The sequence below is a fragment of the Paenibacillus campi genome, from assembly GCF_034659835.1.
Taxonomy (GTDB): domain Bacteria; phylum Bacillota; class Bacilli; order Paenibacillales; family Paenibacillaceae; genus Saccharibacillus; species Saccharibacillus campi.
In genome coordinates, this window is sequence record NZ_JAXSQZ010000003.1 from 461,370 (window position 1) to 519,040 (window position 57,671).

Below are 57,671 nucleotides of genomic sequence, written 5' to 3' on the forward strand. Positions count from 1 at the left end.
CCAGATGATAGAGTCGATCCGGTGGTCAAGGAACCAAAACGTATATTCAAACTTTATTGCACATTATATACTGTTTATTGTCGCTAGTTAGCGTTGTGCATTGAATTGTTATTTATTTTACAAATAACGATGTGCAATAATAATTTGGACGATTTAAAGACACATCGTAGTCGGTACCCTTCTTTTAGTTTACATAATATTAATTATGTCGTTTAAATATGTATGAGACATCGATATCTGTTTCTGTCTGTAATACAGATTAGCCACAGTTTTATCCCAGACAGAAACAGCCGTGCTTTTAATGGTTACGCTTGCTTTTGTACAGTGCAGTGGCAGCCTGCTTCGCTTTTAGCGTAACCATTTATGTTACATAGCCAGCAGTACAGCATCATAAGGCAGCCGCATGCCCAAATAAAGCTGCCTTTCGCTCGACTTCACTATCCCATTTTATAGCCCTATACCCTTTCAACCATGCTTAAGCTTAGGACAAGTCGGACAATAATCATCCGGCTCATCTGCTGCCAAATAATAAAAGCAACAAGTTTTGCGCACACGAATCGGTGTATCGGATACAGCTGTAATGCGTTTGGGAGAATCAAACTTTTGCAGCGGATTGCTGCGCTGGGCAAACAGATGGGCAGGCGCATCTTGCACCAGGTAGCGATAATCCGCTTCCACCTGTAGCCGCTGTTGCTGGTCGGCACCGTCAGCAAACTGATTTTCATACAGCCAGTATACATAGATCGCCGTATTTTCCCATAATACCGCTTGGCTAATTCCGGTCATTTGTGACAATGCCGCCCATACACGCGCCAGATTACCGGCAAACATCCGCTTTAGCACCTCATCGCGCCATTCAGCCCGTTTGCCGTCGTCCGGACAGCTGACATTCGTATTAACGAGCAATGCTTTAGGTAGCCATGCCTCGCCTTGCAAATACGATTCAAGCGAACCGTTTTCGAGCGTCAAATCCAGCCCTTTGTTATAACGAGACATCGCATACAAGCCTGCCGCAATCGTCAAATATGCATACCGTTTTGCGAATAAAGACACCGTTGCAGTCATCGAATCAGTTTCCCAAAAAGCACCTACCCGCTGTAAAAATGGCAGTGCCCGTTCCGGCTGCAACAACTCGGCAAAAGCAAGCGACAGCTCCCGATGTTCCGAGACGTCAACTGCCAGCCGGTAGTGTTGCTGCAACTGCTCCAGCTCGTTTTTATCTAGCGATGCCATTGATGTTTTGCTGTTGCCCATGTATTTTTCGCCCCTTTCCATGCGGGATACATAATGGTGTGCCAAATAACGGATCGACCGAAATTTCGCAGTCCATCTGGAATACGCGCCGTACAAGCTCCTGCGTGATAATTTCCTCCGGCTTGCCTTGTGCAAAAATCGCCCGATCTTGTACCGCTACAATATGATGGGCATACCGACACGCCAAATTCAGATCATGCAGCACCATTACAATCGTGCGTCCTTCCTGCTCGTTCAAATCAAACAACAAGTCCAAAATGTCGATCTGATGCGTCATATCCAAATACGTTGTCGGCTCATCGAGCAGCAATGTCTCGGTGCCTTGAGCGAGCGTCATCGCAATCCAGGCACGCTGACGTTGCCCACCGGATAATGCATCGACCGGACGATCTGCTAGCTCGTTCAGATTGGTCGCTGCGAGCGCACGCTGCACCATCTGTTCGTCTTCATGCGACCATTGCTTTAACCAGCCTTGATGCGGATAACGCCCCTGACGCACGAGTTGATTGACGGTCAATCCTTCCGGTGCAGAGGGCCCTTGCGGTAAAATCGACATCCGGCGTGACACTTCCTTAGTCGGGAGCTGGGCAATATCTTGACCATCTAGCAATACCGAGCCAGCGCGCGATTTGAGTAGCCGTGCCATCGTCCGCAGCAGCGTCGATTTGCCGCAACCGTTGCTGCCGATTAGCACCGTAATTTGCCCTGTTGGGATCGTCAAATTCAAATTTTCGATGACAGGTGCCTGACCGTAGGTGACCGTAAGCTCTTTTGCTTCTAATATGCTCATTGTTCATCCTCCTTTATGTTGTCCAAACGGTATCATCATTTCTCATCCAAACTCAATACTGGTTCCGACTGCGGAACAGCAAGTACAGAAAAAATGGCGCTCCTACACCTGCCGTAAATACACCTGCCGGTACATCGAGTGGCACAAACAATGTACGTCCAATTAGATCGGCAGCAAATACGAGTAAACCGCCAATCAGCCCCGATACGATCAACAAACTGCCAAACATCCGCCCGACTAGCCTACGGGCGATATGCGGTGCCATCAGCCCGGCAAACCCGATCGTCCCTGCCACTGCTACCGCAATCCCGGCGAGCAACACACTGCATGCCAGCAGCACAAAGCGATGTTTTTGCACCGTCACACCAAGCCCTGTCGCCAGATCATCTCCAAATTCCTGTGCATTCAAACTGCGCGCCAGTATGATCGCTACCGGTACAATAATGAATAGCACTGGCCATATCGTATTCACATCCGCCCATGTCGCTCCATACACACTGCCTGTCAGCCAAATATACGCTTGCCCTGCTGTATAAAATGGGCTAATAATGAGCATAAAAGTCGTACCTGCCCCGGTAATTGCCGACACGCCAATCCCGATCAGCACGAGCCGAATCGGTGTTACGCCCGCTTTCCACGATAACATGTAAATGATGAGCGCCGTTATGAGCGCTCCTACTACGGCAAACAATGGCAGTAATTTGATGCTAAGCGCACCGCCGAGCAATGTTACAAACCCGACCGCTGCCACCGCAGCACCGCCGGTAATGCCGATCACATCCGGCGATGCGAGCGGATTGCGAATAATACCTTGCAAAATCGCCCCTGACATGCCTAGCGCAATCCCTACAAGCATCGCTAGCACAATGCGCGGCAACCGTAGCGTCAATACAACAAAGTCAAAATCGCCATTGTCCCAGCCTATAATCGTCCGCAGCACATCGAGCGGCGCAATATAATCACTGCCAAAGCCTGTGCCAATAATGATTGCCAACACACTAATCAGTGTGAGTATGCTAATGACAAGCAATGAACGCCGTTCAATCCGAAACGATATACGACCGTTGCGACTGCGAAATGTAATGATTGATTTCATAGACGAGTCACCCCCTTACGGGCGATATAAATGAAGAACGGGCCGCCAATGAGCGCCGTTACTACACCAAGCGGCAATTCAGACGGCATAATGACAAGCCGTGCCGTCACATCGGCAATGAGCAGCAAAATAGCGCCGCCAGCAAGACAATACGGCACAAGCCAGCGGTAATCATTGCCAACTAGCGCGCGCATGAGATGCGGTACGACTAGCCCAATCAGCCCGACCGAACCGGCAACAGACACCGCCCCACCAGCTAACAATACCGTCACTAGCCCCATCATCAACTTCACGAGCAATACATTTTGCCCCATCCCACGAGCGATATCATCGCCGGTCAGCAGTAAATTAATCGCTCTGCCCATACTGAGCGCAATAATGACCGCAATCCCCATATACGGAAGTACAGGATAGAGCATTTGCAGCGAGCGTCCGCTGATCGAACCCGTCATCCAGAACAATACATCTTGTAACCCTGTCGCATTCAACACGAGCACCGCCTGTGTAAATGAGGCAAATAACGCCGTCATCGCCGTACCTGCCAGCACAATTTTAATCGGTGTTAAGCCATCGCGACCGATGGAACCAAGCACATATACGATAATCGCTGCAACCGCCGCACCGGCAAAACCACACCACATTAACGTCGTCAACGATTCAACAGACACTAACACAACAGCGATGACGATAAAAAAGATAGCGCCGGCGTTGATGCCGAATACGCTCGGTGAAGCAAGCGGATTCCGCGTCAGCGCCTGCATCATAGCGCCCGCCACAGCCAGCGCAGCACCAACGACCGCCGCGATCACCGTACGTGGCAACCGCTCTGTGTGCAACACCGCCTGCGCGACCGATTGACTGTCATAATGCGTAAACGCTTCAATGGCAACTGCAAACGTAATCGGTGTCCGTCCATAGATCATACTGGCAACCGCAGCTAGTAATAACAACAACATGAGTAGTAGCAAACCGATCAGTCTGCTTTTTCCTTGTCTGAACAGGGGAAACATAGGCTCACTCTTTCATTCCATAGTATCCAGCAAATAACATATTAAGCTTGCAAAATGGTACGATGGCATCGATTATGATGCCATTCACTTTATTGCAGCATATGCTGCAAAATCAGCCGCTTTTTTAATTTTTCATTGTATCATCTATAACAATTGGATCATTCAGGTGCCGACTGGCATTTCTGCAATCCGCTTCAGTGCTACATTCACTGGCATGCCTATAATGGATTCTCCATCTGTTGAACGTTTATTGAATGTTGAAGTCATATAGCCGCTTTATGATGCCGTGCATCCACCTATACGTCAACAAATGGATAAACAAGGCCCATCCAATCGGCATATAGCAGCATTGATGCGCTTCCGACCAGACAGACCTTGCTACTTAACGGTGTACCCTTTTTCGCCCGCCGACTGAGACTGCTAACTCAGCTGCTAGCGATCAGCGAGATATTTCTGTCAAACGTTCAAACTTCACTTCATGAAGCCGAGTACGCTTTGATCAAGCACGGCTACGAACGGTCATCTACGAATGATCATCGAACAGTCTCATATGAGGCATATAGCGCACATAAGGAGGTATGAATGCTACCCGTAATTTTCCTCATAGCATTACACGTCCCACACGCCAGGCAAAATGCCTCAACTGCCATTAAACGAAAGCGTTATCGGTTACAAACTTCCAAGTTATTTCAACCCAAACTGTTTGTACAGACCATCAAGCATCAGGTTAGCAGAGATGTACCCTCCACCCATATTCCATGTCACTTCATCCACCTGATACACTTGGTGCTTCTTCACCGCATCCAGATTCGCCCACAGCGGACTGCTTGTCCAATCTTGATACAGTTTATTAATCGCTGCCTGATCATCACCAGAATCAAAGTTAAAGATCATATCCGCATTCATATCCGGAATGTTTTCCTTCGACGTCAGCTCGATTCCCCATGTGTCGCCATCTTGTCCAGGCGGACGAGTGAAGCCGAGGTCTTTGAGAATCAGACCCGCATAACCCATATAGTAAATACGAACTTGATCGGCACGGAAATTAGTAATGGTTGCTTCAATCGGTAGACGATTGCCCATTTTCGATTTAAAATCAGCGACACGAGCGTCCCAATCGGACAATAGCTTATTCGCTTTATCTTTTTCATTCAGCGCTTCACCAGCAATTTTCACCGTTTCTTTCCAATCATATAACTTGTCCGTCATAACGGTTGGTGCGATCTGGGACAATTGATTGTAGATATCTTCATGGCGCGTTTTGTTGGCGATGATCAGATCGGGTTTCAGTTTATATATTTCCTCCAGATTCGGTTGGGACTCTTGACCCACTTGTTGCACATCGCCAAGGTCTTTTTTCAAATAGTCATACACCGGCTGTTGTACCCATGATTCAACGATACCAACTGGCTTTACACCAAGCGCAACGACAACATCGTTAGCTCCCTGGAAAAGGGTTACGACCCGCTTGGGCGTGCCTGTAATTTTCGTTTCACCCATTGCATGCTTCACGATACGTGTGTTTGCGGAAGCGTCTGTATTCGTAGCCGACTGCTCGGAAGCATTGGCAGACTGATTGGAATTACCTGATGTGCACCCTGCCAGCATCATGATCATTAGCAGCAATGCCGATGCTCCAAGCAGTGTTTTTTTAAATCTCAACATATGTTTCTTCCCCCTGTACTATGTAATTGATATTGAATCTCATTATCGTTTGTAATTGTAGTAGAATTAGGGACTTTTTTCAAGCGCTTTATTCGACAGATTATGAAAACAAGCTATAATGATAAATCAGACACCACTTCAATTTACATGTATAATTTACGTAACTATAATTATGTAAACTAAAATAAAACTAATTAATGTTGTCACTGCAAGCTATCCCCCTTTTCGTAAGTAGGGTTTCGTCAAAAGTGTCAGATTATAAAGAGAGAAGTAATTGTAATACATGCAAAAATGACGATTTTACAACTTTCGTTAGCGAAATACAGTTTGATTGTGACAAATTGTTGACTAAGATGCCAAAAAGGAGCATATTACACCATGTTAACTCGAGCACAAATGGAGCGACACCAGATCGGACTTTATATACTCACATTAATTGCAGCCGCTATATGCGGCTTATTCGCCACACGAGCGGTACATGCGCTTGATCATCCGGCACTATTTTCGGTTATGATCGCGCTTTTAATGTATGGTATGTTTACCCAAATTCCATTTATTACGATCAAACAAGCACTCATTAATCGGCGTTTTGTTGCCGCGATTCTTATCGCCAATTATGTCGCCGTCCCGCTTATCGTCTGGCTATTATGCCATCTTTTGCCACAGGAAACCCCGTTATTGCTCGGTGTGTATTTAGTGTTACTCACGCCGTGTATTGATTATGTAATCGTATTTACCTATTTAGGACGCGGAAATGAGAAGCTGATGCTACTTAGCACACCCGTATTATTTATTACCCAAATGCTGTTATTACCGCTCTATTTGTGGCTGTTTCTCGGAATCGAAGTGATGCAAATTGTAGAGCCAGCTCCTTTTATTCAAGCCTTTCTGATAGTCATAGTGCTACCTTTAATGCTAGCGATTACTTTGCAATGGATAACGCGCCGAAATCAAACTTATCAAGTTTGGCTCGATCGGTCTGCCTGGTTACCTGTTCCGATGATGGCGCTCACACTATTTGTCATCGTATCATCTCAGATTGGCAAGTTAACTGCACATTGGGCTTTGATTGTCGCTGTGATCCCCGTCTATATCGCATTTATGCTCATTATGCCGTGGATTGCCAGAACGATCGCCTATTGCTTCAAGCTCGACATTGCCGCTAGTCGCACCGTGATCTTTAGCTCTAGCACGCGTAACTCGCTCGTTGTCCTCCCACTTGCCCTTTCATTACCTAATCAATGGAGCGTTATCGTTGCCGCTATCATCGTAACGCAAACGATCGTGGAGCTTGCAGGCGAGCTGGTATATGTACGGCTCGTACCGGGTTTTATTTTGCGAGATATGAAATAACTGCTAGATTACTCAAGCTAACGCTATTGTACAACATCAACATTCACATTCACGTGGTCAAGCTGCGAATGCGCTATGTGTAATTATTGTTTGTTTTGTAGGGCTGTTTCTACATGCTTCCGCTGACAATAATATGAACGCTAAGCAATAGATGATGCAGCTATTTTGCTTATAATTAACATAATAATTATTATGTTAACTAAAGATTTATTACCTGAAACTACCTCTACCACAAAAGCGAACAGCGCTTTATCCTTAGATCAGGAAAGAGTGCTGTTCATCTTTGTTTCAAAATAATCTTTCGCTTCCGATGTAGTTCATCCCTGGCATCGGCGACAAATATAAATATAAATATAAATATAAATATAAATATAAATATCAAACCAATCCGCCGACTCACCTTTTCAGTATTAAAATCGAAGTATCTTAAATACTATCTACCACCACATAAGTTTAACTAATTGATTCATAAGTAAAGATTTCGGTATGGTTGTGTATGTACGTAACACCAAATAGCGGTAGGTAAATCAGAGATACGTCAAGGGTCATTTTCCGTATTTAGAATTAGAGAAATAAAAATAGCATAAAATGTTAAAAATGAATAAATAAAGCTTGAAATTAGGATAGGAGAAGGGATATGACAGCTTAAATAAACGTGTGAGAACGAAAACAGCGTATAATTTATATTATACGCTGTTTTTTCGAATGGTTATTTAACTATTAAAACGAGCCTCCTCCCCAGTAGCTTGAGCAGCTCAACTATGCTGTCTGATTAACTCTATCGTTTGCCCACATACTTGCATCACACGATGAACTTCTCTACTCTAGGCTATCCGACATTAATCTACGCACTTAGCGCAGTCAGCCTACTAGGCGATGTCTTCAAACGATCCTACGCATCATTTTATTCGCTACATTGCGTTGGATTGCTTCATCTTTTCTCATCCCATCATCTCAACCCACATATGCTATATGTTTTAGGCATCACTTCTTCAAAGCAGCGATAAGCAGCGATACATAATATCGACTGCCTTCTGGTTTCAGATGCGTCCCATCCTTATAAAAGTATTGTTCTTTGCCCTGACTTGCACTGTACCAATCAACCATTCGCACATTAGTAAATTCGTGCCCCACCCGAATTAAAGTATGATTAACCGTGTCCTGCCACTGCTCTGGCATGCGAGCTGTTACGAGTAGTACGCGATTAACGTTGGATAATGATTTCAGTATACTTCGCAACTGCTTTGAACTAAAAGCCCCATTTGTACCGAGTTCGATAATAACATAATCCCCCAGCTTCCCTTGAGCAGATAAGCGATTAATTTCATCGTCAGCCTGTGACATTTGACGTCCAACTTTGCCATCGATAATCATATTAGGCAACCGCTCTTGTAAATAAGGCTTAATTCCAAGCGTGAGCGAATCACCAATCATCGTGACCCCCGCGCCATCTACAACCCGATCCATACGTTCGGAATCAAGATTGTCATGTTCAACTTCCGGTGATGATGCTGCAGAATGTTTATCTTTAAAAGAAGGTTGCTCGGATGACTTATTCGATTGTGGCAATTTCGTGTTTGTGAGGTTAGCATCCGTATGATGGATAGTTGAAGCATGGTTGGCTGCTTGTTGCTGTTTTTCCGATGTGGATAGGGTTAACAATCCGATCACGGTTCCAGCTACAGTACATATCGCCATACCCCATAAAATGATTGTTATCCATATATTGTTTCGGCTCATCTGCATTGCATTCCTTTCTATATACCTTCATTTCCGATATTTTCATTATCGAGATAGTTGCTCCTATACACTTCAGCATAGCATTACAGCGTGCAGATTCATGAAGTGTATGTGCCGCTCATTAAAACGATACATTGAAACTTTTATAAACAAAAACTACAAATGGGCAAGCCAGAAACGATAGCATCATTCGTAATGATCCATCTTGTAACTGTATCATTCCCAAATGCTCGTTTATCCATCTTGTTGCACTGTTCATTATGTTAATGATTCTTATACCAATATGCAAATAGATACAACAATTTTCATTTAGGGTACTCATCGGGTTCATGCATGTTCCAACTGTATTGTCCTTCATATCCCGGAAATACATATACGACGATGAGTTCTGTTTAGCTATTGTTGATGAATATTCGAAACTCCATCTAAAGATGGATATATCGAATGATTTCAACAATAAATTCGATCTCGACATGGAGGTGGAAACTGTGTCGACATTTTATAATAAAACCAACATCACCAATAACAACGACGATCGATATGCCCCCGGAAATCGAATCACAATCCTACTACAAAAGGAAGATGCCATTATGTTCAACCATCACATGAATTTGTTCATCATCGCCCTCATTATGATCTGGGTCATCAGCCGTCAGCTGCGCCCGCGTAAAGTTAAAATGATTACGTTATTCCTGCTGCCTCTACTCGCTCTGTATCAAACGGTACAAAATTTGCCGCATAGCAGTCTGCCTGTGTATCAGATTGTCGAGTTTGTATTCATCACCGTTGCCGCCATGCTTGGCGGTATCGTACAAGCGAAATATACACGCGTCTTTTGGTCGGGCGATCAGCTTTATATGCAAGGCAACAAAATAACGCTATTTGCCTGGATTGCGCTGATTGTAATTCGTTATGGGCTTAATTTCACCTTTCATGCGTTCTTTGCTCCAGCAGGCTCGCCACTTAGTGTGTTATGGATATTATGGGTTGGTATCGCGATTATGTTTAGTACACGCAATCTATTAATGTATCGCAAATGGCCAGAAATACGTAATATGGTGAAAAGACGTAGCGAGGCATGAATGGTCATTTGATGTAGATCGATATGTACGCGTACGCCACTTGCCTTGTCTACAGATGCATCGTACGTCGAAGTGGCAATGAGGAAATGGACAATACAACCAAAAGCGCGGCAAGCAGATGATTCCATTCTGCTTACCGCGCTTCGGTGATGTTGGTGTATACTCAAGGTTTTATACAAGCTGCTTGATTCCATCTTTCGGCATGCATGCTATTACCTTGACCGAGATGAATTTGAGTGCTGAATCTGACTCAATGTCTTATTAATAAGCATTTCAGTACAAGATCAAAATTGAAATTCAACTTGGTCTGCATACTATTGAGCTTTCGCTCGATTTATACCTATTCAATTACGCAGATCGTTTCCACCTGTACAGCTATAAAACATCCTTCCGCTTCATGCGCGTACTGGTGTTCTCCGACACTCATTCAAACGACTACCGCCGCTCCACCCATTCCCGCAATCGCGGAAACACCTTCAGCGCATTGCCATAAAACACATCCTCCCAGTGCGCTTCCGGAATCAAATGCTGAATAAACATGATCCATGCATCCAGCGGCACGAGCGGCCAATCGGTGCCGAATAACAAGCGATCATACTTTTCCGAAAAGACAAGCGCTCGTTTAAAATGATCGACATACGTCTGTTCGCCCATCAGTCGCTGCACTTTAGCATTGTCGCCGACGATCCAACCGGACAGGTCGGCATACAGATTCGGATTTTTTTCCAACATGGCGGACGCGTCCAGCACCCACGGATCGCCCAGATGGCAGAGCATAAAGGTGATATCGCGGTGCTTTACGAACGTTTTCTCCATCGCCAGCGGATGCGAATATTGCAGCAATCCTTGATCTGCATACGTTAAACCGCCATGAATGACAACAGGCAAACGATAACGACGCGCCAGCTCATATACCGGATCATAGATCGGGTCGCCCACATCGTAATGGTAATAGCCGGCATATAACTTGAAGCCGACGACATGCGGATTGGAAAGCGACTGTTCCACCGCTTCCAGTTGGCGCGGATTGTGCAGTGTCTCCGGATTAATACCAATGCAGGTGAACACATTGTCCGGCAGACGATCGTTCAGATCAAGCAGCATTGGGTTGGCTGCTTCTTTGTCAGGAAAAGCACCAGGAATCGTCTCGGTCACACCCATGCCGACAGCAGCGATCACATTGGAAGCAGCAAATTCAGCCAGCAGCCCATCCGTCGTATAGTCAATCGAAGCGAGTGTGCGCGCTGTATCGTGAAAAGCTTCAATTTCGGAAAAGTGAATATGTGCATCGATAATTTTCATAGACCGCTCCTTTGGACAGTATCGTTCGTTTGCATAGTGATAAGGATGGAATTTTGTATATATCACTCAGCTGGACATACAAGCTGATTTTAAGTTGATCGTAAATTCCAATTCATTAGATGAGAGAGTATTCGCTGCCCCAACACTGCATGTAATCGTCACTTTTCATCCGATGTTTCTCCGCCTGCATTCCGTTTGCCAAACCGAATCCGTTTCAGCTCCGCAAAAGTATCAACAGGCAGCTCTGTCTCAGAAAATACCCAAAATTGCGGCGCTGTAAATTCTTCTTCCCCATGACGAGTGTACAAATTGCTGGACATTTCGGACAAAATGACAGAGGCATCGACCAGCACGTCGCTCGTCTGGTTCATTGTATCTGCTACGATATGCAGCCGATATGTTCGCTCTTGCGCGCTCAGACTAATGATGCCATCCGGCACTTCGGTTTCGTATCCCGCTTTGCCTGCTTTACAGACGAGTGACTCGCCTGCCAAATTACGCAGCGATACACGACTATCTGTCATCCCTTCACTCGCTTTGCAATAATTCCATTGACGGATCACGAGCGGGGCAAAGCTGCTGCCGGTTTGCTGCCGAACGTGTACAAATGAAGCCATGACCGGGGCACCGGGCAATGTTACATAATACTGGCGCAGCAATAAGCCTTTGTAAATGGCATGGTCGGTAATTTCCATCTCGATCGCGACACCGTACCAATGGTTGCCGAGCGAATCGGTTATATCGGTAAACGATACCGAACGCGGTTGTTTTAATATGCTAGCAGATGACATGCCTTTGAGCTGTACAGTCAGTCCACCTGTCCACGGATTCCACCATGATTTGGGACCTGGCTCAGGAAAAGAAGAATCGATCCATTCTACACCATCGTGCTGTAAGGAGAATACGACTGGTGCAAAACGATTGCTCACTTTAAATTCGAGCACGCCGTTTTGCACACAATGCACATCACCTTGCTCGGTTTGGCGTACGCTCGTGATCATCGGTTCGTCCGAGACGGGAATGAGCAGGCGTTGCTGTTTTAGTTCATAACTGTCCATATCGAGCAAAAGCTGAAGCGTATCCAGCTTGCCCGGCGTGGCAGGAGAGAGGGAAAGTGAGCCATTCCATGTTTGTAACTGCTGCTCTGCTGTAATGTCAAATTGCTGCCGTTCTACACGCTTAGGTGAAACAGCGATAATCGTACCGTTTAAAACCGTATTTTTACGTTCAATTACGGTTAGCTTCGCCTGCTCGGTCGTTATAAAAGGATTGCCGTCATTAAGTACGATCTCCAGCGGTGGCTCCGTTTGCAGCGGCTTGGTTTGACTCGTTTCCAGCGCAAACGCACGGAAATCTTGCCAGTCGCTCCATGTGCCGCCAGCGATACGCAGCGGCGGCGTGCTCACCGTTTCACCAGCTTGCAACATGCCCAGCGGATGCTCTAGCGCATAATGCCAATGATCGCGCAGCAATATGCGTTCCTGTGGCCAAGTGATGCCCCAACTATTGTGCTTTTTGCGATGGAATACCCAGTTTTCGGTCATATTTTCGATCAGCCAGTAATCGCTTGATGATGCATCCGGGCCATACGCGGTATCCACATACCCGTTTTGATACGGCAAAATGCTGTTATGAAGCGACAACTCGAATTTTCCTTTTAAAAATAACGGTTCTGCTCGTTCCTGTCCGGCTATATTGTGCACCTCATAATGCTGGGTAATAATTCCGTTCTGGTGGAGCTGAATTATGTTTTTCAGGCGCAATTGCAGCGATTGTGGCTCATATTCCGCTTCCATCCTAATCAACGCTTCTTGTTGATGGAACGAAACGCGGATAGCGCGATCTTGTTTGAAGGCATTGTCGTAAGGCAAGCCAAATTTAGGATAAAACATCATCCCACCGTATTCGGTGCCTTTGTACATATGGATCGCATTCGTCAGCTTGTTCAGATGCACATGATAGGCGCCATTGGATGCTACCCAGCCATCTGCTGTCTGACCGCCAAATACGGACTGTGCGCCAGACAGCACAAGACTGATGGGCTGTTCCAGCACTTTCACATAATGGGTAGATGGCGAAGCATCGGTTGATGGAAGTTCGCTATCTGTTAATTGAGCTACCGTTTCATTGTTCATAACCGCTCGTTCAATCGTTAACGACTCATACCAGATACCATAATCAAGTACAGTTGCTTTTACGGTCAGCGCCTGGCGACCGTGTGCGGGCACCTGCATCGTCAGCGTTCGTTCACGGAAAGACAGCAATCGATGTTCCTGCCAACAGATACGATACGTTTGCTCGGTGTCGTATTCATTTTCCAGCGAAAGTTCAATTTCCAACTCTTTGCCGACAAATGGCGTTTGTTCTGGCTGGTGCAGTTTAAGCCGCACCGGGAAACGAGGTTCAATCCCAAGCTTGAACACGGCTGCCTGTCCATTGATGAGCAGTTCCGCTTCAACAACCGGATGCGTTTGGTAGGGGTCTTGCTCCTCCTCGATCGGATTAAGCTCGAATGTAGCATGAACCGTTTCTCGCTCCTGTACGTGTATCGATTGATGCAGTGACCATGCTACTTGCTCATTGCTGCGGGCTTGAATGTCTACTTGCAGCGGCTTGCCGGTTTTGTTGATCAGCTCGTATTCAATCGGATAACTTGTGCCAAATGGCAACCGATGTCGCTTCGGAATCGTCGCCTGGATCATATAATCATCGGTTTCGATCAAACGTAATCCGCGTCCAGTGCGCTCATATTCCATCCGTAAATAAACATTATGTTTGCGCCATTCGTAAGTAAAATAATCAAATCCATTTTCACCATGACCGTCCGGCTCGGTTACGATCTCACGAATGCTATCATTATACCAATCAAGCTGTTCAAAATACGGCTGTACAGCTGGCGTTTGCAACACCGATGGAATCAGATTGATCAAATGGGTCACATCTTCACGCCGCTCCCAGAAAAAACCGGCTTTTTTGTAAGCAGGTACAGCTTTACTATTGCCGGGCCAAGTGTACAGATCGACACGCGGCCAACCGAGTTTAATCGTTTCTTCTACAGCGCGTAAGACGAGTCGTTTGCCGATTTTGTGCCCATGATAGTCAGGACGCACATTGAGCAAAGCAATATAGAGCGCGCCTGCATCTTCTTTGTAATGGGAAAAGCTGCAATAGCCGATCACCTGCTCACCATTTACAGCAAGAAAAATGTTCAGATGCGGGCTATTATGGTGTTCCTGCAAAATCATCTGTTCTGTTTGTAATGCATTGTCGCCGCCCCAGCTCTCCTGGCTGGCATTCCACATCTCGGCAATCGATGCAGCATAGCGCGGTTCGTATTCGACAATCTGAATTTGATCGTTATACGTCGTCATAACAGCACATTCCTCCGTCATCGTATGTAGTATGAATCGGGTCTAACTTTTAAACGGTAACACGTTAAATCTACGGTCAAGCTATACTGTAAAAATTAGCAAGCATGGTCTGAACAGCTGAGTTGAGACATGATGCTCTATTGTGTAGACGCAGGAAGTGTTTATTTAGTTGCGGAGCGGTCGGTTTTGCTTGTTCACGATGTATAATGGAGTTTGTTAAGCGTTAGTGATGCTACATAATTAGTTACCGGCACAATTCCGGCAACTGGCTGCTTAACCGTGAAAAACACCAAATCTTCCATGCAGCGCACATAGAGAAATTGGTGGCTGTACCCTCCTGATTAGCAATCGACAAAATCACAATATTGCTCGGTCCCGGTGTAAAAGTAACGATCACGCAGTACAAAATAAAAGACAGTATACTCATATCCAAACTCCTCTCGGTCGGTGTTTGTGTATTAATATAACTGTCTCTGGATCAACGCTATAGTATATTATTGCAGCAGTAGAAATAACAAAACCCCCGTATGTATTAATCCATTCGAGGGTTGATCATGAACGATACCGTTATTTTACCGATAAATCCTACTCATTCCGACAGCTTATCAAGCGTTTCAACGTCCTCATCGCTCAATTGCAGCTGAGCGGCTTCGATATTTTCGTCCAAATGTGCGACGGTGGACGTACCCGGAATAGGCAAAATGACAGGTGAGCGGCGCAGCAGCCATGCCAGTGCAACTTGAGCAGGCTTGGCGTTTAGACGTTTGGAGATTTCGTCAAGTGGGCCACCTTCACGGGCAAGCTTACCGGTTGCGAGTGGGAACCACGGGATAAATGCAATATCATGTTTTTCAGCTTCTTCCAGCAGTGCTTCGGCTTTACGTGTGGATAGATTGTACAGATTTTGTACCGAAGCGATTTGGGTAATTTTATTCGCTTTGTGCAGCTGTTCCACACTCACTTCGCTTAGACCAATATGACGAATTTTTCCTTCCTGACGCAGTTTTTCCAGCTCGCCAAGTTGATCTTCCAACGGCACTTGTGGATCGATCCGGTGCAATTGGAACAGATCGATTCGTTCCAGACCGAGATGACGCAGACTGAGCTCTGCTTGCTGACGCAAATATTCCGGTCGACCGACTGGACGCCAATCATCCGGGCCAGAGCGAGTCAGCCCTGCTTTTGTTGCGATGACGAGATCGTCTTTATAGGGATGCAATGCTTTCCGAATCAGCTGCTCCGCCACAAAAGGGCCATACGAATCCGCTGTATCGATAAAATTCACACCCAGTTCTACCGCACGCTGCAATACGCGTACCGCTTCATCCGGGTCTTTCGGCTCGCCCCATACCCCTTTACCCGTCAACTGCATACTGCCGTAACCTAGGCGATTCACCTGTAGATCGCCGCCAATCGTAAACGTACCAGATGACGCTGCATTTAGCTTTTCCGTTGTCATATGAAATGCTCCCTTCGCTGGTAGACTTCAGTTCACACTTGATCATCATAGTATACCGACTTTACGGGTTTACGGGCTAACTGCTGTTCAACAAAAGTCAGTTACACCACGCTTATCGCACTGCAATAGAGCTTAATCAAAAGCGAGAGTCAACGGCGACTCATCGAGGCTTATTATATGCCTTTTTATGCATTTACCCATAATTGAATTTTTCTATACATGATAGCGATATAATATGGAGTAATTTGGATCGATTACGCAGAAACGGATTGCTGATCACCTCTTTCTATCGGGATAGCACAAAGCGCGAGCATGGAGATCATACGCATGAATCTCTATGCTCGCGCTTTTTCATTTATTTTACGCATCGTATTCCCAATTTATACCGTTTACAAATATTCCGCCAAAATCACATCTGTCTGATACGGCGTAATGCCCTCGTTCATCGCAAATACGATATCCGCTGCTTCGATCTGCTCCACCACTTTGCCGCGTGCTTCTGCATGCAGTCTGAACAGCTCTGCCAGCATCGGACGGCGCAAATTGGTAAAAGCATGTCCAAGCATTTGCAAACTGGTCATATTGTCGGCAGCGGTCACACGAAAGCTGCGGTTGCGTGGTACTGCATCGAGCCAGATCATTTGCCGTTCCTGCAAATCGAGCACAAACGGCACCGCTTGCTGCGCTTCTACTGTCAGATCGAATCTCGTTTGCACGGTCGCAGGCTCATAAATTTCGCCGGCAAAGCGATCGTCACGAACCATAAAACCGGCAAAACATTCCGGTAGCTCCGACATCGCCTGTCCGGTAAAACAAGACAATTGCACGAGAATATAACGAGCACGCGTCTGCTGCTGTATTTGCGCAAGATATAGATCGATAAACTCGGATGCACCTTCAGGTGCGTCGACGATATCGCCGCTATGCACGCCATACTGTGCTTGCAAATTGTAAAACGCCAACGTTTCTAGCGGCTGCCAGTTCCGATCTAACAGCACCGCAGACAAATCAATGTCCACACGGCTGTTCGCACCGTCCGCCATATTTCTCCACCAGCAAAACAGACGCACCGTATGACCAGCCGGCAGCGGTACCCGGCTACCACGTGGCAATGCACGCAGTGCACGACTAGCGGATCGCTGTGCTAATGGCACCGGAATATGCTGCAATTGCGGATCGATATAGACAGACCCAAGCGCTGGACGCTGCGCAAAGCGACGTTTCAGCTCATCGCGAATCGTCTGTACGATCGCTGTCGTCACCTTGCTGTCCAAAGCAGGCAGACGGTCTGGAATCGCCACCACTTTACCCATATTGCCTTTCGGGAAAAATACCCGATACCGACTCCGCTGCTGACGATGGTTGAAATGTGCTAACATTTGCAGCAATAACGGCACTGCCATACTTTCGCGATGCTGCTTAAATTGCTCCATAATAAGGGCACTGCGTTCAGGTTGCGAACGAAGCAATGCATCCAACCGCCTCGCCAGCTCTCCAGGGCGTGTTCCGAGCCGGGCAATGACCGCCGGATCGCGTTCCTTCATCCCCTGCTCGATTTCCGTACGTATCGTCACAATCGAACGTTCACGGCGCAGCGCCGTAAAAGCGGCAAAAGCACGCGGATAACGAGTCCGCATTTCACCCGGATGCAGCAATTCCCCAAGCCGTTTCCATTGTTCGCGATACAGCACCATATCTTCTAGCGGATCGTTTGTACGCTCCAATAAGCTTAATAGTAAGCGACGTTCGGCACGCCGGAACTTGCGGAAATGGTACGCCGTCCGCGCTGATTGCGGATGACCTTCACCGGTTGGCACATTTAGCGCTTGTGTCAGATGATAGGGGTTAGCAAACGGTTGGCGAAGTTGTGACAGCTTTTTCGCCCATGCCATATCCGTATCCAGTCCAGACAATCCGGCAGCTAGCCGCAGCACATCGGTAGCAGTGCGAAAATACACACTTAACCGCTGACCGTTGGCACGCCCTGTTTCTAATAATACAGCAGCGATAAAAGCGGCATTTTCTTTGTACGGAATACGCTCCGGCAGCAGCCATTCGACCTGCTCTACCTCTCGCAATCCGATCGCAAGATCGTCTTTATCCTGGGTGGATAATGAGCCATTTGCCGCAGCCAGATTGCGCAGCATATGAATACAGGTGTCCGCTGTCGCCAGATCGATTGGCTTTAATTCGGTTACTTGCTCGGCAGGCGGGCGTCTCATCACATCGTACGTCGGGCGAATGCCAAAGCGATAATGCAGCAGCGCATTTATATACAGCTCGGCTGCTGTCGCTGCCATCACTTGAGCGGGAAAATTAGGATACATCGGCTCATAACGCACATGATCACCGACCAACTGGCGCAAAACAGGCACGATTTGCCGATGCAATTCAACTAGATGTTCCGGCGTTTGGATGTGGCACTGCTCGATTAATGCGGGCGCAAACGTATAGCCTAGCTGCGCGATGTCTTGCAGCAATGAGGCAAGGATCGCAATGGATGACATCTGTTGTGCGTTGCATAACGGATGCGAATACGCAGTTTCAGCATCTGTAGTTTCGATAGCTGATTTTTCAGGATGTGTATTTGTATATCGTGACGATGGCTCGTTATTATGACGTACCGCATCCGATACATCGCATACGTTTGCTGCAAATTGTTGCACAGACTTCAACTCTGCTTGCTCACTCATATTAGCAGGCATCATAAGCTGTCCCGCACGACGTAGTAGAATCGGATTTATCCACTGTGAGGTGTGATATGTATCCACTTGCGCAGTTATTGGACTGGCTGCGTGATCCGCTGCAATCGCTGGATCGGCAGATGTGGGCTGTGCTTTCATCGTTGTTGCTTCCGTATGTTTGAACTGCTCTGCAATCATTTCAATTTCGTTTCGTGTGTGCTCATGATGTGGATGTGTAGCATGATTAGAATCATCGCACATCTGCTTGTGATCGCTCATCCCCTTGCTATGATTGTGCTCATTATGCTCTGTATGTGTATGCCCATTGTGATCTGTATTCATCGTATAACCTCCTAAATAACAGAAAAGCCGCAGGAGAGCAGGAACACTGGAAATCGCCATAGGAAGAAGAAGGAAGTGTTCACAATAGCCTGCGGCTATTCAGCTGTATTGGATGTTGCTAAACGATGCGGAGTATATCCACATCAGCAGCGTGCCCGGAAATTTCCGTTACGATAGCTGTACCGGAGTGATATCGTAAATGCTCGCTGCTTAGTATGATTTAACATTACACGATCCGTAGTCCGACCAACAGGGTACAAGTATGGCGAATAAAGGAATTGGTGTTTTTTATAGATTAGTTAAGCGATCTAAATTGTTCACGTGTATACACTTCGATTTTAACTTTAATATTTTTCTTGAAAGCAGCTAAACCGATAATGACGATATCATAGCGATTATCAAAGTATTGATAATCCATGTATAATTAAAGCCATTTTTACCTCCAAGTCGGTAATTATGTTAAATGATTTTTATATAAATTAAGTTTGGTTTCGTTTGTTTCAAAAGGTGAGATGTTATATTTACGATAAACGTATCATAATTTATTTTATTTGACTAATGTAATTTAGTAGTTATAAACCTCGATCTTCTACCTATAGCTTATTCTAGTTATCCTAGCAAATTAGTGTTTAGGAAGAAATCATCAGACAGAGTTTAAACGAAACGAATTGGGATTAAGCTGTATTAGCCAAAATTGCATCTGCTGCTAATTTGCATATAATAAATGAGTAAGTGTTCATTCATAACTTTATGTTACTTTTTCAGTTCATTACAGATGGAACACTAATTCACGCAAACGAGGAGTGGATCAAATGGTACAAACACGAGTGCTCAGTGCTTCACATGCCAAAGCGCCTTTTGAGAAAACAACGATTGAACGTCGAGAACTGCGTCCGCATGATATTTTGATCGATATCAAATTTAGCGGCATTTGCCATTCTGATATTCATAGTGCATACGATGAGTGGGGCGGCGGCATTTTCCCGATGGTGCCCGGTCATGAGATTGCCGGTGTCGTTGAAGCGGTCGGCAGCGAAGTGACCAAATTTGCGATCGGTGATCGTGTTGGTGTAGGCTGCTTTGTCGATTCGTGTGGCGAGTGTGAATACTGTCTGCGCGGCGATGAGCAGTATTGCACCAAAGGGGTAGTGCAGACGTACAACTCTAGAGATTATGATGCCAATCCTACGTATGGTGGCTATAGCCAGAAGATTGTCGTAATCGATCGTTTTGTCGTACGCATTCCGGATCAACTGGCGCTGGACGTGGCAAGCCCACTGCTATGCGCAGGTATTACTACTTACTCCCCGCTAAAACATTGGAACATTGGGCCAGGTAAAAAGGTCGCTGTGATCGGGGTTGGCGGTCTCGGTCATGTGGCGCTACAATTTGCGCGCGCACTCGGTGCCGATGTTACAGCACTTAGCCGTTCAGCGAACAAAAAGGATGAAGCACTAGAACTTGGTGCACATCAATATTATTCCACCGAGGAGCCGGAGACGTTTAAAGCGCTGGCAGGTCAATTCGATCTGATTTTGAACACCGTTTCGGCAAATCTTAATGTGGATGCATATTTGTCCTTGCTGCGTGTCGACGGCACACTCGTGAATGTGGGTGCTCCCGCTGAACCGGATCAATATCATGTATTTTCGCTCATTATGGGCCGCCGCAGCATTGCCGGTTCGCTCGTAGGCGGAATCGCAGAAACACAGGAAATGCTCGACTTTGCTGCTGAGCATGGCATAGCGCCTAAAATCGAAATTATTCATGCGCATCAGGTCGATGAAGCGTATGAGCGCGTGCTGAAAAGCGATGTGCGTTACCGCTTTGTGATCGATATCGCTACACTGGATTAAGCGTTCGGATACGGATGTAGCCGTGTTTGATCGTGTCATTACGGTATAACTTTATTATGGAATTCGTAAAAAAGCGCCGTTGCTTGCCTGAAATCAGGTGCGGGAACGGCGCTTTCGGTTGTTTATTATAGGCATGACTTTATGATGAAATTTCTTGACTGCGCCATCCTCTAAGCTATTATCGTATACACTCCGTCCTATATGCTCCAACCGCCATCCAGATCATAACGCGCCAATCGCTCCTTTTCCTGTTGCATCTGTGTATCGATGCGATTGCGCATTTCCTGTAACACCAGCATCAGTACTTCGCGTCGTTCGCCCAGATCGATCAGCAATTGTCGCACGCTGTCTCGTTCGCTTCCCTGTGTAGATGTATCTTGATGATAACGAGTCAATACATCGGAAACACGCATGATTTCTTCTTGCAGCTCTCGTAAATAAGCGGTCACCAACTCAAGCGACTCCACATACACTTCGCTTGCATAACCGTGCAACGGCGAACGTAAAAAGCGCTCCACATGCTCCCCTTGCACGAATAACGGTGTAAATACCGGGTTGCCCATTAAAAGCTGTACACTTTCCATTTGCAGCTCAACCGCCATACGATCAATGCTGATCGCTTCATTGTTGCCCACCATCTGTCGCAATCGATATTGTAGCTCGGCAGGGTCTGATGGAAGTTGCCCTACTTCGCTTTTGCGTACAAAATAGATCATCGTTATTTATCCTCCGATCTTCGCATTGAGCAGCCACAATAATGTTCGACTACAATTCAGGTTGGATGGGGTAGATTCGGCTCTCATCGCAGCTGTCTAATTCAAATAATGGAAATTAATTATTTTAGCCATACATACAATACGCTGTTTCGTTTTCCAAATCCTGCATGTATTAAGCATAAATTATAATTAAAGTCCATGCTGATCATGTATTATCATGCTATTGATGTAAGCCGTGTGTAATTAGCTGTTGTTCATATATCTACCCAGTTCTTCGCATCATTCACCTTTTTACGACATATTTTCCGTAATACTACATTTTTTACTTAAATTTAAGTTTGGTGTCGTATCGTTGTCAGCGATAGTTTATCTCGAATCCACATCGTAGACAGATTCGGAAAACCAAACGAATCAAGATGTAATCCGCTCAAACTACGGTTAAAATACGCTCGTTGGTTAATATGATTACCGAGCAACAGCCAATGTTCTTGCTGTAACTTTCGCTCCATCTGTTCCAAAATCCGCTCCCGTTCTGAGCGTTCATGTCGCATCACATCATATAACATCGTATGTAGCACACGAAGCTGCTCGGTATCTAGCAAACGGTGCAGATGATTGACTTCATTCGAGAAGAAATTAATCAAATCCCATTCCCAATCATCTTCCAACACCTCCACCGCAAGTGCGATATGTCCACCTAACAACTCCCGATCTTCCTGCGGAGCAAGTTCCAGCTTTAACCCGATTGCCGCTGCACGCCGCTGTATCCATTCCGCTTCCAGTCGATCTTCCTTTTTGTCGGTAAAGCTTAGCATGAGCATCTCGCCATGATAGCTGCTGAGAGCCAATTGGCGTTTTGCTTCGTCCAGGCTGATGCGTGGGAACGTTTGCTGGGCGCTTTTCCACGGCAAAAAACTCCCTGCTGGTGACGTGCGATCCCCTTGCAGCTCCTCTTGCATCGTCTGCCGATCATATAACAGCCGCATCGCATAGCGAAAATTCACATCATGCTGAACGCCGGACACGCGCATATTAAACAGCAAATATCTGCCTCCAAGTGCAGGCTGGGTCAATTGACGGCTATTCGCCTGTTCCTGTTCTTCGCTATCCGCTTCATGGGTCAAACGATAATACCGATTACTTCCGCCTTCCTCCGCCAAAAACCATACATCCACCCGATCCAAAAGCGGGCGATAACCATAATAACCGTCAAACGCGCTCAACGACATTTTGCTCGTATTTAGCTGGGACACGCGAAACGGGCCGGTGCCGTTAATCGTCATATCGTCCTGCTCATGCTCCGGTACAATCGCCATATTAATATTGGAGATCAGATGCAAAAACATCGTATTTTGCTGTTTTAATGTAAACGTTAGCGCATAATCGTCATGCAGCCGAATACTTTCCATATCACGATAGAGCCAGCCGATATTGTCGCCCCGCCGTTTAATTCGTTCCAACGTTGCCGCCACATCGCGCGCTGTAAACAACTTGCCATCATGAAATCGTACCCCTTTGCGCAAATAAAACGTCCAGGCAGTCCCCTCCTCACTGCATTCCCATAAATGAGCCAACTTTGGCACAAAGCGCTCTGTCTCGGAATCATAAGCGACAAGCGTATCAAAAATATGCCGCATCAAAAAAATTTCAAATGCGCTGAACGCACGCACCGTATCCAGCTTGCCAAGTGGTCGATAACGAATCATACGTAGCACATCATGTCTGCTGCTCGCTTCCTGTTCCTGATGTAGTCCCAAATAAATATGGATGCGCTGGGACAGACGCTCACGCATGGACTCCTCACCTTCAAAGTTGCTGACCAAATCAAGCGCTTCTTTTACTTTGTCACGCTCCAGCAAATATTGAATCCGTTGTTCCAGCAGCGCTCCATTAGAGCATACAAATTGCAAATGTGAATGATTGCCTCTGCCTCGTCCGGGCTGCCAGGCAATCCAACCATGTGCTTCCAGTCTACGCAAAATCAACTTTACATTGCGCGGTGTGCAGCATAATAGCTCTGCCAGCTGAGCGATCGTCACCGCACACGTCCCATTCGCTTCATTACTTGGATTCAGCCGCTCGTATAGCTGTAAATATTGAATCATATTATGCTCCATCATGAGTTTCCTTTCCGTAAGCTGACAAGCTTAGTGCAATTTTCTTTTCAATTGATATATATCGTATCCGTGCCTGCTGTCATTCGCCTGCGATCCCTCTATTCAAGTTTGAAAGGGAATGATCCATTAAGTTTCCATACCTATGTGTTCATACCTAGCTACCGTTTTCACAACATTCGCTAAAAGGTGAAACTGACATGCAAAATTTTTCTCTTTTTCTTCTCCTTTTTACTTTTTACAATGATAACAACTTGATTAACGTTTTGTAAATATAAGGAGTGTTCCACATGATTGCAAAAAATCTAGCTATGATTCATCCACTCGCCTGGACGATCATCGTCGGCACGATGTTCGGTAGGCTTGTCACTTCGATGAGTGTGCCTTTTCTGGCGATCTATTTAACTTCCACACTTCATGTGCCGGCAACCCAGACCGGACTCATTATCGCAGGCAGTTCGCTTGCCGGGGTGCTGGTGAGCTTTTATGGCGGTTATATTTCTGACCGGATCGGACGTAAAAAAGTGATGCTTGTCTCTGTATGTTGCTGGTCGTTTGTATTTTTCGGTTTTGCGGCGGCAGAATATGTATGGATGTTTTTTGTCGTTAATGTACTGAATGGGATTTGCCGCTCTACTTTTGAGCCAGCGGCGCGGGCGCTATTGTCGGATACGACACCGCCAGAGCACCGTTTGCTCGTATTCAATCTGCGTTATGCTGCCATTAATATCGGGGTCGTATTTGGGCCATTGATCGGACTGCAACTTGGTTCGGGCGCGTCGACATTTCCGTTTTTTATTACAGGTGGTGTGTATGTGTTGTACAGTATGGTGCTGATGCTGCAATTTATCATTCATCCGCTCACCAAGCTGCAAACGTATAAGGCAGACATTTCGGTTAAACCGAATATGCGTGAGGCGTTACGGGTGACATCTTCGGATCGCATTTTTTTGCCGGTGTTGATCGGAATGATCTTTTGCGTACTCGGTTATGCGCATTTTGATTCCACGTTGGCACAGTTTTTGGCGATTACACCGGATATTACAGATGGCAGCAAAATCTTTTCGTATATGATCGCGATGAATGCGGTCGTTGTGCTCATCGTGCAGTATCCGCTCGTTCGAACAGCAAGGCGATTTCGTCCGATCGTACCGCTTGTGCTAGGCAATATATTGGTGTCGCTGTCACTCGTTATGTTTGGGCTGGCGCATAGTTTACCGGTATTTATGATCGGTGTGTTTATTTTTACAGTCGGTGAAGTGCTAATGTTTACGATGATGGATATGCTGATCGATCATATCGCACCAGCGGGCTGGAAAGGCACGTATTTTGGTACGATGGGTTTTAACAATATCGGCGCAATGGTCGCTCCGGTTGTTGGCGGGATGCTCGTGCAGCATTTTGCCGTGTATGGAGGCATCATCGTGTTTGTGCCGCTTGCTCTGCTTACGCTAGTCGGCATGCCATTTCTGCTTACCGCTCATCGTCGTTTAACAAAGCGTGATCAGGAAGCCGAGCGGCAAGCGACCGCACGAGCGGTTGATCAGGTGGCAAATTTATAATCACTCTACATTAGGACTCGAAGTAGTTAGAACAGCGCAATGAATCATCGGTAAATACGATAGGATCGACGGTTTAAATCGATATGTAAGCGACACAGACATCATTGTCTGCCTCATCAGCAATGACCGTGCGCACATATCGATTATTTTTTTGCATAGATGACTGGCTTTTATGTTCGTTTAGGTATATATTATTTTGGTGTGCAATCGTTGTTTAGGCATACTTTCACCAATATTCCTATCCCTTTGTGAAAATCGTTATAAAGTTTTCACAAATTGATGGCGTAATTTTAAAAAACGTCATTTATAGCGCGTGTTTTTACCTTATAAATGGTATGATGGACACATATCAAATACTGAAACGGGTGACATATATAGAGATGAAAAATCAAACTGGTCAAGCTGTACCTATGCAGACAACTTCGTCGTTTACTGCCATCTTTTTTGCGACCATCAAAACGGGAATCATCAAATCTAATCTGATTGCGATGTTTGCCGGATTGAGCATGGCTATTTATGTGATGAATCTGTCTTTTTTCGATCATATCGGAGCGATTATATTGGCGTTTATCGGTTCGTCGCTCGTCATCGGTTCTGCGGGTGCATTTAACAATTTGTATGACCGTGATATCGATGCGATTATGGAACGTACCAAAACGCGTCCAACTGTAACCGGTAAAATGGATGCGCCTAACGGGCTCGCGATCGGTACAACGATGGCGCTGATCGGTGTAGCGCTGCTCTATCTCAGTTCTCCACTGGCTGCGCTGTTCGGTTTCCTCGGCTTATTCCTGTACGTCGTGCCGTATACGATGTGGACAAAACGCACAACGATCTACAATACTGAAGTCGGCAGTTTGTCCGGTGCCGTGCCACCACTAATCGGTTGGGCAGCTGTATCGAGCGATATTGGACATTGGGAAATTTGGGCACTTGTCGTAACGATGCTGCTATGGCAAATGCCTCACTTTTACGCGATTGCGATTCGTCGTTTTGATGAATACAAAGCGGCAAGCGTACCAATGTTGCCAGTGGTCAAAGGTCTAAAACGTACTTATGCACAAACGAATTTCTATCTCGTACTGCTCGTATTGTCAAGCCTGATGTTCTGGCCGCTTAGCCCGTATATCGCCGGCGTCGCGTTCCTGCTTAGCCTGTCTTGGCTCGTGTTCAGTTTCCGCAGCTATGACAAAGCCGGAACGATCGAAGACGTTAACGGCTGGGCGAAAAAAATGTTCATTTTCTCGCTCAATCATATTACGTTGTTGTTTTTGATTATTATCGCTTTTTCGTTAATTGCGCAGTGGTTGAGATAAATTAAATCATCAAAAAGGCTTCACTGATAATCCTATCGGTGAAGCCTTTTATTTTTAATTTGCTTTTACTGCCAAAACGACTTCTGTAACAATCGTCGCAAACGTGCCTTCGCATCATAACATACCCCGCCATGATAACAGATTAGTGTATCAAAATCATAGGCTAACAACTGTTCTAACGACTGCATCGCAGCTGGCAGATTTTCAGTTAATGCGACCGGTGGTAGCACAAGTTCAGCGTCGATATAAAACACAATATCACCAGCGATTACCGCACGCTCACGTGATAACAACAAACATACATGCCCGGATGTATGCCCAGGTGTATGAATGACTTCGATCCCGCCAGCGATAGGAAAGTGCTGTCCATGCGTTAAATAACGATCAACCCGTCCGCTCGGTAGCACAGTTAATTGCGATTGCCACGGCACTACATTGTCTTTTAACAGTGGACGTTCTCCGCGTATGTATGGAGCGTCCCATTCATGTGCGTAAAATGTCGCAGTAGGATTGGCGGCATCGAGTTCTGGCAAACAGCCAATATGATCCAAATCCTGATGTGTAAACAATACATCATCCAGTAGCTGTGGGCATGTGCCTGCTGCGTGCAGCTCACAGGTAAGTTGTTCATACTGACCTGGCAGACCCGCATCGATCAACAATGTATGATATTGATCCGCAATGAAAAGCGGATGAATGATGCTCTCTCTGCCCATAAAATCCATTTCCAGCTCCAACAAGGCGATCTGCTCGTTAAATCTTTGCATCGATGCTGTCACCTCCCTTCGTCCATGCTGTCTGCAATGTTATCCTGCCAAACCGCTCGTGTTTGAAAATTACAAACACTGACGTCATCCGTACCCTTTATTTCCTTCTCGCAGTAAAGTACGGCTCGCAGCATACGAGTGTGCGTATATGCCCTAATAGGAGTAGATACAATTATGTTGTGTTACTAGTAACACTTCTCTACTACAGTGTCGATTCCGCCGATTCGACGATACATGCGGCAAAGCGTTGTTGAAACCACGCTTCATCCAAATTTTTACCGATAATGACGATGCGGGTCATCCGTGCTTCGCCAACATGCCAGTTGCGATCGGTATTAATGCCCAGCATCATATGCACGCCTTGAAATACGACGCGCCGTTCCACCTGGTCGACATAGATAATGCCTTTGTACCGATACGTATCTTCAGCATGGTTGATCAGCCACTCATCGATAAAACGATTGATCTTTTGCAAATGAACTGGACGTGTATCCTGTAACACGATCGAACGTACCTCATCTTCATGATGATGGTAATGGGCATGCAGCAAGTTTGGACGAATTTCCAACTTGCGATCCAGTTCAAATGCATGGACATCCAATATAGAGTGAATATCGATTGCAGATTGGCAAGTAGGATAGATCGGTGCCGACACATTTATGTGGCGCAGACGCGCTTCTAATAACGCCAGCTCCTCCGCTGTAACTAGATCAGCCTTATTCAGCAGCAATACATCGGCAAAAGCAATCTGTGCTTGCGCTTCCAGCCCTTGATCGAAATGCAGATGAGCATGACGTGCATCGACTAATGTGACGACTGCATCCAGTCTGAAAAATTGTTCAAGCAGTTCTTCCGCCAAAAATGTCTGGATTACCGGACCAGGATCAGCTAACCCGGTCGTTTCGATTACCAACCGATCAAAATCATAACGCTGCTCTTGTATGCCGAATTTGCGATCAAGTAGTTGGATCGCGATTTTCACCAGATCACCGCGTACCGTACAACAAATACAGCCATTATTCAGCTCAATAATCTCGTCTTCCGCCCCTACGATCAATTCATGATCAATACCGACCTCGCCAAATTCATTCACGATTACGGCGATCTTATGCCCGTGCTCCGAAGTAAGCAGATGATTGAGCAGCGTCGTTTTGCCCGCGCCAAGAAACCCGGTCACAATCGTTACTGGAATACGCGGGTCAAACGGCTCGCTTGTCGGCACAGTCTCTCCAGCAACGATTGCATTCTGTGCCAGTGCGAGTTCGTTATCACTTAATTCAGCGGTTGGATCATGATGATTCACAGATATGTCATTCATATTCATACCTCCTCGTTCATAAAGTATGTGCACCAACTTTTGCACGCAGTTGCCTAGTACTATATTGGGGATCGAATGGTCAACACTGCGTAATTATAATGTCCTTATCTTGTCATACGTAATCTTCCTGCTCATCATGCGCCTGCCAATCCGGCCAAAATAGTTCCAATGGGTCTTCCTCCACATATTGCAGTTGCAGCTCGAAATCACGCTGTCCGCCTGCTTCCGGCACAGCACTCCAAAGCGGTAAATCATGCGCTGCTTGCTTGTTTGTCCGTGCATACACATGCCAGCAGCCATCCGATTGACAGCGCAGACACGCAAACGCGGTTCGCTGCCAGCCGCGTGTAGCTGGTGAAGGGCGCAGCTCAGACAAAATCAGCCCATCCGACTGCCATTCATAAGCAATCTGCACCGAAGTGCGCATAGAAGCTGGCACTTTGGCATCGATGTATCCATCCATAATTTGCCGAATGCGGCGTACGGTAAAAAAATCCAAGTTCATTATGATTCCTCCTGCCTGATGTACAATGACGGTTACGGCTAACGATCCGCTTACATCTGCTATATGAATCTGTCGCGCTACAATTGTCGGTGCACACAGCATCATTTATAAAATGAAGTGAAACCCATTATAAAGTTTAAAGCGATTTAATCGTAAATATTACGATTAATAATTTATAATATAGTATTCGTGTTCCTTTTTGTCAACATTTCATCGTATGTATAGGCAGGATGGCGCTTCTACTGGCAGTCGTTCACGACGAAAACGATTTTGCATATGTAGACGCTCCTATTACGTACATACGTATCCTTATTCCTATATAGTCATCATTAGCTTTACCTAGATCGTCCCCTACTCGGTTTTGCATCCAGCTACAATTATGTCCCTACACCCCATCCAATGCTAAAAAGAGCCTTCTCACCGCTGATGCGGCAAGAAAACTCTCTGTCTAAAAATGATTAAAGATCAATGTAGAGAATGATTGGCAACTCACTTCACTGCTCTATGCCGCCATCCTTTAATTTGCAAAAATGGTGCACGCAATACGAAGTGAACAGATAGCTAGGATGGAAATTCACTTCCAAGCTGCTTATACGCTGGATGGTAACGATAACCGGTAAAACTTTTTATCCACATGGACGATCGGAAAATTTGGCGGTAGCTGCTGCTGCTCGATCTCGATGAACCCATTTTTCTCATAAAATCGATGTGCCGCCTTGAATTGCAATGTTGTGCCGAGATAAATTTCCCTTTGCTTATGATCGTTTGCCCAGTTTATCGCTTGTTGCATGAGCGCATGTGAAACGCCCCATGTTTTGCCGCGATAATCTTGATGCACAAACATTTTGCGTAGCGTTAATTGCCGCTCACCGATATCGAGCAGCGCAATCGTACCAACGACTTGTTCATCGATATGAGCGATCCAGAAATTTCCGGTTCCATGTAAATAATAGCCAACGATATCTTGTAAATCGGTTTGCTGTTCACGGGTAATCGGAATTTGATATTCCTCCTGCTGGATATGCACGACCATATCTGCTACACGATTTTGCCACAAGGTTGCTGCTGCTCGCGGAAATGGCATAATATTCACGCTATTTATCAATGTACAACACACTCCTTTTCATCTGTTCTGACTTGCTAGACACCGTACGAATCGCTACGCAATATACGCTGTAAGCAGACAGACGATACATAATATGTACAAACCAACTGCAATGCCAATCCTGCAACATTATAAGCTTGGTACGAAAACGGGAATGTAGTAAGCATACTAAACCGTATTGTCTACCTCATTCCATATTCCATCCTCAGCTTCCATCGATCATCGCGAAAGCTCTAGCTTACAATGTGCTCAACAAAAAAGGCTGCTGCCCGCCATTGTTTGAAAACAATTCGTTGCAGCAGCCTTGCTATTATATTGACAGCTCCCCACAAACTTAGCAAGCAAAATAATGAGCTATTCGACTCGCTAGCAATGAAATTTGGAGCTGCTATTTAACCTGTTATACTTACAATTTATATTATTCAAATTCAAGCTATCAGGCATCATTCATTGTTCATGTCGCTCTTTTTACGCTCTTGTATCCTACATGATGCCGATAGGTTAGCGTAATTTCTGCTCATTTCAGATGTAAACCTATATTGATTCATAAGATGCCAACTGCTTTATGTTCATCGCTTTGCCTAGTTCACAGACCAAGTTAAATTTCAACTTTGATTGTGTACCGATATCCTCATCCATTGCCACGCTTTATACTAGCAACGAAATCAAAATCGGCAACGAGATAAGCGATAAGATGGAGCTAAGCACAAATGACGAAGCGGTTTCCACTTCTAACGTTTCAAAGCGGGTCGCAATCATCGCCGCAACAGCGGAGCTTGGGAACGAGACGAGCAGTACTGCCATCGTTGCATCATCAGTAGACAGTCCCATCATTGCAGCAAATGCAAATGTCAGCAGCGGCAACCCGACAACTTTCAGCACCGAAATACCGATTGCATTGCCACTTAATTTAATGTGGTTCAGACCGATCGTAACCCCGATCGCAAACAAAGCTGCACCGGATGTAACATTACCGATTTGATTGAACGAATCTTGCAACAATTGTGGCGCATGAAAGCCTAAAAGTGTAAGGATGACACCGATTAATGGCACACAGGCAAGCGGTTCACGCAAACCGTGCAAAATGGAATGAATCGTTAATTTGAGCAAGTTTTCATTCTGTCCATCTTGGGCTTTGTGCGCTTGTGTCTTTTTACCAACCGAGCTTACAATAGTTGCAATTGGATCAAGTACCGCATTGACAACTATACCGGTAATGGCAATCGGAATAGCGACCTCTGCCGCACCAAACAGACTGCCCAGCACCGGAATACCCATAAATGCAAAGGAAGGCTGGGTTGAATTTAAGGAAAAAATAGACGATGTATTGAGGTCCATACGGAATACGAGCCGCATAATGAGCATCATAATAACATAAAACCCAATAATACCCAGAAACATAGTCATAAAAAAAGGCCATTTCTCGATCAGCGTCTGTTTGCTGGTCGTCGTAATGCCAATAAAAAGATGCGCTGGGAGCGCGAATTTAGTTACGAGTGTATTCAAACCTTTAGATGAAGCAGGATTAAATATTTTAAAATGTCCACCGAGAAATCCGACAATAATAACAAAGAAAATCGGAATTAAAATGATAAAAATATGACCTACTGACATGATATAAGACCTCCATGTGATTGTTAAGCAAAATTGCGTATATGCTCCATTCTCCCTGAAAAGGGCGGCTGCCCATCCATAGCGGACAGGCAGCCTGTTCATTTAACTCCAATACTTCTACGATTACTTGTTACAGTCAAACGTATTGCTTCTATATAATGAAAGACAGCTCTAGCGTATAACTTGGTCGATCGAAATTACATAATCCCTCTGTACTGAATAAACAACGATTCAGGTCAAACTGCTCTGTCCGCGCAGTTCGATTTCAATCCCCTGATTCCATCCTAGCGAAAGAACAGACTTATATGCAGTTATTTATAATTTGAAAGGAGGGGATTAGCGAACCGATGTAAGCTCCCCCGCTTTAACCTCACGGTATACCGGATGCCACATCGCATTACGTACCGCATCTTCCACATCTTCAGGCGCATAACGCGCTACATCATCCGCGATCGCTGCACGGGCAACCGCTACTGCTACAGCAAACGATACGGCTTGCAGATCACGTACATGTGGCAGCAATGAAGCACCAGGTGCAGATGAATCGACCGCATGGGCAACCGCATCAGCTGCAGCGGTAAACATACCTTTGGTAAATGTTTTTGCTTTGGTAACAATCGCGCCCAGTCCCAAGCCAGGGAATACAAACGCATTGTTCGATTGACCGATTTCATACGTTACCCCTTTATATTCAACCGGTTCAAACGGGCTACCTGTAGCGATTAGCGCTTTACCATCTGTCCATGTCAGCAAATCGGCAGGTGTTGCTTCAGCAAGTGTAGTCGGGTTCGACATTGGCATAATGATGGGACGCTCGACATGTTTTGCCATTTCTTTAACGATTTCTTCGCTAAATGCCCCCGTTACACCGGATGTACCGAGCAGAATCGTTGGTTGTACTTGTTTAATCACTTCAAGCAGACTGATTTTGCCGTCCGCATCGGTTGCCCAATCACGAACTTCCGCCGCAGGACGTACATACGGTTGCTGGAAGCCAAGCACACCTTCGGTTTCATCGGTCAACAAGCCGCGATAGTCATACGCCCAGAAGCGACGTTCCGCCTGTTCTTGGGTCAGACCATCCGTTACCATCGCATCGCGAATCTGATCGGCATTACCAATTCCGGCAGCACCTGGTCCGAACACAAGTACACGATGATCACGCAGCGGTACACCGCTTACTTGTACACCAGACATAATCGCTGCCAATGTTACCGCACCTGTACCTTGAATATCGTCATTAAAGGTCAGCATATGCTCACCATATTTATTAATGATGTTGCGTGCATTTACATTACCGAAGTCTTCCCAGTGCAGCAGTGCATTTGGGAACAGCTTCAATGCGGTTTGCACGTAACGGTCGATAAATTGCTCATAACGTTCACCACGAATCCGTTCATGACGATTACCGACGTACATCGGATCGTTAAGCAGTTGCTCATTGTTTGTACCGGCATCAAGCACGACTGGTAATACACGTCCAGGATTGATGCCTGCCGCAGCCGTATACACGGCAAGCTTACCGATCGCGATGTTAATGCCACCTACGCCCCAGTCTCCGATCCCGAGAATACTTTCCGAATCGGTAGCAACGATCAGATCGATATCGCCAGGGTTCACACCGCTGTTACGGAATGCTTCTTCAATGCCATCCATGTTGTCAATCGAGAGATAGACGCCGCCTGGCTTATGATAATGCAGGCTGTATTCTTGAATCGACTGACCGACCGTTGGTGTATACACAATCGGCAGCATTTCGCTTAAGTGCTCGCTTAGCAAACGATAGTACAATACTACATTGCGATTCGACAAATCACTTAGCATAATATTTTTGCGCAAATTACTCGATTCATTTTGGAATTGCTCGTATGCCCGTTTCGCTTGTTCTTCAATGGTCAAAATGGTCGGTGGCAAAATTCCGTTCAAATGAAGCTCTTTACGCTCTGCCTCCGAAAAAGCGACTCCTTTGTTCAAAATCGGATGAGCCAATACATCTTTACCACGCAATACGGTTCGAAGCGATCCTTCATTGTCAAGATAAAAAGCGTTCATAGTTAACAGCCTTCTTTCTTACTTTTTTTAACACTTGATTATTATTCGTAAATAAACATCGATCACATTGTTTATAATAGTCTCATTATGACATATTGTAAAGGAAAAATTTGAGTATTTTCTATCATTTATCGATTTATCATTGATAAAAACTATTATTAATCTGAAAATACAGCATTTTTATTTCATATTTGCGCAAAAAAATTTTATGTGTCTACGCTTACATTTGTCTAAAACGTGACAAAGACAGCGTTTATGCCTTTCGTTAATAGATTGGAAAAACGAATCAAAAATAATATAATTATAGTCAAAAGCAATGATAAACAAACTGGAAGGAGAAACAGATGGAACTAAGACAGTTGGAATATTTTGTCGCTGTATGTGAAGAACTTCACTTCACTCGCGCTGCTGAACGGTTAGGCATTACGCAACCTACACTGAGCATTCAAATTCGTACGATGGAGGAAGAACTAGGGATGCAGCTATTTGACCGTATCGGTAAACGTATTACGCCTACCGAAGCCGGTTATATTTTGCTCAAACAGGCGCGCAGCATTTTGCTCAAGTTGCAGGATGCGTATGATGAAATTAACGGATTGCGGCAGTATGATGGCGGCAATCTAGTTGTCGGGTTAATGGCGGCGGAGCTGGATTATCGGCTGACCCCGATTTTGATCGATTTTCACCATCGTTTTCCAAAGGTGCATCTTAAAATTCATTCAGCAGTGGAAGTCGCTGATATGGTCATTAACAATCAGGTCGATGTAGGCATTGCATTAATGGAGACGAACGATCCGCGCTTAACTACGATTCCAATGTATGCGGAGGAATTTGTACTTGTCGTGTCCGAGCGGCATGAGCTGGCAGGACGTAAGTCGGTCAAACTAGAGACGATCGGCAATCGCCCTTTGATCGCTTATCCCAAAGGATTTAAAGCACGCGAACTTATCGAAACCCATTGCCGGGATCACGGGTTAAATTTGAACATTATTGTGGAAACGTCTACCGCTTCATCGCTATATGGATTTGTGCGCTCCAATGTAGGTGCATGCTTGCAGCCGTATTATTTATCACGCTCACTCAATGATCCGAAATTGCGCTTAATCAAAATCGAAGATTTCCCACCACTGCGTCAAATTGCAATTATGCACCGCAACGATAAATTTCTTGGCTATGCCGCGCAGCAGTTTATTCAGCTCGTGCAGGAGCAGTTGAAGATGGATTGAAATGATACGTTCAGCCGATGATCATGCAACCGGAATCGCTACCATGACCGATTCCGGTTGTATGCACGACCGGAATGCCGCGTGCCGCTGTAATTTGTAGCACATATTCAAGTAATGCGGCTCGTTCGCCGTACTGCTCCAATTCGGTAAACGTACCGATCAGCAAGCCGGAGCATTCATTGAGCGCGCCTGTCTGGGCAAGCTGATCGAGCATCGAGATGATGCGTTTCAGTCTGCCGCTTAACCCTTCCAACATAATGACACGACCGCGTGCATGCGGAAAGTGGGGCGTGCCTGCCAATTTGAGCAAACAACGTAAGTTACCACCGATCAGCTCACCGTTCAAATCTTCCCCGCGCAAAAACTCAAATTCCAGATCATACAGATCATTACTACCACCAAAAAAGGTTGCATAAAACCGTTGTCGCTGCTGTTCACCGTACTGACGGACAAGATTCAGCACTTGGTAATGATAGCTTGCCACACCGGTACGTGCGTAGATCGCATTTAGCACTACCGACAAATCGCTCATGCCAAACAATGGCTTAGGTGAACGAGCGATACCGTCAAAATCTACATAGGGCAATATGCCGTTTGCCGAATCACCACCGGAAATGTCGAAGATCGCTTTTATAGTCGGATCGGCAAATAAACGGTTCAATTCGGCTGCCCGTTCCTGCGGACTGCCGCTCCAGCCGTAGTCTGCTTGCATGAGCGTCTTCGCTTCTTCCACACGCAATCCCCACTGATTGAAATGCTGGATCAATTCATCTACACTGCTGCGCTTGCCCCAGGAAATTCCGTCTGAGCAAGCGATCAGAGCGACCGTATCGCCGCTGTTGAGTTGTAATGTTGACATCGAAATGCTCCTTTGCGAGCCAGTTTGATGTAGCTTGTTAATGCTTCATTGCTTGAGTTTGCGTTCATCTTATCATTATTGCAGATAGGGGGCAAATGGACTGCACATGTATAACGATATGATCAAGATGCCATCTCGTCTTCTCCCATTAGGAAATTCCCTTTTCCGCTACCGCAATGCCTTGTATCGATTGGAATACGCATTAATTTAGGATAATTTTTTAATATTAAACACCATTATTAGTATTTAAATGATATATTTAGGTTATTACTAATTTTACATCTGCCACTCGTTCGTCAGGTAGCTCATTGCAGTGTAGTTGCTCGTCCCTCCTGTGTTCATTCGGATTTAACTAGTTTGATCATTCCAATGGTAAAGGAGCATGAATGATGATGACACACTTCAAGTTCAAATGGGTATTGGTAGTCGGTATGTTGTTTGTATCGTTATGCGTTCCATTCTCATCTCCGGCTGCTGCTGCGCCACATATGAAGCCGATGTTGTTTGGAGAATTTGAGGAGGATTTTACGCTTACTGATGGATCGGTATACACGAGCCCTCCGCTCGCTTCGACGGGGCAGGTTGGGTTGTGGATTACTATTTCTTTGGCTGCCGGGGAACAGCTTCTGTTCAGCTATCAATGGTACAATGAAGCGACAAACACATGGCAAGAAGTAAGCAGTACGACTCGCTCCGGTCCGACGGATTATATCGTGCAAGGGTTACAAGATTTAGGGTATGAATCGCTTGGAGTGTATCGTGTGCAAATTCATTTGAATAGTGATGCGAATAAAGAAGCGCATATTTATGGAGAATATATGGCGTGGTAAACGTGGTCATTTTGCAGAAGTTGAGCGGATAAAGTAAAAAAGCGCACCAAAGGGATACAACCGCGATAGGCTGTATCCCTTTTTATTTGAATATTTTATACTATGATTGTGCCTGGATGCTTTATGCAAAGTATATGCTTATTCGATAACATCAAGTTGATTACGTTGCACCTTTCATCCGCACCAATCGTCAATCATCTTGTATTAAGTGATCGCTTCGTCATTCGTTTACAGCTTTGACGGTTAACTTTCCCGCTATATTAAGACAGTGACCAGCTACTATGCTGCTCATCCAGATGAACGCATAACTGTGCTTTATCATTATAAAGCACAATGTTCACACGGCGATCCGCACCAAGCTCAAACTTGTCCAGCACCCATACATTCGCTGGATCGGACGTGTGATCATCGGGAATAACGACCGTCGCGATGCCAATTGAGCCGTTAGCATGCAGACCGGCATCGATTACAGACGTCGGCTGCTTTTGCCCATAGATCGGTGATACCCAGCCTTCTTGGCATGTAATTTGTAACGGTTGAGCCGATTGTCCGGTTGCTTCGCCATCATTCGTTGTTACCGTAGTCCAGTACATACGTGCCGACAACTCGGTTTGCGGATAATGAAGCTGTACCGCTGGTGCAAGTGCATCGTCCATCTGTTCGGTTACCGCTTCTTCATTATCCACCCATTGCGGAGCGGACAGTACGCTCACCACCGCATCCGGATGAAGCTGAAAGCGTTGATGCACATCATGAACAGCATGCGCTTCCACCCATTCGACAATAATGAGCAGCGGCACCTGTTTGCCGAGCATAAGCCACCGTCGATGTTGAACCGGATCATCCAGCCGCATATATCCATCATGGGTTGCGTCAACTAGCTCATAGTCGGCATCACTTTTGCGCCGTAGCGTCTGACAAGCTGCCGCTGGTTCCGCCCATGCTTGTGTAGAAATGTATGGCGTCTGATCTTGCCCATCGATCACGATCGTATTATGTGCCGCCGTACTTTTAAAATAATGCCGCCAGTAACCTTCTTCATACGTATACCGCCCCGGATCGACAAAAATAAGCTGGCGCTGCCAATACCATTCGATATTCAGCGCATCCGCATGTCCATGTGCCCCGCCCATCGGTGCCGCATCAAAAAACAGATGCTGCCCCGGTGATTTCAGCATATAATACCCGGTCTGTGGAAAATCGATCCCTTCGGCGTCAACCAGCTCCGGCTGCTGTAATGCCGCATACTTCTCAAATTGCTCCGCCCCAAACATCCATAGAAAATCCGGGCTAACTTCGCCGCGCACGAGCAGATGTTCATCATCCAAAATCCCACCCAGCATCGCCACCCTTGCTCTGCCATTGCTCACCCATTCCGAATCCCCAATCGCTGTCGAACGGTTATCCGGGCGAATCATCGCCAACGTAAATGTCGTCATCCGATGCAACTGCTGTCCATATGCCGCTGGAAAAGGAAAACCGGACAATCTGCCAAGCAAATACGGCGTACCAAACATTTCAATACTTGCATCATGATAATGGGTCGTCAGCTCACTTTGAATGCCTTCCGGCCCGATCTGATCATACTGACACAATTGCAGCCGCTCGGTGGCAAGCTGCCGCCAGTACGGTGCACGCGGATGTTCACTATAAAAGACACCGATCATAAACAACCCTTGCATATGCATCATCGCATGATTGATCTCGGTTTGCCCTAAATACGAAGTCAAATATACGGCATGCTGCTCCAACGCTTCCAACAGCTCCGCTGTAAAGGCTGCATCGATCAATTCACTGCGCTGCATATACGCATACGTAGATATCCATGACTGCACACGTAGCCCTGTTTCCAGCAACCGCCACGGCCCTGGCAATTGGAAAAATGTCGCTTGCTCATACGACAGCGGCGGCTGTGGCACAGGATTTTGACTGCACCAGCTACGGAAATGTCGCATATATGTCGCTACATGTTTGTCTTCACCTGTTAGCAAATACGCTTTCCCAAGCTCAAGCATATGCCAGTGACGATTGATGCCCCACGTAAACTCAGGATCAAGCGACGGATTGTACAACCAATCGACCGGGTCACCCATCGCAATCCAGCGTGTCAGATCATTAGTATAAGGTACCATAAACAGATTGTCGCAAGCTTGATCGGCAATTTGCATCGAATCGGCGGCATGTTGCGGATAATGTTGACGATAGGCAATCGCTGCTCGTGCCAACTCATCTGTAGTTAAATAGTATGTTCTTCCATTCATCATGTGTATTTCGCTCCTTTCTGTTGATCGAGTCCCTATTTATCCACGTATCCGTACAGATTGAATACGAGCGTCTACAGGATTGCGATCTTCAAACCTGTTATATCGTGAAAAGTAATTTTCAGATCGTAAACGATTTCATTGCGTTAATGTTTGCGATCTTCAACCGCATGGTTTAATAAATTGTCAATTGGAAGCATAAGGATAGGAACAGCGAAAGGACTGGTCGCAAAGCTTACCGCTTTTCAGACGACCAGTCCACCTCTCCATTGCGTTTGCGGTTCATCATCGATCTGCTATAGTATGAACCGTAAGTTAATAAACAATACCGTTCCAACAGAGTTCGTTCAAGCTACTAAGCTAGCCTAGATGTTCATTTCTGCAATTACTGCTGTTCCTTCATTGTTGCTGTTTAGCGCTCGCTTGGTGGCGTTTAGCTTTACTGTTTAGTCCTCTTTGGACAATTTGCCTTCAAGCTTCGCTGAATCAAAACTTGGATCAGCTTGAATCGTAGTCAGTCCGGTATCACGCGCTTGCTTCAGCGCTGCATTGTAGCGGGTATTCAGATCGTTAATCACACTATTCAAATCGCCGCCGATCAGTACATATTTAACAAAATCATCCGTCCATTTGGCGCCTTCCACTTGGCTTTCGGTAGCGGACAGTGGATTAGCCGGATACAGTGCATCGTATTTACGCGGCAGGAAGCCTGCAATGCCCGGAATCGTCGGCTTGGTAGCATGTTCCAGTACGGTTGGAATAAGCGATATGCCATAACCATCTTCATAATACTGTGTTTGCAGTTTCGTGCTATACACATAGCTCATAAATTTCCAGGCTGCATCTTTATGTTCTGAATCGGCGCTAATGCCGATATATGAGCCGCCGATCACCTGGATCGCACCGACAATTTTGCCGTCTGGCGTTGGAGGCAGTGCTGCCGCCCAGTTGATCTTAGTCGGGAATTGATCTTTGTATACGCCCGCTTCGCCGGAGTGGTTAAAGTACATCCCGATTTTGCCCTGTGCGAATTGTGCACGCAGTGGGTCGATATCCAAACTTTCCACACCCGGTAACATGCTGCCATCGGTCATCATTTGACGCATCGCCTGGGCGATATCTTTATACATGCTAAAGTCGAATTGACCGGTCACATAGTCGTATCCATCGACACCGGTTGTTGTGCTTGCCGGAGCGACCGTATTGGCTGGACGCGAGAATCCGCTTACACCTTTTAATGGACTGGCGAAGCCGTAAATGCCTTCCGCTTTGCCGATATCGGTAATTTTCTTAGCATCTTGTATCATTTCGCTTAACGTTGTCGGCGGGGACGCGATGCCGGCGCGTTTGAATAGGTCTTCATTGTAGATCAGGCGCCACGTTTGTCCTGTATTCGGCAATGTGTAAATTTTGCCGTCGATTTCATTTTTATGGTCAATGATGACGTTTTTGAACGTTTGTTTCATCTCGTCACTCATGTAGTCATTAATCGGTGTAATATATCCTTTTTTCACATACGTTTCAAAATCATCGATTTGCAGCACATCCGGTGCTTGTTTGCTAGCAAAAGCGATATCGACCGCTTGCGGGTAATTATCGCCCATCACGTTCATTTGCACTTCGATATTGTCTGTATTCGTCTTATTGAACTCATCGACTTTGCTTTGCATAAATTCAGCATCATGACGATCCGGTGTCCAGTATACGATCTTTGTTTTGCCGCCTGACGCTTCAGATGATGAAGCACTATTACTGCTGTCTGTCGCGCCCGAATTGGATGAACAGGCAGTTAATGCCAACACGAGCAGTGAACTTCCTACAACTTGCAACCATTTCTTCTGCATTTGCAGTCCCCCCGGATTATGTTTTGATCGGAGACGATTCGTTCATCTCTTGTTATTAAGCATAGCGGGAGAAATCTCACATGAGAGTACGGTATATCGACTACGATAAGGTGGGAAATTCATCTTTTCTTCAAATTTTGCTGTTCAAAATAGTGCTGACGAAACATCGAAGGCGTCATGCCGCAGTGCTTTTTGAACATTTCGCTAAAATACGGCCGATCCTCATACCCAAGCCGAGCGGAAATAAGCTGCACTTGCATCCCTTCTAACAGCCATTGCTTCGCCTTTTCGATCCGCAAATTAGTGACATAGTTGGCAAGCGTCATCGCTGTTTCGCGTTTGAACAAATTTGCCAAATAGCTTGGACTTAAATGTACAGCACGTGCGCAGCTACTCACCGTTAGATCGCTATCCAAATGTTCTTCGATATACCGCTTCACCTGTTGAATCACCTGTGAATATTCTTTGTTTTGTTGACTGCGAATATATTCACAGCAAAAGCAGCAAAATTCGTTCGTTAACGTCATCCATGCCGTAAACGTTAACAACGGTAAACTTTGAATACGCGCTAAGCGCTCAGCAAGCCCACTGCATGGCAAGTCTTCCAACACGTCTAGCATCGTACGATACACGGTCATACAGAGCGTTTTGAATTGCTGCACCATCAGTTCGGGACGACAATAATCGGATTGGGATATCCATTCGAGGAATAGTTCATCCAGCATAGTAGTCGTTTGCTCGGCATTGCCGGAACGGAGCGCATACAGCAGCGCTTTTTCTTTGTCCGGCGCATAACGCGGAATATCGCTCGTGCGCTCGGTACGCTCATAACTGTAACACCCGCCGGTAGAGCTGTAAAAGCGATACTCTAGCGCACGATCCGCTTCGCGATACGCATAAGCAAGCTGCGCTGGCGCTGCATGCACCGTACTGTAACCTACCGACACCTGGTATGCTCCATCCTGTTCGATACAAACTGTAGCTTCCTGCCATAATGACTCCATATCGATAGCATCGGTCGCCGGCAATAATGCAACGATGCGCTGGCTACCATCATGCAGTACGATGCCTTCCTCCCGTTCCTCCAACAGTTCGCGTAACACTGCGATCACCTGCTCGCTCATTTTGACGAGTGATTTGCCCGGATCGGCGCGCTCGGTATCTAAAATTAGCGTACGGTAGCAAGGCAGCATTTTGTGCAATTGCCAGCTTTTCCATTGCCGCTCCGCATCAAGTGAAGGGGCATGATGCAGCAGTTTACGCAAAAAGTCATCGCGCTGATGGCGGCGATTTTGCAATAGCTCCATTTCGAGCAGCCGCATTTTGGCAGCCTTTTCCGACTCCTCCACAATCGCTTCGCGCACTTTAAGCACACTTTCCACGACTTGTGCCGGTGTGAATGGCTTCGATAAATAATCAAAAGCGCCGAGGCGTACCGCTTCCTGCGCATAGGTAAAATCATTAAATCCGCTCATAAAAATAACTTTACTCGGCAAATGCTCCTCAATCATCTGGCGAATCATATCACAGCCGCCTAGATGCGGCATGCAAATATCGGTCAGTACAATATCCGGACGAAGCGCGCGAATCATTTCCAATCCACGCTGTCCGTCTTCCGCTGTGCCTACAATCCGAATGCCATGCTGCTCCCACGGAATTTGGTAGGCAATTCCGTTTACAACCATTTTAATATCGTCCATCACACACATCGTCAGCATGCGGACACCCCTTCCTCCCCATGAAATGGAATGATGATCGTAACGCTTGTCCGCTCATTCGGAATACTGGCAAAATTCATCGATGCGTCGGCACCATAATTTAATTTTAGGCGGCTATAAATATTGTATAGTGCATAACTAGCATGTTTTTGCAGCGGCTGCTGTACATTGTCATTCATCGCTTGCGCATCCAGCCCATGTCCGTTATCGGTCACGCTAAGCTTGAGCTGATTGCCTTGTATAACTGCACTAATCTCGATTGCACACGGACGCTCCAAATTTTTAAAACCATGCAAAATCGAGTTTTCTACTAACGGTTGCAACATAATTTTCGGCACAAGTGCATTCCGTGCGGCATCATCAATCCGAATCGTGTACGTGAACATATCTTCATAACATTGCTGTTGCAGCAACATATACTGTTCCACATGATTCAGCTCCTGCTGCACGGTCGTCATTTCCTGCCCGTTATTCAGTCCGAGCTTAAACAATAACGATAGTGACACGATCATTTCGCCAACTTGTTCGCTTTGTCCGAATTGACTTTTCCACAAAATCGTATTGAGTGTATTGTACAGAAAATGTGGATTGATCTGCGCTTGAAGCGCTTTAATCTCATACCGCAAGCGCTCCTGCTCGCTAATCGTATTCGCCTCGATCAAATGTTCAATTTGACCCATCATCCGATTGAAGCGGTAACCGATTACGCTAACCTCATCTTCATATTTGCTCGTAAACCGCGCTTCTAGCTCGTTATTTTCAACCCGCTGGATAATGCGATACAGCTTGTTGAGTGGGCTAAGCAACAACCGAGTCAGCACACTGGAAAACAGGAGCGCAATCAACATACAGACGATCATAATCGCCAGTACGAGCCAGCGAATGTCCCGCATCGCGCCAAGCAGATTGCTTTTCGATTGTACCGCCACCAGCGACCAATTCTCATCTAGTTTTAAGCGCGAATAATTGACCAGTTGCTCGTCATCATCATTTTGATACGAAAAGGCACCCTGCTGCTGGTGCCCAAATTGCTCCAGAAAAGCAGTGGTGCTAAATTCCGCAGGTGCAGTGTTCACCCCTGGCAATATACTGTGCCCATGATGATCGAGCAAAAACAGACGGATTTGCTCATCCAGCACATTTTGCCGAATCATATCGTTAACATAATCCTCGCTAAAATTCACGATCACATACACATCAGGCAAATTATAACTATTGTTAAACGAATTGCGCAGCGGACGCACTAGCAAGGTGATGACGCGCTTTTTGCCTTGAAACAGCTCATCTTCATGTCCGGATATCCAGTGTACATTCCACGATGGATCATCCATTGCCCCTTTATACAGACGATCCACATCGACATCGCCGATCAGCGAATCCTGTGTCGAATGGAAATTACCGATCGGCGTAGCGAGCAGTACCGATACAACGGCTGGCTCCACTTGTTTCAGTTGGGCAAATGGCGTTTGCAGCAGCGACAGATCGGTATAAAAGCGCGAACTGTCTCTGATCCGCACATCGTTCATGACCCGGTTGTATGTTTCGCTCATCATAAGTGAATAGCTAGCTACGATCATATGCCGCATACTTTCATCGAGCGTTTGCACCGTTTTGTTCAGCATCGTCTGTTTGAGCTGGAGCGCGTTTTGCTCCATTACTTTAGCGGCAAAGTTGTACGCAAACCCACCGGTCACACTAATGCACAGAAATGTAAGCAAAATATACAAAATGTGAATGCGACTTTTGAGCGATAGTTTGTAAAACCCTTTGTTCATTGCTCATCATCCTTTTACCGCTCCAAGAGTGACCTGCATAAACGATTTGTTAGCAAATACGTACACGACTAGCAGCGGCAAAATGGAAATGCAAGCACCTGTTAGCATCAGCTGGGATTCCGATGCCGCACCAAAGCCATACCGCAGATTAGACAGACCGACCGGTAGCGTTTGCAAATTGGGATTACTGAGCGTAAACACAAGCGGCAAAATGTACTCATTCCATGAATTTTGAAACACGCTCAATCCCGCCACTGCCAGCGCTGGCTGCAATAGCGGCAAAATAATGCGCCAAAATACCGCTGCCGGATGACATCCATCCATCCAAGCGGCTTCATCCAATTCACGAGGAATATTTTTTAGGAAGCCGATTATAATAAAATAGGTCGCCGCATGGGCGCTAATAAGAATAAGAATGACACCCCATAACGATTTTTGCAACCCTAGTAACACCATCAGATCAAACTGCGGACGCAGCACAACCGCGCCGATCGAAATAAACAATGTGCTTGCCATCAGCCCGGTATAAATCCCTTTGCCCGGAAACCTCGCCCGATCAACCGCATACGCTGCCATCGAAGCGACAAGCAGCGATCCGATCGTCGTCATGATGCTGACGAACAGACTGTTCCATGTAAACCGTGAAAAGTTCGCTTTTGTCCAAGCGGTCACATAATTGCTAAACTGCCATACGTCTGGAAAAATATGCGCACCGCTCGTCAGCTCCAAATTGGTCATAAACGAACCGGATACAACAATGACAATCGGAAACAACGTAACAGCAGCGGTAACTAGCAGAAACACCCACAGAAGGGTTTTGCCCGTATATTTAATGACCATATAAATTGCCCTCCTGATCAATTAGTACATCTTGTTTAACTTGCGCGACAGATAAAAGTATAAAATCGTAACGACACCGACGATCAATGCGGTCACAAAACCAACTGCGCTACCGTAACCAAGCTGCTGTTGCACCGGCGAATCCGGTGAGATCGGAAACAGCAATTTGAACAAATATAAATACATCACTTCGGTTTTGCCGTAAGGCCCACCTTCGGTCAACACCATAATGCTCTCATAACCTTTGAGCGAGATCGTAATCGCCAGCATAATAATCATCTGCATGACCGGGCCGAGTAGCGGAATCGTAATACTCCACAGCTTGCGCACTTCGCTCGCTCCGTCCAGTGATGCCGCTTCGTACAAATCTTCCGGAATACCTTGCAATCCGGCAAGAAATAACAGCATATAGTTGCCGACTGCTCCCCAGATGGCGATCATAATCGTCGTTAGCATCGCATAATCCGGTCCAAGCCAGCTAATCGGTGCACTGATAATATGATATTTCAGCAAAAATTGATTTAGTACACCGTTGTATGAATTGAAAATAATAAAAAACACAATCGACATGACCGAGGCGCTAAATACGGTCGGCAAATAATAAATCGCCCGCAACACCGTACGCCCGCGTAATTTGCGATTCAAAATAAACGCCAAAATAAGCGAGAGCGGAATCGTTACAATCAACTTACCTGCCGCATAAATACCGGTATTTACAACCGATTGCCAAAACTCACCGTCACGCAGCAGGCGGGCAAAGTTACCGAAGCCGATAAAGACCGGCTCGCCGTACCCCTGATAGTTATAGAACATATACCGAAGCGCCCATAACAGCGGGTACACTCCTAGCACAAGCGTCAGTAACACACTGGGCAAAATAAACAAATATGCCGTTCTCTTGTTCACCGTAACCTTCCCCCTTTAGGTCTGTTGAAAGAAGTATACGAGAGCAAGCGACGGCATAGAGATAGGAAAATCAACTTTATCGGGTAGGATAATCTTACTTTGATGGGGATGAATGAACGTTCATGAGTAGCTTGACAATCGCTAATTGATCCGGTTCAAGCGATTCAATATGATGCTCAAGCAATTGCTCCGCCAACGCTCTATCGATGAAAGGAATAACAAACAGCAGCAACTCATACGTCACTTTCTGCTGAAGCAACAGCTCTTGCATGATCGGCTGCGGCAATAACGCCAACATTGTAGCCAGATGTTGTTCGTTTGTATACTGCTCCCAATGCGCCTGCACAAATTCCCCTAACAACTCCGGCTCCACAAAAGGGGCGAGTTTAGCCATTTGCTGCACCGTGATCTGCTCGTTATGCCGTGCCAAATAATCATGCAAACGCTGCGTATAATAAGGGGCGATATGCATAACATCAATCATATGCTCGATCGTCATCGCGTCTGCTCCGCAAACGATTGCATACAAAACATCCTCCGTCAAAAACGGGGCAAGCTCTGCTAATACCGTTGGCTGCTGACGGATCATCGCAGCACGAGTATGCACAATATCGATCAATGTTTCTTGCTCAAGCAGCGGCGCCAACTGTACGATGTCTTGTACAGTCAGTGCCTCCAGATCATAATCTTGCAAAATATCATTCCAATCGTCCGGCTTAATCAATGCGGCATATTGCACAACATGTTCCAACTCCAGCAATGCCGTATCGATCGCTTGCTGTGGTGCCAGTTGATGCAACATCTCGTTCGTGAGTTCCTTATTTTCTCCAAGCAGTTCGCTGAGTTCGATATGTAACACTTTTGATAATCGGATTAATGTAAAAATATCCGGCAACGATTTCCCTGTTTCCCATTTCGAAATCGCTTGGGGTGAAACATGCATGTGCTCGGCAAGCTCCAATTGTGTCATATTATGTTGTTTGCGATAGTCAGCGATAAGTGCGCCAATCAAGCGTGAATCCAGCATACGGATGTGCTCCTTTCGGTTATGAGGAAGATTTTGTTTCCTTGCTTCTATGCTAGCGATGGTATGGCTAGATGTACAGCAACGCTCCGTTGAGTTGCAGATGAAACGTAAAAACAACTGCTGGTTGAGTTTGCTACTGTGCAGTATACAGCCCATTTTAACAACATATTGACACCTATACTCCGTTCCATAATTTCATATATTTTCCTTCTTTTATTTTTGTAAGCGCTATCTTATAATCAATGGCGTAAACGTTTGCACACACCTACATCATTGAGGAGGAACAAAAATGCAAGAACGATTTAAAGAACAGATGCAGCGCTCGGTAGCCGCTTGGTTGGCGCTATTGATGGTACTGGCTGTACTGTTTGGCGGCTTTAGTCCGACTACATATGCTGCGGACAATTCGGTGACCGTCTATTACAAAAAAGGCTTCGCTTCGCCGTACATACATTACCGGCAAGCAGATGGCAATTGGACAACAGCGCCCGGTGCCAAAATGGCAGATGCCGAAGTGAGCGGCTATGCCAAAGCAACGATCAATATCGGCTCGATGAATCAACTTGAAGCGGTGTTTAACAATGGCAGCGGCACATGGGACAATAACAATGCTCAAAACTATCTGTTCAACACCGGCACAGCGACCTTTACACCAGGTTCAAACGGGACAACAGGTACGATCACAGCGGGTGCTCCATCCGGTTCCACCACACCGACCGATCCGTCTACGCCTCCTGCCGACAACTTCGGGCAAGTTGATTGGAGCAAACGCAGCATTTATTTTATTATGACCGATCGTTTTAGCAATGGCGATCCGAGCAATGATAACTACGGTGGCTTTAATTCCAACAAAAGCAATCCAATGCAATGGCATGGCGGCGACTTCCAGGGCATTATTAACAAACTGGACTATATTAAAAATATGGGCTTTACCGCTATCTGGATTACACCAGTAACGATGCAAAAAAGCGTAAACGCTTATCACGGCTATCATACGTATGACTTTTACTCGGTCGACGGTCATCTCGGCAATATGACAAAATTCCAACAACTCGTCCGCACCGCTCACAGCAAAAATATCGCCGTCATGCTCGATGTCGTCGTGAACCATACCGGCGACTTCCGCCCGAACAACGGCACAGCCAAAGCACCATTCGATCAAGCTGACTGGTACCATAATGCAGGCGATATTACACAAAACGACTACAATACAAATAACCAGTCCCGCATCGAAAATGGTGATGTCGCAAGTTTGGACGATCTGAAGCAGGAAAACCCAGCTGTCGCCACCGAGCTGAAAAACTGGGGCAAATGGATTATCCAGCAATCCGGCGTCGATGGACTACGTGTTGATACCGCCAAACATGTACCAAAATGGTTCCTAAAAGATTTCGATAGCGCTGTCAACACATTTACGATCGGTGAAATATTCAATGGCGATCCAGCCTATGTCGCTGATTACACGAATTACCTAGATGCAGCGCTCGATTTTCCAATGTATTATACGATCCGCGATGTGTTCGCCAAAGACGGCTCGATGAATCTGATCAAAGATCGGTATACACAAGATTATCGTTACAAAAATGCAAACCTGAATGGCACATTTATCGACAATCATGATGTGAAACGTTTCCTGAACGAAGCATCTGGCAAACCAGGCGCTACGTATGACAAATGGCCACAGCTCAAAGCAGCACTCGGCTTCCTGCTCACTTCACGCGGTATTCCAATCGTATACCAAGGCACTGAACAAGGCTTTAGCGGTGGCGATGACCCAGCCAATCGTGAAGACATGACCTTTGATACGAACAATGAACTGTACAAATATATCGCCAAACTAAACGCTATCCGCAATGTCCATCCAGCATTGCAAAACGGCACCCAAAAAGAAAAATGGTCAGACAACACCGTCTACGGTTTTCAACGCTCCAACGGATCAGATGAAGCGGTCGTGCTCATTAACAATTCGTGGAACAGCGAAACACGCACAATCCCGAACCTGGATAACTTCGGTAACGGCACGACACTGAAAAACCAACTCGGTACCGATTCCGTAACCGTTAACGGCAGCTCGATTACCGTAACGCTTGCCCCCAAAGAAGTTAAGATTTTGACCAGATCATGAGGGTAGGGTAAAATGGTTCGTACTATGCCATTTTGCAGGCATATCTAATCGCCATCGTTGCTATTTCCACCTGTCCAACCAAGCGCCGTATGCTCCGATATGATCGATCGGTAGCATACGGCGCTTGGTCTATAGTATGCTTATTTTTTGTTTGCCATCCGATTGCTTGTGTTATGTATACTTTAACTACACTATTCAGTATCACAATTGGCTGAGCTATTATCAACGACAGAAAATGAACAACAGCAATCTAGACACAGGAGGAACTATCATGAATAAGACTCATCATCCCCCCTATAACAAACAGATCATCGAACAAACACTGTATTTTCTAAATGAGTACACACAGCTCGCGCAACAACTGTGCGAAGCGCTTGCTCGGTTATATCAAGTAGAGTTACCGCCAACTGTAGCAGGTCAAGCATCGGTTGAACCTTTATTTGATCATATTTATGAGCAGGACGATGATATAGAACAGCAATTTACGTACGCAGCAGAACAATGGCAAATTCATTTGCACGGTGAGCATTGTTTGTTCATTAGCGACCGCAATGTTCGAGTCGAGGTGAACACCTATGATCGCACCTGGATTGATGCTGGATTTTTCCTGCAATTTATTACGCATCATCCAGAAGCCGCACCACTAGTGCATGCTATTCAACCTGCCGATTTTCAGCAAATGATCAATCTGCTTGAATACATAACATCACAACGACGACTATTGCAAGTAGACCTGGTGAATTTTAAGTTGGCTTGAGTGTTCGCTTGAGTAGGGTATGCTTGCGCATTGAACATATGCATATGTACCGATGTATTTGATATTGTATAGCAGAGAGGTTCTGATACTACGATTCCAGTATGTTTTTCATAGAATTTAAACTGGTCAAGCTACGATGAGCTTGACCAAGTTCAATGTTAATTTTTATTGTGTACTAAATAAGAGTTTGCCCCATCTTCAAAACTTATATTTATCTCGGTCAATGTACGATGAATCAAATCGTAATAACGCCCGCTATACTCTATTACACAGTTACCTTGTCCAACGCCAACAAATGATACGGACGATACTCCTGTAACGACATTTCAATCAATAAACGACTCAGCGGCAGATCGTCGATGATCGCTTTACGTTTAGCTTTCAAAATAATCTGTTCGATATCCGCGTAACTACATCCGTCCATCCACCCGGCTGCCCATGCGTCCAACTGTAGTTCGCGCGGAAACTCACCGCATAGCCGAGTAATATATTCCAGTCTTAATTGCTCCGCCGGATTATGATACACCATCTTCGTATCAAACCGCCGCCAGATCGCATTGTCCAGCTCGGTTTCCAAATTGGTCGCTGCGATAAAAATGCAATGCTCCGGAAACTCATCCAAACATTGTAGCAATGTATTGACGACACGCGCCATTTCTTTCACTTCATCATTGTTGTCACGCGTACGCGCCACCGCATCAAACTCGTCCATAAATAGCACACATGGTTCCAGCCGTGCATACTCGAATATTTTGCGCACATTGCTGCCTGTTTCGCCAAGATGGGCATGAATGAGCGCATCCAGGCGCACCGTCACAAGCGGCAATTCCAACTCATGTGCCAAATGAAAAGCTGTTAGCGTTTTGCCGGTACCCGGAGGCCCGAACATCATTATTTTGTTAGGCACTGGCACATCATGCAGTGCGAATTTTTCTTTCATATTTACAATTTTCAGAAACTCCTCGGTAATGATACGGTTTTCTGGCGACAGCACGATATGACGGGAACGCTGCCCACATTCTTTTACACTGTATACGGATGCCATTTCAATGCCTTTAGTTAACGGCATTTTGCCATAGTTACGACGGTTTTTGGTCATAGATATTTTTCTCCTTTAGGGTTAACGTATTATTTAGCGAATCATCACTTACTTAAATTGTGTATATTAAATCAGCACATTAAATAAACGGCTGTCATTATTCATGGATACGATCGTTTAATCACATCATTATGGTGACCGATTCGATTTTTTTAACTAAAAATGAAGCTTAGATTTGCGTACAGTAGACTACCATAAATTTTACAAGCGGCGAAGTTACTATTGTAATTTGGTAAAACTGTATTACGAATAAAGAAGCCGAAACGAATACGCTTGCCCGCTTCGGCTCCCTTCCGTAGTTCAATTTCAGATCATTTTGTTATCGATTGCGTTTATAGACTTGCACCCATCCGTTCAACCTAATCAACCGAAAAAGGGTAACGGATCATTCAATTCACGCCAATTGCCATGCAATTCTTCGCGTGTCAGCAGCGCTTCATCTAGACTGCTTTCGATTTGCTGGCGATCCATATCGACCCCGATAAATACAAGCTTGGTTACCCGGTCGCCCCATGTATCGTCCCAATCCGGTGTGCGTGGCACTTCACCATCAAAATGATAATCCAATTCTTCCTGACTAAGCGCTGCTACCCAAAGCCCTGCCGGAGAAAGCTGTTTCGATGTGCCTGCATGGCTGAACGAGATTGCCATATTGTTACGTGTGGCAATCCACATTAGCCCTTTGGAACGTACGATTGAACTTGGATATTTTTTGACCCAATTCAACAGTCGTTCCGGATGAAAAGGAACTTTGCGTCGGTACACAAATGAACTGATGCCATATTCTTCCGTTTCCGGCGTATGTTCTTCCTTCAACAATTCCTGAATCCAACCTGCGGATTGGCTCGCTTTTTCAAAATCGAACAAACCGGTATTCAAAATATCGGTCGCTTTAATGTTACCGTGCGTCGCATGAATCAGCTTCGCTTCCGGCTGCATCGCACGCAGCGCCTTTTCCAATCGTTCCAATTCAGCAGGTGTAACTAGATCGACTTTATTAATGATCAGCACATCGCAAAATTCCACCTGATCAGTTAGCAAATGCACAATGCCTCGTGTATCATCTTCACCGGCTGCTTGCCCACGATCAAGCAAGCTTTCACGCGAATAATAATCTTGCCAAAATTGTGCCGCATCGACAACCGTTACCATCGTATCGAGCCGTGTCAAACGCGTCAGATCGATCCCGTTGTCCTCATCTACATACGTAAACGTCTGCGCAACTGGTACCGGCTCGCCAATTCCCGTCGATTCGATCAAAATATAATCAAATTTGTCTTCGTGTGCCAGCTTCTCCACTTCCACGAGCAAATCTTCACGCAATGTGCAGCAAATGCAACCATTGGACATCTCAACTAGCTTCTCGTCTGTGCGCGACAGACCACCACCATCACGAATCAGATCGGCATCGATGTTTACTTCTCCCAAATCGTTAACGATTACCGCAACTCGTAAGCCTTCCCGATTGTTAAGTACATGGTTCATAATCGTCGTTTTACCAGCACCGAGATAACCGCTTATCACCGTAACCGGAATACGGCGATCTTGCTTCACTGTTGTCATATCCACCCACCGTCCTTCGTGCTTTTTCGATATTCACTTTCTAATACGTAATTATTACGATTTACAAATGAACAAATGGTTGTGCTTCGCTTGTGCAACTAAGGCGTGTACGCAAACATAGCGTGCTGGAGCAGCCGCTACTACGATACGGAATAAGGGGACAAACTCCTGTGCTCAAAAGAAGTAAGGTATTTTGCTACGCAAAAACCACTTTTTATTGCACTTCGTGTTTGCAGAACGTAAACACTGAAGTCGTTCTTCCCCCTTATTCCTTCCCGCAGTGAAGTGCAACTCGCAGCCTACGAGTTTGCGTACACATATGTTCGTTTAGCACAATCTAGCAATAGATAATAAACGCACACTTTTGGTTACAGAGCACCTACGATCTATCAATTCACCGTAAATGAACATTGTCGTTAAACGGTGAATATCATTATCATGACGAGTGTACTGGCCACGGCAATGGATTGTGGAACTGTGTCCAATCTTGCTCCATCTCCTGATCATTCAGCAAACACTCATCCAATTCTGCTTCCAGCAGCTCGCGCTCCATCCCAATTCCGATCATCACCAGCTCGGTCAAACGATCGCCCCAGCGTGCATCCCAGCGCTGATACACATCTGGTTCTTCCGCCAAAATCGTCTGCTGTTCCTCTGTCGGCAGCGCAGCAACCCACAATCCAGCAGGGCCAAATTGAATCGATGGTCCCGCCTGGCTCAAACTTGCCGCCAGATCGCCTTCGGCTGCGAGCCATACTAATCCTTTCGCACGGACGACTTCTTCCGGCCATTCACTCATATATTCGGCTAGACGTTCCGGATGAAAAGGACGACGACGACGATATACAAATGAACCGATGCCGTATTCTTCTGTTTCCGGTGTATGCTCATCCAGCTCAAGCTCTCTAATCCAGCCTGCGGACTGACTCGTCCGCTCAAAATCAAACAGACCAGTATTCAAAATTTCCGCCGGATTCACCTGTCCATGTGTCGTACGAATAATGTTTGCTGTAGGCTGAAGCTGACGAATGACACGTTCCAGTCGCTCCAGTTCCTGTGGCTCGATCAAATCGCATTTATTTAACAGCAATACATCACAAGTTTCAATCTGATCAATTAACAGATCGACGACATCGCGCGTATCGTCCGTACCTGTCGCTTGCCCACGTTCCAGCAATGTTTCTCCTGATTCATAATCTTGCCAGAACCGATTCGCATCGACTACTGTCACCATACAATCCAGATGAGCCAGCCCGGTCAGATCGATGCCGGATTCCTCATCCGCATACGTAAATGTTTGTGCGACAGGCACCGGTTCGCTAATACCGGTCGATTCGATCAACACATAATCGAATCTGCCTTCCTGCGCCAGCTTTTGCACTTCTTGTAACAGATCGTCGCGTAATGTACAGCAAATACAGCCGTTCGACATTTCGACCAGCTTTTCCTCTGTACGCGATAATGCTCCTTGCTGTTTGACCATTGCCGCATCGATATTAATTTCGCTCATATCATTAACAATGACAGCTACTTTCAGTCCTTGCCGATTGTTCAGCACATGATTCAGTACGGTTGTTTTGCCGGCCCCCAAATACCCGCTCAACACCGTTACCGGTAATCTTTTCCCAGTCATGTCTATTCTCCTTAATAGTAAATATTACGATTAATATGTAACAATATATGCCTGTTTGAATGTTTTGTCAACCATATCGGTCGTTTCAGACAGGCATATGCAGTAGATTGTAAGTTTGTTTATCCATTGTGCTTCCATTTAGAACGAAAGGTTAAAATCGAAGTTTAGTGCTTGCTAAGCTACTGTATTGCCCGTTTGTACAGTTATTGTTCTTCATGCAAACATAACTGGATAAACGCATTCAAACTTTCCGCTTCAACCGACCGATTATTCCAATCATGCCAAAAATACAATATTTGTCCGTACGTCCCTTCCTCCGCGGGATCGGTATCTACGCATACATAATCACCAGAACCATTGGTCGCAATCGGAATCCATGCCGGATTCCATAACACAGGCTTGATCGCAGACTCATTTTCCGCTTCTGCTCCATCCGAATCATATTCTTCTTGCAAAAATGTCCATGTTTCGATTATTTTATCGATCGCTGAAAAAGTCAGATTGCGCAACAATGGCATCGTTTCTAGCCGATCATCCTGCCCATCATGCACCCGATACCACTCCCGCAACTGATCCGGCACTTGTACATTCAGGCGTTTTTCTAATTCAGCAAAATCATCCTGTTTCGCTCCGTGTCGCAAACAGAGCTGCTCCAACTTGCATTTGTTCATCGTTATTGCATGTTGCTGCACCGCCTTCCATAAATGTTCCGCAAATTGATGATTAATCATAACTTGCCTCCTTGTTTAATGTTGTTTGTACTATTACCGCGTTCTGTATGGAGTATATGTGCCTCTCAAGCATATCAGCAAAAAAACATTTTGACAGCTATGTTGAATCGGTTTAGAATTTCTTTTTTTCGGGTTTTAGGTTTTATTATTATGAATTTTTCATATAGTGTATTTTTCACTTTAATTGTACCTATGTTGGAACAGGTTGGTCTTTTGGTAATTTACATATAAAGGATATTTTCATCGGTTTTTATCGTTTTATCATGCGTTCGTATGGCTGCAACGAAGCAGTCAATGAACTACAATTTAGTAGTATTGCCCACCATCCAGCGATGGTACTGCTTGCTGATTTAATGATACGCCATAAGGATGAATCGGTATCATCTTGCAATAGCCTCGACTACTGATTACGCTGTTTTTGCTGTACTCCGTCTGCTTAATATCATGGAATACGAGGCAAAGCGTTAATTTTGCATCATATTGCTGTTCTTTTTCATCCGTGATCAAGTACGTTTATTCACAAATTTTCACATTACTTGCTCTCTGCTCTCTGCTCTCTGCTCTCTGCTCTCTGCTCTCTGCTCTCTGCTCTCTGCTCTCTGCTCTCTGCTCTCTGCTCTCTGCTCTCTGCTCTCTGCTCTCTGCTCTCTGCTCTCTGCTCTCTGCTCAAATTGTATATTTATTTTTTAGATGTCAATATTTTTATCTTCTATTATGAATTTTTCATATAATGTTTTTTTAAAATAATTCTACTCCGCTTGCCCATTCCTTACCGCCTATATTGTCATGTTCACCCGGTTACCCGCTTTATAGTTTAAGCTTGCCTTCGCTTTTATAAACCTCCTTATTAAGACAAGCTTCCTTCGCCTCAACAGCAACATCTTCTAGCTCTATCCACTCTATTGTTACACATTTAGCCTTTATACCTTACTTCCAGCACCGCCCCGTAGCTTTCCTTCAATCCTTCGCAACGCCAAAAGGCTTCGTCATATCCTAAGGACATAGCCGAAGCCTTACTTTTTCACATCATCATTTTGCACCTTTATTATTGATCCTGTCGTTATTCACTTCATTTATACCAGTTCATCCGTTGTGGTATAGACAAAACGATATCCATCTACGCATCCATAATGCTAACTCGTTCATATATACCATTTGCTCATCCATCCTGCTTTGCCCATATTCCAAGCTGCCGTTCACGTCCAGGCTGTCGTAATCTCGTCCTTCAGTGCTTCCAATATTTTCTCCTTATCATCCCGGTAAAACATATTGTACGTATCAAATGGAATGATGCGACCGTCTGGATGGGCGATGTGTACGCAAGACTTTTTGACAGAGCGTACGTCAAAGTTATACGCATCGAGAAACTGCATAATGATGACGCGGAATACGTTATCATATACGATTCGCTCCGGTACAGCAGCAAGCGGCAAACAGCACAGCAAACTTTTGAGCGACAATGCTGATGAAACTGGCGAATGACCGGTAGATAGCAGTTCGAACAGTTTGCCTCGGATCGCTGGATCATTTTCAAATACGATCGTATTGCTGTCGCCTTCCAGCAAAATTTGCGGATCGATCATCCGGGTAAGCGGCAGTACCTCGCCATCCAGCTTTAACGCATAGCCCATCGCCAGTGAATCCGGGTGACATGGTACCGGCAAAATATCATCCGCATTAAACACTCCAGATTGATCGATAATCATCTGGCGTACTTCGCTTACGGTCAGACGATCGGTGGACGGGTCATAGCCTTCCAAACGTCCTGCCGCCTGGATCGGCTGAATCGTTACACCGCGCACCGCACGCTGCTCCAAACCGTAGCGAATAATCGTCCCAACTTCATGGTCATTCAACCCTTTTTTCAAAGTGACGACGAGTGTAGTCGACAGATTAAATTCATTTAAATGCGCCAACGCCTGTTCCCGAATCGATCGCAAATCAGCACCGCGCAGCTCCTTCAGTACAGCCGCTTCCATACTGTCAAACTGCAAATAAATTTCAAAACCCGGCGTATAGGCAGCCATCCGACGCACAAATTCACGATCTTTGGCGATACGAATGCCGTTCGTATTCACCATAATATGCTTGATCGGACGCGCTTTACACATATCCAAAATTTCAAAAAAATCAGGATGTGTCGTCGGCTCTCCACCGCTAATCTGCACGATATCCGGCTCGCCTTCATTTTCCACAATTCGATCTAGCATAAAAGCGATCTGCTCCAATGAACGATACGATGTGCGATGCGGCGATGATTCGGCAAAACAGATCGGACATTGCAAATTACAATGATCGGTAATTTCCAGTAACGTCAAGCAACTATGCTGCTCATGATCCGGGCATAGACCACAATCATACGGACAGCCGTATTTAATCGGTGTATTCCACACTTGTGGCATTT

39 protein-coding genes and 2 pseudogenes (1 of these 41 only partly in view) are annotated in these 57,671 nt (G+C 45.8%); 9 read left to right on the plus strand and 32 right to left on the minus strand.

Annotated elements, in window-relative coordinates:
* Positions 1 to 465: 465 nt before the first annotated feature.
* From U1I11_RS10605 to U1I11_RS10625, 5 genes are all read right to left on the minus strand, one after another.
* Positions 466 to 1,254: an IucA/IucC family C-terminal-domain containing protein gene (locus U1I11_RS10605; RefSeq protein WP_322906079.1), complete on the minus strand. Its 789-nt coding sequence runs from the start codon at positions 1,252 to 1,254 to the stop codon at positions 466 to 468.
* Positions 1,217 to 2,044, minus strand: coding sequence for an ABC transporter ATP-binding protein (locus U1I11_RS10610; protein WP_322906080.1), 828 nt, complete (start codon positions 2,042 to 2,044; stop codon positions 1,217 to 1,219). Before U1I11_RS10610 ends, U1I11_RS10605 begins: the two co-directional genes overlap by 38 nt.
* Positions 2,045 to 2,096: 52 nt before the next feature.
* The gene (locus U1I11_RS10615) at positions 2,097 to 3,140 is read right to left on the minus strand and encodes a FecCD family ABC transporter permease (RefSeq protein ID WP_322906081.1); all 1,044 of its coding nucleotides are present in this window, start codon (positions 3,138 to 3,140) and stop codon (positions 2,097 to 2,099) included.
* Positions 3,137 to 4,150, minus strand: a complete 1,014-nt coding sequence (locus tag U1I11_RS10620; RefSeq protein WP_322906082.1) for a FecCD family ABC transporter permease — start codon at positions 4,148 to 4,150, stop codon at positions 3,137 to 3,139. Before U1I11_RS10620 ends, U1I11_RS10615 begins: the two co-directional genes overlap by 4 nt.
* Positions 4,151 to 4,834: 684 nt before the next feature.
* Positions 4,835 to 5,815: an ABC transporter substrate-binding protein gene (locus U1I11_RS10625; RefSeq protein WP_322906083.1), complete on the minus strand. Its 981-nt coding sequence runs from the start codon at positions 5,813 to 5,815 to the stop codon at positions 4,835 to 4,837.
* 378 nt (positions 5,816 to 6,193) lie between these two features.
* Between U1I11_RS10625 and U1I11_RS10630 the strand changes: the two genes are divergently transcribed.
* Positions 6,194 to 7,168 (plus strand): arsenic resistance protein, encoded by a 975-nt coding sequence (locus U1I11_RS10630; protein WP_322906084.1) that lies wholly within the window; start codon positions 6,194 to 6,196, stop codon positions 7,166 to 7,168.
* Between the two features lie 984 nt (positions 7,169 to 8,152).
* On the opposite strand, the gene U1I11_RS10635 is transcribed toward U1I11_RS10630, so the two are convergent.
* Positions 8,153 to 8,908: an SGNH/GDSL hydrolase family protein gene (locus U1I11_RS10635; RefSeq protein ID WP_322906085.1), complete on the minus strand. Its 756-nt coding sequence runs from the start codon at positions 8,906 to 8,908 to the stop codon at positions 8,153 to 8,155.
* A gap of 590 nt (positions 8,909 to 9,498) precedes the next feature.
* On the opposite strand from U1I11_RS10635, the gene U1I11_RS10640 reads away from it, so the two are divergent.
* On the plus strand, positions 9,499 to 9,990 hold the full coding sequence (locus U1I11_RS10640; protein ID WP_322906086.1) for a hypothetical protein: 492 nt from the start codon (positions 9,499 to 9,501) through the stop codon (positions 9,988 to 9,990).
* Positions 9,991 to 10,425: 435 nt separating this feature from the next.
* Here the strand turns inward: U1I11_RS10640 and U1I11_RS10645 are convergent, their stop codons facing one another.
* The 5 genes and pseudogenes from U1I11_RS10645 to U1I11_RS10665 form a co-directional block, all read right to left on the minus strand.
* Positions 10,426 to 11,292 (minus strand): amidohydrolase family protein, encoded by an 867-nt coding sequence (locus U1I11_RS10645; protein WP_322906087.1) that lies wholly within the window; start codon positions 11,290 to 11,292, stop codon positions 10,426 to 10,428.
* Between the two features lie 158 nt (positions 11,293 to 11,450).
* Positions 11,451 to 14,663: a GNAT family N-acetyltransferase gene (locus U1I11_RS10650; protein WP_322906088.1), complete on the minus strand. Its 3,213-nt coding sequence runs from the start codon at positions 14,661 to 14,663 to the stop codon at positions 11,451 to 11,453.
* Positions 14,664 to 14,994: 331 nt separating this feature from the next.
* Positions 14,995 to 15,090 (minus strand): annotated as a pseudogene (locus tag U1I11_RS21660) (LysE family translocator); the annotation flags it as partial.
* 162 nt (positions 15,091 to 15,252) lie between these two features.
* On the minus strand, positions 15,253 to 16,122 hold the full coding sequence (locus U1I11_RS10660; protein WP_322906090.1) for an aldo/keto reductase: 870 nt from the start codon (positions 16,120 to 16,122) through the stop codon (positions 15,253 to 15,255).
* A 389-nt stretch (positions 16,123 to 16,511) separates the two neighbouring features.
* Positions 16,512 to 19,148 (minus strand): TerD family protein, encoded by a 2,637-nt coding sequence (locus U1I11_RS10665; RefSeq protein WP_322906091.1) that lies wholly within the window; start codon positions 19,146 to 19,148, stop codon positions 16,512 to 16,514.
* A gap of 812 nt (positions 19,149 to 19,960) precedes the next feature.
* Between U1I11_RS10665 and U1I11_RS10670 the strand changes: the two genes are divergently transcribed.
* On the plus strand, positions 19,961 to 21,004 hold the full coding sequence (locus tag U1I11_RS10670; protein ID WP_322906092.1) for an NAD(P)-dependent alcohol dehydrogenase: 1,044 nt from the start codon (positions 19,961 to 19,963) through the stop codon (positions 21,002 to 21,004).
* Positions 21,005 to 21,201: 197 nt separating this feature from the next.
* Here the strand turns inward: U1I11_RS10670 and U1I11_RS10675 are convergent, their stop codons facing one another.
* Both U1I11_RS10675 and U1I11_RS10680 read right to left on the minus strand, forming a co-directional pair.
* Positions 21,202 to 21,720: a hypothetical protein gene (locus tag U1I11_RS10675; protein ID WP_322906093.1), complete on the minus strand. Its 519-nt coding sequence runs from the start codon at positions 21,718 to 21,720 to the stop codon at positions 21,202 to 21,204.
* A gap of 332 nt (positions 21,721 to 22,052) precedes the next feature.
* A complete protein-coding gene (locus U1I11_RS10680) occupies positions 22,053 to 23,825 on the minus strand; it encodes an ABC transporter substrate-binding protein (protein WP_322906094.1) in 1,773 nt (590 codons plus the stop codon).
* 299 nt (positions 23,826 to 24,124) lie between these two features.
* Between U1I11_RS10680 and U1I11_RS10685 the strand changes: the two genes are divergently transcribed.
* Positions 24,125 to 25,396, plus strand: a complete 1,272-nt coding sequence (locus tag U1I11_RS10685) for an MDR family MFS transporter (protein ID WP_322906095.1) — start codon at positions 24,125 to 24,127, stop codon at positions 25,394 to 25,396.
* A gap of 380 nt (positions 25,397 to 25,776) precedes the next feature.
* A complete protein-coding gene (gene cyoE, locus U1I11_RS10690) occupies positions 25,777 to 26,712 on the plus strand; it encodes a heme o synthase (protein WP_416235613.1) in 936 nt (311 codons plus the stop codon).
* Positions 26,713 to 26,777: 65 nt separating this feature from the next.
* Here the strand turns inward: cyoE and U1I11_RS10695 are convergent, their stop codons facing one another.
* The 6 genes from U1I11_RS10695 to U1I11_RS10720 form a co-directional block, all read right to left on the minus strand.
* Positions 26,778 to 27,479 carry an MBL fold metallo-hydrolase gene (locus U1I11_RS10695; protein WP_322906096.1) on the minus strand — a complete coding sequence of 234 codons (702 nt, stop codon included), beginning with the start codon at positions 27,477 to 27,479 and terminating at the stop codon, positions 26,778 to 26,780.
* 202 nt (positions 27,480 to 27,681) lie between these two features.
* Positions 27,682 to 28,797 (minus strand): CobW family GTP-binding protein, encoded by a 1,116-nt coding sequence (locus tag U1I11_RS10700; protein ID WP_322906097.1) that lies wholly within the window; start codon positions 28,795 to 28,797, stop codon positions 27,682 to 27,684.
* Between the two features lie 112 nt (positions 28,798 to 28,909).
* Entirely contained in the window at positions 28,910 to 29,302 is a 393-nt protein-coding gene (locus tag U1I11_RS10705) for a DUF3024 domain-containing protein (protein WP_322906098.1), read from the minus strand.
* Positions 29,303 to 29,891: 589 nt separating this feature from the next.
* Entirely contained in the window at positions 29,892 to 30,386 is a 495-nt protein-coding gene (locus U1I11_RS10710; RefSeq protein WP_322906201.1) for a GNAT family N-acetyltransferase, read from the minus strand.
* 669 nt (positions 30,387 to 31,055) lie between these two features.
* Positions 31,056 to 32,021, minus strand: a complete 966-nt coding sequence (locus U1I11_RS10715) for an AEC family transporter (RefSeq protein WP_322906099.1) — start codon at positions 32,019 to 32,021, stop codon at positions 31,056 to 31,058.
* Between the two features lie 336 nt (positions 32,022 to 32,357).
* Complete coding sequence (locus U1I11_RS10720; RefSeq protein ID WP_322906100.1) at positions 32,358 to 34,073, minus strand: NAD-dependent malic enzyme; 1,716 nt, start codon at positions 34,071 to 34,073, stop codon at positions 32,358 to 32,360.
* Between the two features lie 344 nt (positions 34,074 to 34,417).
* Between U1I11_RS10720 and U1I11_RS10725 the strand changes: the two genes are divergently transcribed.
* Positions 34,418 to 35,299 carry a LysR family transcriptional regulator gene (locus U1I11_RS10725; RefSeq protein ID WP_322906101.1) on the plus strand — a complete coding sequence of 294 codons (882 nt, stop codon included), beginning with the start codon at positions 34,418 to 34,420 and terminating at the stop codon, positions 35,297 to 35,299.
* 10 nt (positions 35,300 to 35,309) lie between these two features.
* Here the strand turns inward: U1I11_RS10725 and U1I11_RS10730 are convergent, their stop codons facing one another.
* Positions 35,310 to 36,158, minus strand: coding sequence for a S66 peptidase family protein (locus U1I11_RS10730; RefSeq protein WP_322906102.1), 849 nt, complete (start codon positions 36,156 to 36,158; stop codon positions 35,310 to 35,312).
* 386 nt (positions 36,159 to 36,544) lie between these two features.
* On the opposite strand from U1I11_RS10730, the gene U1I11_RS10735 reads away from it, so the two are divergent.
* Complete coding sequence (locus tag U1I11_RS10735; protein WP_322906103.1) at positions 36,545 to 36,988, plus strand: hypothetical protein; 444 nt, start codon at positions 36,545 to 36,547, stop codon at positions 36,986 to 36,988.
* A gap of 260 nt (positions 36,989 to 37,248) precedes the next feature.
* On the opposite strand, the gene U1I11_RS10740 is transcribed toward U1I11_RS10735, so the two are convergent.
* The 7 genes from U1I11_RS10740 to U1I11_RS10770 all read right to left on the minus strand — a co-directional run bounded on the left by U1I11_RS10740 (position 37,249) and on the right by U1I11_RS10770 (position 47,359).
* Positions 37,249 to 39,252: an alginate lyase family protein gene (locus tag U1I11_RS10740; RefSeq protein ID WP_322906104.1), complete on the minus strand. Its 2,004-nt coding sequence runs from the start codon at positions 39,250 to 39,252 to the stop codon at positions 37,249 to 37,251.
* A 443-nt stretch (positions 39,253 to 39,695) separates the two neighbouring features.
* On the minus strand, positions 39,696 to 41,093 hold the full coding sequence (locus tag U1I11_RS10745) for an ABC transporter substrate-binding protein (RefSeq protein WP_322906105.1): 1,398 nt from the start codon (positions 41,091 to 41,093) through the stop codon (positions 39,696 to 39,698).
* A 119-nt stretch (positions 41,094 to 41,212) separates the two neighbouring features.
* Entirely contained in the window at positions 41,213 to 42,811 is a 1,599-nt protein-coding gene (locus U1I11_RS10750; protein WP_322906106.1) for a helix-turn-helix domain-containing protein, read from the minus strand.
* On the minus strand, positions 42,805 to 44,586 hold the full coding sequence (locus tag U1I11_RS10755; protein WP_322906107.1) for a sensor histidine kinase: 1,782 nt from the start codon (positions 44,584 to 44,586) through the stop codon (positions 42,805 to 42,807). Before U1I11_RS10755 ends, U1I11_RS10750 begins: the two co-directional genes overlap by 7 nt.
* Before the next feature lie 6 nt (positions 44,587 to 44,592).
* Complete coding sequence (locus U1I11_RS10760; RefSeq protein ID WP_322906108.1) at positions 44,593 to 45,426, minus strand: carbohydrate ABC transporter permease; 834 nt, start codon at positions 45,424 to 45,426, stop codon at positions 44,593 to 44,595.
* A 21-nt stretch (positions 45,427 to 45,447) separates the two neighbouring features.
* Positions 45,448 to 46,332: a carbohydrate ABC transporter permease gene (locus U1I11_RS10765; protein WP_322906109.1), complete on the minus strand. Its 885-nt coding sequence runs from the start codon at positions 46,330 to 46,332 to the stop codon at positions 45,448 to 45,450.
* 94 nt (positions 46,333 to 46,426) lie between these two features.
* Positions 46,427 to 47,359 carry a helix-turn-helix domain-containing protein gene (locus U1I11_RS10770; RefSeq protein ID WP_322906110.1) on the minus strand — a complete coding sequence of 311 codons (933 nt, stop codon included), beginning with the start codon at positions 47,357 to 47,359 and terminating at the stop codon, positions 46,427 to 46,429.
* Positions 47,360 to 47,762: 403 nt separating this feature from the next.
* Between U1I11_RS10770 and U1I11_RS10775 the strand changes: the two are divergent.
* Positions 47,763 to 49,484: pseudogene (locus tag U1I11_RS10775) on the plus strand (alpha-amylase family glycosyl hydrolase); the annotation flags it as partial.
* A 271-nt stretch (positions 49,485 to 49,755) separates the two neighbouring features.
* Positions 49,756 to 50,241 carry a hypothetical protein gene (locus tag U1I11_RS10780; protein ID WP_322906111.1) on the plus strand — a complete coding sequence of 162 codons (486 nt, stop codon included), beginning with the start codon at positions 49,756 to 49,758 and terminating at the stop codon, positions 50,239 to 50,241.
* Between the two features lie 265 nt (positions 50,242 to 50,506).
* On the opposite strand, the gene U1I11_RS10785 is transcribed toward U1I11_RS10780, so the two are convergent.
* From U1I11_RS10785 to U1I11_RS10805, 5 genes are all read right to left on the minus strand, one after another.
* Positions 50,507 to 51,340, minus strand: coding sequence for an AAA family ATPase (locus U1I11_RS10785; protein ID WP_322906112.1), 834 nt, complete (start codon positions 51,338 to 51,340; stop codon positions 50,507 to 50,509).
* 363 nt (positions 51,341 to 51,703) lie between these two features.
* Positions 51,704 to 52,903 (minus strand): GTP-binding protein, encoded by a 1,200-nt coding sequence (locus U1I11_RS10790; protein WP_322906113.1) that lies wholly within the window; start codon positions 52,901 to 52,903, stop codon positions 51,704 to 51,706.
* Positions 52,904 to 53,339: 436 nt separating this feature from the next.
* Positions 53,340 to 54,536 carry a GTP-binding protein gene (locus U1I11_RS10795; RefSeq protein ID WP_322906114.1) on the minus strand — a complete coding sequence of 399 codons (1,197 nt, stop codon included), beginning with the start codon at positions 54,534 to 54,536 and terminating at the stop codon, positions 53,340 to 53,342.
* A gap of 203 nt (positions 54,537 to 54,739) precedes the next feature.
* Complete coding sequence (locus U1I11_RS10800; RefSeq protein ID WP_322906115.1) at positions 54,740 to 55,267, minus strand: SMI1/KNR4 family protein; 528 nt, start codon at positions 55,265 to 55,267, stop codon at positions 54,740 to 54,742.
* 1,196 nt (positions 55,268 to 56,463) lie between these two features.
* Positions 56,464 to 57,671, minus strand: partial view of a radical SAM protein gene (locus U1I11_RS10805; RefSeq protein ID WP_322906116.1) — the 3' portion only. It continues 205 nt past the right edge of the window; 1,208 of the gene's 1,413 nt are visible here — the last part of the coding sequence; its start codon lies off the right edge, out of view — the gene reads right to left on this strand; it ends in the stop codon at positions 56,464 to 56,466.

Coding starts and splice junctions, on each gene's coding strand:
- U1I11_RS10605 (WP_322906079.1), bottom strand. CDS start 1,254: ATGGGCAACAGCAAAACATCAATGGCATCGCTAGATAAAAACGAGCTG.
- U1I11_RS10610 (WP_322906080.1), bottom strand. CDS start 2,044: ATGAGCATATTAGAAGCAAAAGAGCTTACGGTCACCTACGGTCAGGCA.
- U1I11_RS10615 (WP_322906081.1), bottom strand. CDS start 3,140: ATGAAATCAATCATTACATTTCGCAGTCGCAACGGTCGTATATCGTTT.
- U1I11_RS10620 (WP_322906082.1), bottom strand. CDS start 4,150: ATGTTTCCCCTGTTCAGACAAGGAAAAAGCAGACTGATCGGTTTGCTA.
- U1I11_RS10625 (WP_322906083.1), bottom strand. CDS start 5,815: ATGTTGAGATTTAAAAAAACACTGCTTGGAGCATCGGCATTGCTGCTA.
- U1I11_RS10630 (WP_322906084.1), top strand. CDS start 6,194: ATGTTAACTCGAGCACAAATGGAGCGACACCAGATCGGACTTTATATA.
- U1I11_RS10635 (WP_322906085.1), bottom strand. CDS start 8,908: ATGAGCCGAAACAATATATGGATAACAATCATTTTATGGGGTATGGCG.
- U1I11_RS10640 (WP_322906086.1), top strand. CDS start 9,499: ATGTTCAACCATCACATGAATTTGTTCATCATCGCCCTCATTATGATC.
- U1I11_RS10645 (WP_322906087.1), bottom strand. CDS start 11,292: ATGAAAATTATCGATGCACATATTCACTTTTCCGAAATTGAAGCTTTT.
- U1I11_RS10650 (WP_322906088.1), bottom strand. CDS start 14,663: ATGACGACGTATAACGATCAAATTCAGATTGTCGAATACGAACCGCGC.
- U1I11_RS10660 (WP_322906090.1), bottom strand. CDS start 16,122: ATGACAACGGAAAAGCTAAATGCAGCGTCATCTGGTACGTTTACGATT.
- U1I11_RS10665 (WP_322906091.1), bottom strand. CDS start 19,148: ATGAATACAGATCACAATGGGCATACACATACAGAGCATAATGAGCAC.
- U1I11_RS10670 (WP_322906092.1), top strand. CDS start 19,961: ATGGTACAAACACGAGTGCTCAGTGCTTCACATGCCAAAGCGCCTTTT.
- U1I11_RS10675 (WP_322906093.1), bottom strand. CDS start 21,720: ATGATCTATTTTGTACGCAAAAGCGAAGTAGGGCAACTTCCATCAGAC.
- U1I11_RS10680 (WP_322906094.1), bottom strand. CDS start 23,825: ATGATTCAATATTTACAGCTATACGAGCGGCTGAATCCAAGTAATGAA.
- U1I11_RS10685 (WP_322906095.1), top strand. CDS start 24,125: ATGATTGCAAAAAATCTAGCTATGATTCATCCACTCGCCTGGACGATC.
- cyoE (WP_416235613.1), top strand. CDS start 25,777: ATGAAAAATCAAACTGGTCAAGCTGTACCTATGCAGACAACTTCGTCG.
- U1I11_RS10695 (WP_322906096.1), bottom strand. CDS start 27,479: ATGCAAAGATTTAACGAGCAGATCGCCTTGTTGGAGCTGGAAATGGAT.
- U1I11_RS10700 (WP_322906097.1), bottom strand. CDS start 28,797: ATGAATGACATATCTGTGAATCATCATGATCCAACCGCTGAATTAAGT.
- U1I11_RS10705 (WP_322906098.1), bottom strand. CDS start 29,302: ATGAACTTGGATTTTTTTACCGTACGCCGCATTCGGCAAATTATGGAT.
- U1I11_RS10710 (WP_322906201.1), bottom strand. CDS start 30,386: ATGCCATTTCCGCGAGCAGCAGCAACCTTGTGGCAAAATCGTGTAGCA.
- U1I11_RS10715 (WP_322906099.1), bottom strand. CDS start 32,021: ATGTCAGTAGGTCATATTTTTATCATTTTAATTCCGATTTTCTTTGTT.
- U1I11_RS10720 (WP_322906100.1), bottom strand. CDS start 34,073: ATGAACGCTTTTTATCTTGACAATGAAGGATCGCTTCGAACCGTATTG.
- U1I11_RS10725 (WP_322906101.1), top strand. CDS start 34,418: ATGGAACTAAGACAGTTGGAATATTTTGTCGCTGTATGTGAAGAACTT.
- U1I11_RS10730 (WP_322906102.1), bottom strand. CDS start 36,158: ATGTCAACATTACAACTCAACAGCGGCGATACGGTCGCTCTGATCGCT.
- U1I11_RS10735 (WP_322906103.1), top strand. CDS start 36,545: ATGATGATGACACACTTCAAGTTCAAATGGGTATTGGTAGTCGGTATG.
- U1I11_RS10740 (WP_322906104.1), bottom strand. CDS start 39,252: ATGATGAATGGAAGAACATACTATTTAACTACAGATGAGTTGGCACGA.
- U1I11_RS10745 (WP_322906105.1), bottom strand. CDS start 41,093: ATGCAGAAGAAATGGTTGCAAGTTGTAGGAAGTTCACTGCTCGTGTTG.
- U1I11_RS10750 (WP_322906106.1), bottom strand. CDS start 42,811: ATGCTGACGATGTGTGTGATGGACGATATTAAAATGGTTGTAAACGGA.
- U1I11_RS10755 (WP_322906107.1), bottom strand. CDS start 44,586: ATGAACAAAGGGTTTTACAAACTATCGCTCAAAAGTCGCATTCACATT.
- U1I11_RS10760 (WP_322906108.1), bottom strand. CDS start 45,426: ATGGTCATTAAATATACGGGCAAAACCCTTCTGTGGGTGTTTCTGCTA.
- U1I11_RS10770 (WP_322906110.1), bottom strand. CDS start 47,359: ATGCTGGATTCACGCTTGATTGGCGCACTTATCGCTGACTATCGCAAA.
- U1I11_RS10780 (WP_322906111.1), top strand. CDS start 49,756: ATGAATAAGACTCATCATCCCCCCTATAACAAACAGATCATCGAACAA.
- U1I11_RS10785 (WP_322906112.1), bottom strand. CDS start 51,340: ATGACCAAAAACCGTCGTAACTATGGCAAAATGCCGTTAACTAAAGGC.
- U1I11_RS10790 (WP_322906113.1), bottom strand. CDS start 52,903: ATGACAACAGTGAAGCAAGATCGCCGTATTCCGGTTACGGTGATAAGC.
- U1I11_RS10795 (WP_322906114.1), bottom strand. CDS start 54,536: ATGACTGGGAAAAGATTACCGGTAACGGTGTTGAGCGGGTATTTGGGG.
- U1I11_RS10800 (WP_322906115.1), bottom strand. CDS start 55,267: ATGATTAATCATCAATTTGCGGAACATTTATGGAAGGCGGTGCAGCAA.